60 protein-coding genes (1 of these 60 running past the window's edge) are annotated in these 55865 nt (G+C 56.3%); 20 read left to right on the top strand and 40 right to left on the bottom strand.

Annotation, left to right across the window (positions count from 1 at the left end):
- On the top strand, window positions 1-560 hold a 560-nt coding region (locus tag PHQ58_RS09295), incomplete at its 5' end, for a DMT family transporter (protein WP_300110230.1).
- Here the strand turns inward: PHQ58_RS09295 and rraA are convergent.
- The gene (gene rraA, locus PHQ58_RS09300; RefSeq protein ID WP_300110233.1) at window positions 544-1065 is read right to left on the bottom strand and encodes a ribonuclease E activity regulator RraA; all 522 of its coding nucleotides are present in this window, start codon (window positions 1063-1065) and stop codon (window positions 544-546) included. The two genes, PHQ58_RS09295 and rraA, sit on opposite strands and share 17 nt — an antisense overlap.
- Before the next feature lie 192 nt (window positions 1066-1257).
- Between rraA and PHQ58_RS09305 the strand changes: the two genes are divergently transcribed.
- The 6 genes from PHQ58_RS09305 (at window position 1258) to PHQ58_RS09330 (ending at window position 7526) form a co-directional block, all read left to right on the top strand.
- Complete coding sequence (locus PHQ58_RS09305; RefSeq protein WP_300110236.1) at window positions 1258-1710, top strand: SWIB/MDM2 domain-containing protein; 453 nt, start codon at window positions 1258-1260, stop codon at window positions 1708-1710.
- 92 nt (window positions 1711-1802) lie between these two features.
- Complete coding sequence (locus PHQ58_RS09310; protein WP_300110239.1) at window positions 1803-2807, top strand: ABC transporter permease subunit; 1005 nt, start codon at window positions 1803-1805, stop codon at window positions 2805-2807.
- A gap of 11 nt (window positions 2808-2818) precedes the next feature.
- Entirely contained in the window at window positions 2819-3715 is an 897-nt protein-coding gene (locus PHQ58_RS09315) for an ABC transporter permease subunit (protein WP_300110242.1), read from the top strand.
- A 12-nt stretch (window positions 3716-3727) separates the two neighbouring features.
- Window positions 3728-4747: an ABC transporter ATP-binding protein gene (locus PHQ58_RS09320; protein ID WP_300110245.1), complete on the top strand. Its 1020-nt coding sequence runs from the start codon at window positions 3728-3730 to the stop codon at window positions 4745-4747.
- On the top strand, window positions 4744-5748 hold the full coding sequence (locus tag PHQ58_RS09325) for a peptide ABC transporter ATP-binding protein (RefSeq protein WP_300110248.1): 1005 nt from the start codon (window positions 4744-4746) through the stop codon (window positions 5746-5748). The genes PHQ58_RS09320 and PHQ58_RS09325 overlap by 4 nt, the downstream gene beginning before the upstream one ends.
- Before the next feature lie 152 nt (window positions 5749-5900).
- On the top strand, window positions 5901-7526 hold the full coding sequence (locus tag PHQ58_RS09330) for an ABC transporter substrate-binding protein (RefSeq protein WP_300110251.1): 1626 nt from the start codon (window positions 5901-5903) through the stop codon (window positions 7524-7526).
- A gap of 110 nt (window positions 7527-7636) precedes the next feature.
- Here PHQ58_RS09330 and PHQ58_RS09335 read toward each other — a convergent pair whose 3' ends face one another.
- Entirely contained in the window at window positions 7637-8878 is a 1242-nt protein-coding gene (locus PHQ58_RS09335) for an MFS transporter (protein WP_300110504.1), read from the bottom strand.
- A 165-nt stretch (window positions 8879-9043) separates the two neighbouring features.
- Between PHQ58_RS09335 and PHQ58_RS09340 the strand changes: the two genes are divergently transcribed.
- The gene (locus PHQ58_RS09340; RefSeq protein ID WP_300110254.1) at window positions 9044-9490 is read left to right on the top strand and encodes an SRPBCC family protein; all 447 of its coding nucleotides are present in this window, start codon (window positions 9044-9046) and stop codon (window positions 9488-9490) included.
- Between the two features lie 124 nt (window positions 9491-9614).
- On the opposite strand, the gene clpB is transcribed toward PHQ58_RS09340, so the two are convergent.
- The 10 genes from clpB to PHQ58_RS09390 form a co-directional block, all read right to left on the bottom strand.
- On the bottom strand, window positions 9615-12203 hold the full coding sequence (clpB, locus tag PHQ58_RS09345) for an ATP-dependent chaperone ClpB (protein ID WP_300110257.1): 2589 nt from the start codon (window positions 12201-12203) through the stop codon (window positions 9615-9617).
- A gap of 119 nt (window positions 12204-12322) precedes the next feature.
- The gene (locus tag PHQ58_RS09350; RefSeq protein ID WP_300110260.1) at window positions 12323-12637 is read right to left on the bottom strand and encodes a DUF2322 family protein; all 315 of its coding nucleotides are present in this window, start codon (window positions 12635-12637) and stop codon (window positions 12323-12325) included.
- 84 nt (window positions 12638-12721) lie between these two features.
- Window positions 12722-13042 carry a DUF883 domain-containing protein gene (locus tag PHQ58_RS09355; RefSeq protein ID WP_300110263.1) on the bottom strand — a complete coding sequence of 107 codons (321 nt, stop codon included), beginning with the start codon at window positions 13040-13042 and terminating at the stop codon, window positions 12722-12724.
- Window positions 13043-13125: 83 nt separating this feature from the next.
- On the bottom strand, window positions 13126-13611 hold the full coding sequence (locus tag PHQ58_RS09360) for a molybdenum cofactor biosynthesis protein MoaE (RefSeq protein WP_300110266.1): 486 nt from the start codon (window positions 13609-13611) through the stop codon (window positions 13126-13128).
- 58 nt (window positions 13612-13669) lie between these two features.
- Entirely contained in the window at window positions 13670-13921 is a 252-nt protein-coding gene (moaD, locus tag PHQ58_RS09365) for a molybdopterin converting factor subunit 1 (RefSeq protein ID WP_300110269.1), read from the bottom strand.
- Complete coding sequence (gene glp, locus PHQ58_RS09370; protein WP_300110271.1) at window positions 13918-15225, bottom strand: gephyrin-like molybdotransferase Glp; 1308 nt, start codon at window positions 15223-15225, stop codon at window positions 13918-13920. Before glp ends, moaD begins: the two co-directional genes overlap by 4 nt.
- Window positions 15222-15755, bottom strand: coding sequence for a molybdopterin-guanine dinucleotide biosynthesis protein B (gene mobB, locus PHQ58_RS09375; RefSeq protein ID WP_300110507.1), 534 nt, complete (start codon window positions 15753-15755; stop codon window positions 15222-15224). The genes glp and mobB overlap by 4 nt, the downstream gene beginning before the upstream one ends.
- A gap of 127 nt (window positions 15756-15882) precedes the next feature.
- Window positions 15883-17310: a threonine synthase gene (gene thrC / locus PHQ58_RS09380; protein ID WP_300110274.1), complete on the bottom strand. Its 1428-nt coding sequence runs from the start codon at window positions 17308-17310 to the stop codon at window positions 15883-15885.
- A gap of 1 nt (window position 17311) precedes the next feature.
- Window positions 17312-18649: a homoserine dehydrogenase gene (locus tag PHQ58_RS09385; RefSeq protein WP_300110277.1), complete on the bottom strand. Its 1338-nt coding sequence runs from the start codon at window positions 18647-18649 to the stop codon at window positions 17312-17314.
- Window positions 18650-18720: 71 nt separating this feature from the next.
- Entirely contained in the window at window positions 18721-19947 is a 1227-nt protein-coding gene (locus PHQ58_RS09390) for a pyridoxal phosphate-dependent aminotransferase (protein WP_300110280.1), read from the bottom strand.
- A gap of 105 nt (window positions 19948-20052) precedes the next feature.
- Between PHQ58_RS09390 and PHQ58_RS09395 the strand changes: the two genes are divergently transcribed.
- The 3 genes from PHQ58_RS09395 to PHQ58_RS09405 all read left to right on the top strand — a co-directional run bounded on the left by PHQ58_RS09395 (window position 20053) and on the right by PHQ58_RS09405 (window position 22968).
- Window positions 20053-20424 (top strand): Mth938-like domain-containing protein, encoded by a 372-nt coding sequence (locus PHQ58_RS09395; protein WP_300110282.1) that lies wholly within the window; start codon window positions 20053-20055, stop codon window positions 20422-20424.
- Between the two features lie 171 nt (window positions 20425-20595).
- On the top strand, window positions 20596-21081 hold the full coding sequence (locus tag PHQ58_RS09400; protein WP_300110285.1) for a peroxiredoxin: 486 nt from the start codon (window positions 20596-20598) through the stop codon (window positions 21079-21081).
- Between the two features lie 183 nt (window positions 21082-21264).
- Window positions 21265-22968: a PhoH family protein gene (locus tag PHQ58_RS09405; RefSeq protein WP_300110288.1), complete on the top strand. Its 1704-nt coding sequence runs from the start codon at window positions 21265-21267 to the stop codon at window positions 22966-22968.
- A gap of 76 nt (window positions 22969-23044) precedes the next feature.
- Here the strand turns inward: PHQ58_RS09405 and dnaB are convergent, their stop codons facing one another.
- The 7 genes from dnaB to ppsA all read right to left on the bottom strand — a co-directional run bounded on the left by dnaB (window position 23045) and on the right by ppsA (window position 30962).
- A complete protein-coding gene (gene dnaB / locus PHQ58_RS09410) occupies window positions 23045-24454 on the bottom strand; it encodes a replicative DNA helicase (RefSeq protein WP_300110291.1) in 1410 nt (469 codons plus the stop codon).
- A 180-nt stretch (window positions 24455-24634) separates the two neighbouring features.
- Complete coding sequence (gene rplI, locus PHQ58_RS09415; RefSeq protein WP_300110294.1) at window positions 24635-25087, bottom strand: 50S ribosomal protein L9; 453 nt, start codon at window positions 25085-25087, stop codon at window positions 24635-24637.
- A gap of 11 nt (window positions 25088-25098) precedes the next feature.
- Window positions 25099-25383, bottom strand: coding sequence for a 30S ribosomal protein S18 (gene rpsR, locus PHQ58_RS09420; protein WP_011464487.1), 285 nt, complete (start codon window positions 25381-25383; stop codon window positions 25099-25101).
- A gap of 29 nt (window positions 25384-25412) precedes the next feature.
- Window positions 25413-25712 (bottom strand): primosomal replication protein N, encoded by a 300-nt coding sequence (gene priB / locus PHQ58_RS09425; RefSeq protein ID WP_300110297.1) that lies wholly within the window; start codon window positions 25710-25712, stop codon window positions 25413-25415.
- Window positions 25713-25734: 22 nt separating this feature from the next.
- A complete protein-coding gene (gene rpsF / locus PHQ58_RS09430; protein ID WP_300110300.1) occupies window positions 25735-26100 on the bottom strand; it encodes a 30S ribosomal protein S6 in 366 nt (121 codons plus the stop codon).
- A 110-nt stretch (window positions 26101-26210) separates the two neighbouring features.
- Window positions 26211-28523, bottom strand: coding sequence for a VC_2705 family sodium/solute symporter (locus PHQ58_RS09435; RefSeq protein ID WP_300110303.1), 2313 nt, complete (start codon window positions 28521-28523; stop codon window positions 26211-26213).
- 45 nt (window positions 28524-28568) lie between these two features.
- Window positions 28569-30962: a phosphoenolpyruvate synthase gene (ppsA, locus tag PHQ58_RS09440; protein WP_300110306.1), complete on the bottom strand. Its 2394-nt coding sequence runs from the start codon at window positions 30960-30962 to the stop codon at window positions 28569-28571.
- A 242-nt stretch (window positions 30963-31204) separates the two neighbouring features.
- Between ppsA and PHQ58_RS09445 the strand changes: the two genes are divergently transcribed.
- Window positions 31205-32026 (top strand): pyruvate, water dikinase regulatory protein, encoded by an 822-nt coding sequence (locus PHQ58_RS09445; protein WP_300110510.1) that lies wholly within the window; start codon window positions 31205-31207, stop codon window positions 32024-32026.
- Window positions 32027-32395: 369 nt separating this feature from the next.
- On the top strand, window positions 32396-32770 hold the full coding sequence (locus PHQ58_RS09450) for an energy transducer TonB (RefSeq protein WP_300110309.1): 375 nt from the start codon (window positions 32396-32398) through the stop codon (window positions 32768-32770).
- 8 nt (window positions 32771-32778) lie between these two features.
- Here the strand turns inward: PHQ58_RS09450 and PHQ58_RS09455 are convergent, their stop codons facing one another.
- Window positions 32779-33186 (bottom strand): heme-binding protein, encoded by a 408-nt coding sequence (locus PHQ58_RS09455; protein WP_300110312.1) that lies wholly within the window; start codon window positions 33184-33186, stop codon window positions 32779-32781.
- Window positions 33187-33371: 185 nt separating this feature from the next.
- Between PHQ58_RS09455 and PHQ58_RS09460 the strand changes: the two genes are divergently transcribed.
- Window positions 33372-34067: a Bax inhibitor-1/YccA family protein gene (locus PHQ58_RS09460; protein ID WP_300110315.1), complete on the top strand. Its 696-nt coding sequence runs from the start codon at window positions 33372-33374 to the stop codon at window positions 34065-34067.
- 111 nt (window positions 34068-34178) lie between these two features.
- Window positions 34179-34535, top strand: coding sequence for a hypothetical protein (locus tag PHQ58_RS09465; RefSeq protein WP_300110318.1), 357 nt, complete (start codon window positions 34179-34181; stop codon window positions 34533-34535).
- Window positions 34536-34570: 35 nt separating this feature from the next.
- On the opposite strand, the gene rlmD is transcribed toward PHQ58_RS09465, so the two are convergent.
- From rlmD to cydP, 15 genes are all read right to left on the bottom strand, one after another.
- A complete protein-coding gene (rlmD, locus tag PHQ58_RS09470) occupies window positions 34571-36013 on the bottom strand; it encodes a 23S rRNA (uracil(1939)-C(5))-methyltransferase RlmD (RefSeq protein ID WP_300110321.1) in 1443 nt (480 codons plus the stop codon).
- Window positions 36014-36068: 55 nt separating this feature from the next.
- Window positions 36069-36896, bottom strand: coding sequence for a peptidoglycan DD-metalloendopeptidase family protein (locus PHQ58_RS09475; protein ID WP_300110324.1), 828 nt, complete (start codon window positions 36894-36896; stop codon window positions 36069-36071).
- 10 nt (window positions 36897-36906) lie between these two features.
- Window positions 36907-37689: a protein-L-isoaspartate(D-aspartate) O-methyltransferase gene (locus PHQ58_RS09480; protein ID WP_300110513.1), complete on the bottom strand. Its 783-nt coding sequence runs from the start codon at window positions 37687-37689 to the stop codon at window positions 36907-36909.
- A 23-nt stretch (window positions 37690-37712) separates the two neighbouring features.
- The gene (gene surE, locus PHQ58_RS09485) at window positions 37713-38486 is read right to left on the bottom strand and encodes a 5'/3'-nucleotidase SurE (RefSeq protein ID WP_300110327.1); all 774 of its coding nucleotides are present in this window, start codon (window positions 38484-38486) and stop codon (window positions 37713-37715) included.
- A 99-nt stretch (window positions 38487-38585) separates the two neighbouring features.
- Window positions 38586-39470, bottom strand: a complete 885-nt coding sequence (locus PHQ58_RS09490) for an alpha/beta fold hydrolase (RefSeq protein WP_300110330.1) — start codon at window positions 39468-39470, stop codon at window positions 38586-38588.
- Between the two features lie 30 nt (window positions 39471-39500).
- Window positions 39501-40937, bottom strand: a complete 1437-nt coding sequence (gene ccoG / locus PHQ58_RS09495; protein WP_300110333.1) for a cytochrome c oxidase accessory protein CcoG — start codon at window positions 40935-40937, stop codon at window positions 39501-39503.
- Window positions 40938-40947: 10 nt separating this feature from the next.
- On the bottom strand, window positions 40948-41583 hold the full coding sequence (locus PHQ58_RS09500; RefSeq protein ID WP_300110337.1) for a hypothetical protein: 636 nt from the start codon (window positions 41581-41583) through the stop codon (window positions 40948-40950).
- Window positions 41584-41758: 175 nt separating this feature from the next.
- On the bottom strand, window positions 41759-42208 hold the full coding sequence (locus PHQ58_RS09505) for a group II truncated hemoglobin (protein WP_300110340.1): 450 nt from the start codon (window positions 42206-42208) through the stop codon (window positions 41759-41761).
- Window positions 42205-43335: an FAD-dependent oxidoreductase gene (locus tag PHQ58_RS09510; protein WP_300110343.1), complete on the bottom strand. Its 1131-nt coding sequence runs from the start codon at window positions 43333-43335 to the stop codon at window positions 42205-42207. Before PHQ58_RS09510 ends, PHQ58_RS09505 begins: the two co-directional genes overlap by 4 nt.
- A 69-nt stretch (window positions 43336-43404) precedes the next feature.
- A complete protein-coding gene (locus tag PHQ58_RS09515; RefSeq protein WP_300110346.1) occupies window positions 43405-43650 on the bottom strand; it encodes a cyd operon YbgE family protein in 246 nt (81 codons plus the stop codon).
- A 47-nt stretch (window positions 43651-43697) separates the two neighbouring features.
- Complete coding sequence (gene cydX, locus PHQ58_RS09520; RefSeq protein ID WP_300110350.1) at window positions 43698-43814, bottom strand: cytochrome bd-I oxidase subunit CydX; 117 nt, start codon at window positions 43812-43814, stop codon at window positions 43698-43700.
- Between the two features lie 20 nt (window positions 43815-43834).
- Window positions 43835-44461, bottom strand: a complete 627-nt coding sequence (gene petA, locus PHQ58_RS09525; protein WP_300110353.1) for a ubiquinol-cytochrome c reductase iron-sulfur subunit — start codon at window positions 44459-44461, stop codon at window positions 43835-43837.
- A 32-nt stretch (window positions 44462-44493) separates the two neighbouring features.
- A complete protein-coding gene (gene cydB / locus PHQ58_RS09530; RefSeq protein WP_300110356.1) occupies window positions 44494-45630 on the bottom strand; it encodes a cytochrome d ubiquinol oxidase subunit II in 1137 nt (378 codons plus the stop codon).
- A gap of 10 nt (window positions 45631-45640) precedes the next feature.
- A complete protein-coding gene (locus PHQ58_RS09535; RefSeq protein WP_300110359.1) occupies window positions 45641-47215 on the bottom strand; it encodes a cytochrome ubiquinol oxidase subunit I in 1575 nt (524 codons plus the stop codon).
- Window positions 47212-47394, bottom strand: a complete 183-nt coding sequence (gene cydP / locus PHQ58_RS09540; RefSeq protein ID WP_300110362.1) for a cytochrome oxidase putative small subunit CydP — start codon at window positions 47392-47394, stop codon at window positions 47212-47214. Before cydP ends, PHQ58_RS09535 begins: the two co-directional genes overlap by 4 nt.
- Before the next feature lie 228 nt (window positions 47395-47622).
- Here cydP and PHQ58_RS09545 point away from each other — a divergent pair, with 228 nt between their 5' ends.
- Window positions 47623-49023: a sigma-54-dependent Fis family transcriptional regulator gene (locus tag PHQ58_RS09545; protein WP_300110516.1), complete on the top strand. Its 1401-nt coding sequence runs from the start codon at window positions 47623-47625 to the stop codon at window positions 49021-49023.
- Window positions 49024-49117: 94 nt separating this feature from the next.
- Here PHQ58_RS09545 and PHQ58_RS09550 read toward each other — a convergent pair whose 3' ends face one another.
- Together PHQ58_RS09550 and PHQ58_RS09555 are read right to left on the bottom strand one after the other, a co-directional pair.
- Window positions 49118-49465: a carboxymuconolactone decarboxylase family protein gene (locus PHQ58_RS09550; RefSeq protein WP_300110365.1), complete on the bottom strand. Its 348-nt coding sequence runs from the start codon at window positions 49463-49465 to the stop codon at window positions 49118-49120.
- A 22-nt stretch (window positions 49466-49487) separates the two neighbouring features.
- Window positions 49488-50213: a hypothetical protein gene (locus tag PHQ58_RS09555; RefSeq protein ID WP_300110367.1), complete on the bottom strand. Its 726-nt coding sequence runs from the start codon at window positions 50211-50213 to the stop codon at window positions 49488-49490.
- Between the two features lie 166 nt (window positions 50214-50379).
- Here PHQ58_RS09555 and PHQ58_RS09560 point away from each other — a divergent pair, with 166 nt between their 5' ends.
- Window positions 50380-50922 (top strand): TlpA disulfide reductase family protein, encoded by a 543-nt coding sequence (locus PHQ58_RS09560; protein ID WP_300110370.1) that lies wholly within the window; start codon window positions 50380-50382, stop codon window positions 50920-50922.
- Window positions 50923-50982: 60 nt separating this feature from the next.
- Window positions 50983-51435, top strand: a complete 453-nt coding sequence (locus PHQ58_RS09565) for a hypothetical protein (protein ID WP_300110373.1) — start codon at window positions 50983-50985, stop codon at window positions 51433-51435.
- 484 nt (window positions 51436-51919) lie between these two features.
- Here PHQ58_RS09565 and PHQ58_RS09570 read toward each other — a convergent pair whose 3' ends face one another.
- Complete coding sequence (locus PHQ58_RS09570; protein ID WP_300110376.1) at window positions 51920-52831, bottom strand: LysR family transcriptional regulator; 912 nt, start codon at window positions 52829-52831, stop codon at window positions 51920-51922.
- 175 nt (window positions 52832-53006) lie between these two features.
- Here PHQ58_RS09570 and PHQ58_RS09575 point away from each other — a divergent pair, with 175 nt between their 5' ends.
- Both PHQ58_RS09575 and PHQ58_RS09580 read left to right on the top strand, forming a co-directional pair.
- On the top strand, window positions 53007-53897 hold the full coding sequence (locus PHQ58_RS09575; protein WP_300110379.1) for a DMT family transporter: 891 nt from the start codon (window positions 53007-53009) through the stop codon (window positions 53895-53897).
- 323 nt (window positions 53898-54220) lie between these two features.
- Complete coding sequence (locus PHQ58_RS09580) at window positions 54221-54346, top strand: hypothetical protein (RefSeq protein ID WP_300110382.1); 126 nt, start codon at window positions 54221-54223, stop codon at window positions 54344-54346.
- A gap of 144 nt (window positions 54347-54490) precedes the next feature.
- On the opposite strand, the gene PHQ58_RS09585 is transcribed toward PHQ58_RS09580, so the two are convergent.
- Both PHQ58_RS09585 and PHQ58_RS09590 read right to left on the bottom strand, forming a co-directional pair.
- Window positions 54491-55093, bottom strand: a complete 603-nt coding sequence (locus PHQ58_RS09585) for a rhodanese-like domain-containing protein (protein ID WP_300110384.1) — start codon at window positions 55091-55093, stop codon at window positions 54491-54493.
- On the bottom strand, window positions 55075-55865 hold the 3' portion of the coding sequence (locus PHQ58_RS09590; RefSeq protein ID WP_300110387.1) for a rhodanese-like domain-containing protein. Its footprint extends 256 nt past the window's final position; 791 of the gene's 1047 nt are visible here — the last part of the coding sequence; its start codon lies beyond the right edge, outside the window; its stop codon occupies window positions 55075-55077. The genes PHQ58_RS09585 and PHQ58_RS09590 overlap by 19 nt, the downstream gene beginning before the upstream one ends.

Genomic DNA, 55865 nt, shown 5'->3' on the forward strand with positions numbered 1-55865 from the left:
CTGCCATTGGTCTCGCGGTGCTTGGCATTGCGCTTTTTTCGCTATCAAAACAAGAGCTATCTACGCATACGGATAAAGGGATAGAGGCTGATTTATCTTATAAATATGGCTGGCTTGGCAATTTGCTGGTGTTTGGCGCGGTGGTGTGTGAGGCGTCTTATGCCGTCATTGGCAAGAAGCTCACCGGTAGTTTGTCACCCAAGCGCATCACCGCCCTGATCAATTTGTGGGGCTTGGCCTTGATGACGCCATTTGGGCTTTATGCGGCGTGGTCGTTTGACTTTGGCACGGTCACACCAGGCATCTGGCTGCTGCTGGTGTTTTATGCGCTGGCCGCCAGCGTGTGGACAGTCTGGCTTTGGATGACGGGTCTGAAGGCCGTGCCAGCTGCCCGCGCCGGGGTGTTCACGGTGATGCTGCCAATTTCAGCCGCTGCCGTGGGTGTAGGTGTATTGGGTGAAACCCTCAACACCATGCAGGTGCTGGCGTTTGGCCTGTGCCTGGCCGGTGTGCTGCTGGCCACCCTGCCCGGCCAAAAAAGCCTTAGCCCAGGCGCTTAGCGCTCACCACCATGCCATCCGCATCGGCGTACAACCACTCGCCTGGATTGACCCAGACGCCCTGAATTTGCACTGCCAAGTCTTTCAAACCCTGGTTCTGCTTTTCAGTGGGCAAGGGCATACTGGCCAGGGCACGAATGCCGACGTCCAGTACAGCCAGTTCGCCAACATCGCGCACGCAACCGTCAATCACCACGCCGGCCCAGCCATTTCTTGCGGCAGCGGCACCCAGGTTACCGCCCAAAAGCGCCCGGCGCAATGAGCCCGCGCCGTCAACCACCAAGACCTTGGCGACCCGCCCGGCAGGCGTCTCGTCATAACCGCACGAATCTACCGCCGCCTTGACCAGCGAGTTGTCTTCAAAGCACTTCACCGTGACCACCGGTCCACAGAAAGCCTGGCGTGCACCATAGTCCTTGAACACAGGGGGCAACACCCGAAATAGCTCAGGCGAGTCATTTTTATGGGCATCACACAAGTCACAAGTGGCAAAGCTAGAGGTCATGAAAATCATCCTTTGTTGTTCATATTCATCAGAAAATTGTAAAAGCTCTCACCAAGGCGCAAAAAACAAGCCCTTCCCCAGTGAAATTAGCGTCTGCCCCCTTGGAAACGCGCTATTTCTCCAGTAGCATTCGCTCCAACCAGCCTAGAGTGTGAGCTGGCGATTCACTAAACTTGAAAAGGACAATTCATTATGGCAACTGCGAAAAAAGCGCCAGCGAAGAAAGTGGCTCCTGTCACGACAGCGGCACCGGCCAAAAAGGCCGCACCAGTGAAAGCTGCTGCCCCCGCAAAGAAGGTCGCTGTGAAAGCGGCTGCGCCGGCCAAGAAAGCCGCTCCAGCCAAAGCTGCTGCACCAGCTAAAAAAGTTGCTGCAAAAAAAGCACCGGCTGTCAAACGCACAGCAAACGCCGCTTTCATGAAAGCCTTGACACCCAGCGCAGCCTTGGCTGCCGTGGTCGGTGTGGGCCCCCTGCCGCGCACTGAAGTGGTCAAGCAATTGTGGGTCTACATCAAGAAGCACAAACTGCAAGACAGCGTCAACAAGCGCCTGATCAATGCCGATGCCAAACTGAAAGAAGTGTTTGGCAAGCTGCAAGTCAGCATGTTTGAAATGGCTGGCCTGATCGGCAAACACCTGAAGTAATTTCTTCCAAGCTCCCGTCTGAAAGGCCGACACTTGTCGGCCTTTTTGTTTGTGGCATCATTCCACGCACTGCACAAAACAACTCCTTACAAATGCTGCGTTTCCTGCTAACCCGTTTTAGCCTCATCATTCCGACCTTCATCGGCATGACCCTGGTGGCTTTCTTCCTGATTCGCATGGTGCCGGGCGACCCCATCGAAACCCTGGCCGGTGAACGAGGCATTGATGCCACACGCCACGCAGAGTTGCTCAAGGCCTATGGCCTGGACCGCCCGGTGATGGTGCAATACGGCATCTACATTGGCCGCGTACTGCAAGGCGACCTGGGCAAATCCATCATTACCCATGAGCCAGTGCTCAATGAATTCATGGCGCTGTTTCCGGCCACCATTGAACTGGCCTTGTGCGCCATTCTTTTCGCACTGATCATTGGCATACCGGCTGGCATTCTGGCCGCAGTCAAGCGCAACACCATCCTGGACCACGGCGTGATGGGCGTGTCGCTCACCGGCTATTCCATGCCTATTTTCTGGTGGGGTTTGCTGCTGATTTTGCTGTTCTCGGTGCAACTGGATTTAACACCGGTATCAGGTCGCATTTCGGTGCAATACTTCATTGAACCTGTCACCGGTTTTCTGCTGATTGACACTTGGCTTGCCGGTGACAAGGACGCCTTTTGGTCAACCGTCACACACCTGATTTTGCCCACCATCGTGCTGGGCACCAACCCGCTGGCCGTCATTGCCCGCATGACACGTTCGGCCATGCTCGAAGTTCTGGGCGAAGACTACATTCGTACCGCGCGTGCCAAGGGCTTGTCGAATTTTCGCGTGGTGGCATTGCACGCGCTGCGCAACGCGCTCATTCCGGTGATCACAGTCATTGGCCTGCAGGTCGGTGTGCTGTTCACCGGGGCCATCCTGACCGAAACCATTTTTTCATGGCCGGGCGTTGGCAAATGGATGATCGAGGCCATTGGCCGGCGCGACTATCCGGTCTTGCAAGGCGGCATGTTGCTGCTGGGCGGCATGGTCATGATCGTCAATCTGTTGGTTGACGTGACCTACGGCATCATCAACCCACGCATCCGGCATTAAAGGCTCAACACATGGCGACCCTTGCCGAATCATCTGCATCCAGCGAACACCAACATCCCCTGCGCGAGTTCTGGGATTATTTTTCAACCAATAAAGGCGCAGTAGCTGGCCTGATCATTGTGCTGCTGGTGTTGCTGATGGCAGCCTTGGCGCCCTGGATTGCCCCCTACGCGCCCAACGACACCAACCCCAGCGTGTTCCTGACGCCCCCGGCGTGGCAGGCGGGCGGCTCCAGCGCGCACTGGCTGGGCACCGACGCGATTGGCCGCGATATTTTGTCGCGCCTGATTCACGGTGCGCGCCTGTCCTTGGCGATCGGCCTGGCGGTGGTGGCACTTTCCGTGGTCTTGGGCACCGTGTTGGGCCTGACTGCTGGTTATTTCCGCGGCATTTTTGAAGTAGCCGTGATGCGCCTGATGGACATCATCCTGACCCTGCCCAGCCTGCTGCTGGCCATTGTCATTGTGGCCATTCTGGGCCCGGGGTTGATGAACGCCATGCTGGCCGTGGCGGTGGTGGTGCTGCCGCATTACGTGCGCATCACACGCGCGGCGGTCATCACCGAAATGAGCCGCGACTACGTTACCGCTGCGCGCATGAACGGCGCCGGCCATCTGCGCCTGATGTTCAACGAGGTTCTGCCCAATTGCGCCGCCCCACTCATTGTGCAGGCCTCGCTGGGTATTTCGGCGGCCATTCTGGATGCCGCCGCCCTGGGCTTTCTGGGCCTGGGTGCGCAGCCGCCCTCACCAGAATGGGGAACCATGCTGGCAGATGCGCGCGAATTTGTTTTGCGTGCTTGGTGGGTGGTGACCTTCCCCGGTTTGGCTATTTTGATCACGGTGCTGGCTTTTAACCTGCTGGGTGATGGCCTGCGCGACGCGTTTGACCCCAAGCTCAAACGCTAAAAAAGTATTTTTATGGCTCTGCTTGAAATAGAAAACCTCTCAGTTCAATTTCCGTCCAAGACTGCCGTGATGCACGCGGTAGACGGCGTCAGCTTGTCGCTTGACGCCGGTGAGGTGCTGGGTATTGTGGGCGAATCCGGCTCGGGAAAAAGCGTCACCATGATGGCGCTGATGGGATTGGTGTCCTTCCCGGGTGTGGTCACGGCTGACAAATTGCGCTTCGACGGGCATGACCTGCTCAGGCTCTCTGGCAGCGCGCGCAACAAGCTCATTGGCAAAGACGTGGCCATGATTTTTCAGGACCCCACCACCAGCCTGAACCCCTGCTTTACCGTCGGATTTCAGCTGGCTGAAGCGCTCAAGCTGCACTTGGGGATGGACAGCAAGGCAGCCCGCAAGCGCTCGATTGAACTGCTGGAGCAAGTGGGCATTCCCGCCCCAGAGAGCCGCCTGAACGTGTTTCCACACCAGATGTCAGGTGGCATGAACCAGCGCGTGATGATTGCCATGGCCATTTCCTGCAAGCCCAAACTGTTGATTGCCGACGAGCCCACCACCGCACTCGACGTGACGATTCAGGCGCAAATCCTCGACCTGCTGCGCACCCTGCAAAAAGACCTTGACATGGCGTTGGTGCTGATCACCCACAACATGGGCGTGGTGAGCGAGATGGCGCAGCGCGTGGCCGTGATGTACGCCGGGCAGATCATGGAAGAGCGCAGCGCCCATGACATTTTTGATGCGCCGCAACACCCCTACACCGAAGCCCTGATGGCCGCCATGCCCGAGCGGAGCGAAGGCGCCAGCCGCCTGGCCACCATTCCTGGCATGGTGCCCGGCCTGTATGACCGCCCCAGTGGCTGCCTTTTTGCACCGCGCTGCACTTACGCCAACAACCACTGCCGGGCAGACCGCCCGGCCTTGCGCGAGTGGCAAAGCGGCATGGTGCGCTGCCACTACCCACTGCTCCCTCTGACGGATACGCCTGAAACACCTGGCCTGGCTGCCCCGTTTCAAGGAGCCGCTTTATGAGCCCAAGCAATTCAAACCAAGCACCCATCACTGAACCCGTGGTGGTGGCGCGTGACCTGAAACAGGTCTACAAAATCAGCCGGGGCTTTCTGCACCCGGCGGACCATCTGCAGGCGGTCAGCGGTGTGTCATTCAGCGTGCAGCCAGGCAAAACACTGGCAGTGGTGGGCGAATCCGGCTGTGGCAAATCGACCCTCGCGCGCATGGTGTCGCTGATTGAGGTGCCTAGCTCAGGCGAGTTGTCCCTGGCAGGTGTGGATGTGGTCAAAGCCAGCACGCAAGAGCGTCACGCTTTGCGGCGCACGGTGCAACTGGTGTTTCAGAACCCGTTTGGTTCGCTCAACCCACGCAAGAAAATCGGTGCCATTTTGGCGTCTCCGCTGGAGATCAACACCAACTTGAATGCCGAGCAGCGCGCCACCCAGGCCCGCGCGATGCTGGCCCTGGTGGGCTTGCGCCCAGAACACTACGACCGCTACCCGCACATGTTTTCAGGCGGCCAGCGCCAGCGTATTGCGATTGCCCGTGCCCTGATGCTCAAACCGGCCCTGATCGTGGCCGACGAGCCGGTGTCGGCGCTGGATGTGTCCGTTCAAGCCCAGGTGCTCAATCTGCTGGCAGACCTGCAGCAAGAGCTGGGGCTGGCTTACCTGTTTATCTCGCATGACCTGGGTGTGGTACGCCACATCGCCCATGATGTGCTGGTGATGTACCTAGGCCACGCGGTGGAGCAAGGCGAGAAAAAAACCATTTTTGCGCAGCCCCTGCACCCCTACACCCAAGCGCTGCTGGCCTCGACACCTGGCATTGTGGGCACTGGTGCTGCCAAAAAGCGCATCGTGCTCACCGGCGAACTCCCCTCGCCCCTGAACCCGCCCAGCGGCTGCGTGTTTTCAACCCGCTGCCCACACGTCACAGCCCAATGCACCAGCGAGCGCCCGCTATTGCGCACGCTGGCTGGCAGGCAAGTTGCTTGCCATTTGGCTGAACAATTTGTTTAATTTGATGTCTTTGGACTTACAAAAAATGGTCCCAGCTAGGCACACCGCCGAAGGCAGTACGCTTTGTACGACAAGGCGGTGCAACGACGCTGGGACAGTTTTTGTCAGTCCTCCCGCTGCAGCGCAGCATTAACCTGTAAGGAGTCGATAAGATGACTTTTCTGAAATCAAAGCGCGCGTTCACCCTGAAGCGAACTGCCATGTGTGCACTGGCATTGCCGGCACTGCTGGCCATGAGCCAAGCGGGTGCAAAAACGCTGGTGTACTGCTCCGAAGGCAGCCCGGAAAACTTCTACCCTGGCATCAATACCACCGGCACGTCATTTGATGCAGGCGTGCAAATTTACGATACTCCGGTGCAGTTCGAGCGCGGCGGTACAAAGGTGTTGCCTGCGCTAGCCTCCAGCTGGGACATCTCCAAAGACGGCAAGGAATACACCTTTCACCTGCGCAAAGGCGTGAAGTTTCACAGCAACAAAAACTTCACCCCCACCCGCGACTTCAATGCCGACGATTTCATCTTTTCGATCGAGCGCCAGTGGAAAAAAGAAGACCCATACTTCAAGGTCACCAGCTCTAACCACTCGTACTTTGACGACATGGCCATGCCTAAACTGCTCAAGTCGGTGGACAAGGTCGATGAATACACCGTCAAGATCACACTGAACGCACCAGAAGCGCCTTTCCTGGCCAACATGGCCATGCCCCACAACGGAGTGCAATCCAAGGAATACGCCATTGCCATGCTGAAAGCTGGCACACCTGAAAAAATTGACCAGGAGCCATTGGGCACTGGGCCATTCACTTTGGTGCAATACCAAAAAGATGCCCTGATCCGCTACAAAGCCTTCCCACAATACTGGGCTGGCAAGGCCAAGATTGACGACCTGGTGTTTGCCATCACCCCCGATGCTTCAGTGCGCTGGGCCAAGCTGCAAAAGGGTGAGTGCCATGTCATGCCCTACCCCAACCCAGCTGACGTCCCTGCCATGCGCAAGGATGCCAAGGTCACAGTGCTGGAGCAACCCGGTCTGAACGTGGGTTACCTGGCCTACAACACCACCAAGAAGCCATTCGACGACGTGCGTGTGCGCAAGGCCGTGAACATGGCCATCAACAAAAAAGCGATCGTGGACGCGGTTTACTTGGGAACGGGCATTCCCGCCACCAACCCGATTCCACCCACCATGTGGTCATACAACAAAAGCATCAAGGACGACGCTTTCAACCCTGAAGAGGCCAAGAAACTGCTGGCCGCTGCTGGCCTGAAAGACGGCTTCACCACGGACCTGTGGGCCATGCCGGTGCAGCGCCCTTACAACCCCAACGCCAAACGCATTGCCGAACTGATGCAGGCCGACTTGGCCAAAGTCGGTATCAAGGCCGAGATCAAGAGTTTTGAATGGGGCGAATACCGCAAGCGCATGCAAGCCGGTGAGCACCAAATGGGTATGCTGGGCTGGACCGGTGACAACGGTGACCCTGACAACTTCCTGAACACCTTGCTGGGTTGCGCATCATCCAAGACCAATGGATCCAACGTGGCCAAGTTTTGCTACCAGCCGTTTGAAGACCTGATCCAGAAAGCCAAGGTGACCTCCAACCAGGCTGAGCGCACCAAGCTCTATGAACAAGCCCAGGTGATCTTCAAACAGCAAGCGCCGTGGTTCACCATTGCCCACGCCGTGGCGCTGAAACCGGTGCGCAAAGAAGTGACTGACTTCAAAATCAGCCCCTTTGGCACCCACGTGTTCTACGGCGTGGACATCGCCAAATAAGCAGACGCATGCGGGCTCGCCCCGCATTCATGCGCTTCAAAAAAGTCAGCATTCGCTGGCTTTTTTGCGTTGAACTGCTAGCGAGGTGATGCCGCCAGCAAAGTGCAAGGTCAAGCCAATTTGGCTGTCTTGACAACGGGTTTGAGAGTGCGCTGGCCGACCCCCAGCGCCGCCACCACACTCAGCAGCAGAACCGCTCCAGCGCCAATAAGCGTGGCGCTGTACCAGCCGCGATCCATGAACGCACCAAACACCAGCGGTGAGATGGCAAAACCGGTGTCAAGCCCCGAATACACCAACCCATAGACCCGCCCGGTAGCCCCTTTGGGTGTGGCTTTCTTGATCATCATGTCGCGCGACGGCCCGCCAACGCCCACCGCAAACCCGGTTGCCGCCAGCACCACCATGGTCAGTGTGGCCCCAAAAATTCCGGTACCGCACAGTGCCAGCAAAACAGCTGCAGCCGCCATCGACAGCGCCACCACACGGTCGCTGTGGCGTGCGCTGGAGGCCACAAAGCCCCCCACAAACACGCCAACTGCGCCACACAACATGTAAGCCGTGAGGGTCAGAGTGGCCGACTCAAAAGAGATACCGTGCATGGCTTTCAAAATCGACACCGAGAAACTTTGCACCACCGCCAGCGTCATGGTCGAGAGCAAAAAAAACGCAAAACACCACCACACCACCGGCAGCTTCATGAACGCCATGCTGTGCTCAGCCGGGGTGTCGGGGTGCTGAACGGCAACCTGTGTGCTGAGCTTGTCGCGGTTCACTACCAGCAGTGCCAACACCAGCACGAAAACCACCGCTGCCGCCAGATAAGCCGTACGCCAACTGCTCATGGCCGTGATGCCAACAAAAAACACCGGTGCCGCCGCCCAGCCCAAGTTGCCAGTGAGCCCATGGGCGCTGAAGGCGTGGCCCAGCCGTGCCGGCGACACCCGCTGGTTCAAAATCGTGAAGTCCACCGGGTGAAACGTGGCGTTAGCCAGACCCGCCAGCGCCGCCACCATCACCAGCCCGCTGTAACTGGTGATGGTTGATGCCAGCAGCGCCGCCAACGCAAACAGGCTCAACGCCCCAAACAACATGGGTCGTGCACCAATCTTGTCCACCACAAACCCAGCCGAGGCCTGCCCCAGCCCGGACACCACAAAAAATACGCTCATCAACGCACCCAGTTGCGAAAAGCTCAAGCCGAATTCCACCATGAACACGGGAAACAGCGGCGGCAGCAGCAAATGCCCAAAGTGTGATGCGGCATGGGCCAGGCCCACCAAAGCAATGATGCTGGCATCCTGCTTGAGGGGCACAGGGGCGACGGAGGGATGAAAAGTGGTGCTCGACATGCGCTGATTGTCGGGGAACTGCCGCGCACCGGCGCGAATAGGCTTGCTCCAAAAAATCCTGAAAATGCGCAAAGCCCAGGCCATCAAGATACCCCGGCCAAACAGACGTCGCCACAACGCCTTAAAGTTTGTAAGCTTGTCCCCCTCACTTCAGGAGAACAGACCATGACCACAGGAACAGTGCGCCTTCACAGAGTGCTGCGTGCCACATCAGAAAAAATTTACAGAGCCTTCTTGCACCCGGACGCCATGTCGAAATGGATTGCACCCTACGGATTCACCTGCAAAGTGCACCACATGGACGCAAGGGTGGGCGGCACTTTCCGGATGACATTTGAAAACTTTTCCACTGGACAGGCGCACGCCTTCGGTGGCGAATACCTTGAACTCGTGCCCGGAGAGCGCCTGCGCTACAGCGACAAATTTGACGACCCCAACCTGCCAGGCGAGATGCAGGTGACGATTTCCATTAAACCCGTGTCATGTGGGTCAGAGCTGTCGATTGTGCAAGAAGGCATCCCAGAACCCATTCCGCTGGAAATGTGTTACCTCGGCTGGCAAGAGTCGCTCTTGCAACTGGCCAATCTGGTCGAGCCAAATATCACAGGCTAGAGCATTTGTGAAGGGAAGCCACCGAGCTGCCAAAGCGGCCCGGTGGCTGGTTCACACATCAGATTGCTATCAAGTAAGAAGCTTCTCACGCTTATTCCATATGGCCTAGATGCCTAAAAGACTCTCAATTAAAGCTGAACTGCCCCGGCGCCTTGATCGGATCTACACCGACATGGATGATCGATTTGGGCGGAAACTTGCCTTCCAGCAACAGTTTTGAGAGCGGGTTTTCCAGCCGCTGCTGAATGGCACGCTTCAACGGCCGAGCCCCAAACACCGGGTCAAACCCCACCTTGGCCAACTCGGCCACAGCAGCGTCGGTGACCTCCAGCGTCAGGTCCATGTGCGCTAGTCGCGCCGTCAACACTGCCAGCTGAATCTTGGCAATGTCGGCAATGTGGCTGGCGTCCAAGCTGTGGAACACCACAGTTTCGTCAATGCGGTTCAAAAACTCGGGGCGAAAATGGTTTTTAAGCTCGTCGGTCACCGCGTCTTTCACGTCTTCATAGGGCTGGCCAACCATGTTCTGAATCATCTGCGAGCCGATGTTGCTGGTCATCACAATCACCGTGTTTTTAAAATCCACGGTCCGGCCCTGCCCGTCGGTCAGGCGGCCGTCGTCCAGCACTTGCAACAGCACGTTGAACACGTCAGGGTGGGCTTTTTCCACCTCATCAAGCAGCAACACGCTGTAAGGCTTGCGGCGCACGGCTTCCGTCAGGTAGCCGCCTTCTTCATAGCCGACATAACCCGGAGGCGCACCAATCAAACGCGCCACGCTGTGCTTTTCCATGAACTCGCTCATGTCGATGCGCACCAAGTGGTCCTCGGAATCAAACAAGAACCCTGCCAGCGCCTTGCACAGCTCTGTTTTGCCGACGCCCGTAGGGCCAAGGAACAGGAAGGAGCCAGTCGGACGGTCCGGGTCGGACAGGCCGGAACGTGAACGGCGAATAGCGTTGGCCACCGCGCCAATGGCTTCATCCTGACCCACCACACGCTGGTGCAGTTTGGCTTCCATTTGCAACAACTTGTCGCGCTCGCCCTGCATCATTTTGCTCACCGGAATGCCAGTGGCACGGCTCACCACCTCGGCAATTTCCTCAGCACCCACCTGAGTGCGCAGCAGGCGCGGTGCGGCACCCTCGGTACGGTTGGTTTCCTTGTCCTGGGCTTCTTTCAAACGTTTTTCCAAATCAGGCAGCTTGCCGTATTGCAACTCGGCCACCTTGTTGAAGTCGCCCTTGCGGGTGAATTCCTCGATCTGGAACTTAAGCTTGTCTATTTGCTCACGCAGGTCACCACTGCCTTGGGCACTGGCTTTTTCGGCTTTCCAGATTTCATCAAAATTGGCGATCTCTTTTTCTAGCGAGGTGATTTCGTCGTTGATCAGTTCCAGACGCTTGCGCGAAGCCTCGTCCTTTTCCTTTTTCACCGCTTCACGCTCGATGAGCAATTGAATTTTCCGGCGGTCTAGCTTGTCCATGACTTCGGGCTTGGAGTCCATCTCGATCTTGACCTTGCTGGCGGCCTCGTCGATCAAGTCAATTGCCTTGTCCGGCAGAAAACGATCGGTGATGTAGCGGTGGCTCAACTCGGCGGCGGCAACGATGGCCGGATCGGTGATGTCCACATTGTGGTGTTTTTCGTATCGTTCTTTCAGGCCGCGCAAGATCGCAATGGTGGCCTCCACAGTAGGTTCACCCACCAGAATCTTCTGGAAGCGGCGCTCAAGGGCCGCATCCTTTTCAATGTACTTACGGTATTCATCCAGCGTGGTCGCACCCACACAGTGCAACTCGCCCCGCGCCAAAGCGGGTTTCAGCATGTTGCCCGCATCCATGGCGCCTTCAGCTTTGCCAGCGCCGACCATCGTATGGAGTTCGTCAATGAACACAATGGTCTGACCCTCGTCTTTGGCCAAGTCTTTAAGCACGTTTTTCAGCCGCTCTTCAAACTCGCCGCGGAACTTGGCACCCGCCAAAAGCGAGGCCATATCGAGCGAAAGCACCCGTTTGCCTTTGAGCGACTCGGGCACTTCGCCCGCCACAATGCGCTGGGCTAAGCCTTCCACAATGGCGGTCTTGCCAACACCGGGCTCGCCAATCAACACAGGGTTGTTTTTGGTGCGGCGCTGCAGCACCTGAATGGCACGGCGGATTTCGTCGTCACGGCCAATCACGGGGTCAAGTTTGCCCATGCGGGCGCGTTCGGTCAGGTCAATGCAGTATTTTTTGAGCGATTCACGCTGGTCTTCGGCATCCGCGCTGTCCACGTTCTGGCCGCCACGCACCGCATCGATGGCGGATTCCATGCTCTTGCGGGTCAGTCCGTTGGCGCGAGCGAGATTGCCGATTTCCAACTTGCTGTCGGACAGCGCGAGCAAAAACAACTCAGCCGCCACAAACTTGTCACCGCGTTTGATGGCTTCCTTCTCAGACGCTTGCAGCAACGACACCATGTCGCGCCCCACTTGCACCTGCTCTTGGCCGATGACTTGCGGCAGCCTTTTTACAGCAGCCTCGGCTGCAGCCAACAAACCCGGCACATTGACACCAGCGCGTTGCAACAGCGCTTTGGGTCCATCTTCCTGCTTGAGCATGGCCACCAGCATGTGGGCTGGCTCAATGTAGGCGTGGTCCTGCCCCAGCGCCAGGGACTGGGCATCGCCCAGGGCTTCTTGAAATTTGGTGGTGAATTTATCGGCACGCATGACACACTCCAAAAGATTTTTGAACTGTTCATTACATGAGGGCCTTCGGCGCGCTTTTCAAGCGCTGGTGTCATGGCAGCCGAAAAATAAGGCTTACAAACCTTGGGCCTATCAAGGCTTCAGGCGTTGATCAGCTTGACGGAAAAACTCTGGCCCGATGCGATGACGTCCAGCAAGCGGTCGATATTGGGGTGGCTGCCAGGGTGGGCGCGGGCATCGGTGGTGTGCTCGGCAAATAGTGCCAAGCCTGTCTGAGCCGCCGTCACGTTGATGCTGCCATACCTGGCAGTCAAGGCCGCGTAGACCGTCAGGGAGCCGGTCGTGCCGAGTTTGTTCTCGATGACGGCCACCACCGTACCTGCTTTGTTGAGCAGTTGCAATGCAGCCAAATGGGTCACGGCAGGGAGTTCTTTGAGCGTGTCGGCGAAGGTCATGACTTGATCCTTTTGATGGGCTAGCTTGAACTGTGAGCACACTAGCTGGCAAAACGCCGGTTTGTCGACCCACACTCTTGTCTGTCAGTCCCTTCCACGACGACAAATAAGCAGGCCTGCCACAAAGGCAACGCCAGCTGCGATGCCGACGGCCTTCCACGGTTCATGGTGGACATAGTCGTCGGTGGCTTGACCCGCGTCCTTGACTCTTTTGATGGATGCAGCTTGCAACTTGGCCAGGTCTTTCTTGTATTTTGCAATTTTGTCTTCCAGACGAAAACGCAAGTCGGTCACGTTTTCGCTGGTCTTGTCGGCAATCAACTGCAGGAGGTCCTGGGCGTCAGCAATCAACAGCTTGGTGTCTTCAATCAGAACTTGTCTGGTGACGGGATGGGTGTCGCTCATGAGTGGGTTCTTTGCGAAAGTTGGAAAGGTAGTTGAGGGGACTGTCAGCAGCTTGAAGCGTCTGCCGGGCCATCATCAATTGATCAGCCGTTGCTGGCGACGATGCCCCACTTGGCCAGCGCCGCATCGTCACTGACCCGGGCATCGACCCAGCGCGCGCCCTCTGGGGTTTGCTCTTTCTTCCAGAACGGCGCCTGGGTCTTGAGGTAGTCCATCAAGAATTCGCAAGCCTGGAAACTTTCGCCCCGATGCGCCGAGGTCACGGCGACCAGCACAATTTGGTCCAGCGGCTGCAACAGCCCAACCCGGTGGATGACGCGGACGCCAAAAATGTCAAACTTGGCGTGTGCCGCGTCGATCATGGCCTCAATCGACTTTTCGGTCATGCCTGGGTAATGCTCCAGTTCCATGCTGCTGATGCGACCAGGCTCGCCCGCGGTATGGTCTCTGACGGTACCAATGAAGCTGCACACAGCCCCTACCCGCGCGTCCTGCGCGCGCAAGGTGGCAAGTTCTTCGGTCACATCAAAGTCAGCCGTTTGAATCGATACGCCCAGTATTTTTTGCATGAATTAGCCCTCTAGCCCTTATCTATATTGCGTAAGCAGCTATAAATCGCATACGGATTCAACCACCAGTCACCGGCGGAAAAAACGCCACTTCAGCGCCCTCTGATAAAACCGTGGCTTCATCGCTGAGGGTTTGATTGAGTGCCACGCGCACCGATTTGCCACGCGCCAAGGCATCTGCGTGGTCACCACCCAAGGCGATGAGTTCATCACGCAGCTCACCCAAGGTGTTCGCATCCGTGTCACGCAACTCGCTGCCTGTGCCGATGGCTTCGCGAATGGAGGCGAAATATTTCACCGTAACTTTCATGCCAGCAGCTCCGAAAAAGGAATGAAGCGCACCACGTCACCGGGCGCAATGGTGCAGCCGGGTGGGTTGTCGACCAGGCCATCACCCCACACGACCGAGGTCAGCACGCCAGAACTCTGGTTGGTAAACAGCTCCAGGCCACCCGCCACGTTGCGCCTGACGCGTAAAAATTCACGACGTTTATCGGCTCTAGACCAAGTAAAGTCAGCGCGAACAGTTACTGAATTTGGAGCAACATCAAGTACGCCTTGCAGCTTGAGTAAAAACGGCCGCACCAGCAGCAGGAATGTGACAAAGCTCGACACCGGGTTACCGGGCAGCCCAATGAAGTGTGCACCGGCGGCGCTGTCACCGCCCGCCAACGGCGCACAAGCCGGACCAGACGCTGATGCTGATGCTGCTCCCTGAGCGATCTGGCCATAGGCAAACGGCTTGCCCGGTTTGATGGCAATTTGCCACAGATCCAGATGGCCCAGGCTTTGCACGGCGGGCTTGATGTGGTCTTCTTCACCCACGGAGACGCCACCGCTGGTCAAAATCAGGTCATGGTGCTCAGCCGCGCCGCGCAGGGCGTCAATGGTGGCAGCGCGCTGGTCTGGAACGATGCCCAAGTCACTCACCTCGCAGCCCAAACGAACCAGCAAGGCTTTCAGGAAAAAGCGGTTCGAGTTGTAAATGGCTCCCGGCTTCATGTGCTCAGGCGGCACCTCGCCCGGCATCACCAGTTCGTCACCGGTTGAAAACAGCGCTACTTTTGGCCGGCGCACCACCGCCAGCTGACTCGCACCAATACTGGCCGCCAGCCCAAGTGAAGCGGGCGTCAGGCGCTCACCTTTTGTAAGCACTACGGCACCGCGCGTGACATCTTCCCCAGCGCGGCGAATCCACTGGCCCAATTGGGGAACGATCTGAACCCGAACACTGCCATCAGGCTGCACGTCGCAGTCTTCCTGCATCACCACGGCATCGGCACCCTGGGGAATTGGCGCACCGGTAAAGATGCGTGCCACGGACATGGACGCCAACGCCTCGCCTGAACTGCCTGCCGCAATGCGCTGTGACACAGGCAGCGATTGGCTGGAGTCGGCTAGGTCAGCACCGCGCACCGCGTAGCCATCCATGGAACTGTTGTCCTGCGGCGGCACCTGCAGGGCAGACACCAGATCTTGCGCCAGCACCCGGCCGTCAGCATCAAATGTGGACACCTGCTCGACACCGTGCAGCTCAGTGGCGTAGCCCAGCAATTGGGCCAGCGCCTCATCAAGTGATCTCAGGGGCTTTTGAGCTGGGCGAGTGGTGGTCATTGGTAGTTTTCAGCGTTGTAATCAAAGCGCTCGCCTTGCGAAAGCAGCCATTCAGCCACCGAGTCGGGGTCGTTCAGGTCAAGCACGGGCAGGCCGGTAGGCGTGGGCAACTGGCCCGGTGAATCGCTGGCAATGGCCGTGATGAAGTCGTCATCCATGTAACGCGCAGGCTTGCTTGATGAGGCACGCCAGACTTCAATTTTTAGCAAATCAGAGTCTTTGAAGCCCTCCACCAGAACCCAGTCCACCCCCTCGTACAACTCAGCCAGCAGATGGTGCACGGTGGGTCGGTTGGCCACCTCAAACTCACGCATCAGCGCAAACCGGGTGTCAGAGGCCACCACCACCTCGAACGCGCCCGCCTCACGGTGACGGTAGGTGTCTTTGCCGGGGTGGTCAATGTCAAACTTGTGGTGCGCGTGTTTCACCACCGAGACGCGCAGGCCCTTGAGTTTGAGCGCAGGTATCAGCCGCTCGACCAGCGTGGTCTTGCCCGAACCGGAAAACCCGGCGAATCCAACCACCTTCATTGTCATTTACTCTCTTTTTAATAGCTACTAGTGAACATATCCATTGGGCTATAAGTCAATTAAGCCAAAATATTCAACACCTACACCAGCCGAATAATCTGTATGGATTTAACGCGCCATGGCGGTGTCAGGCACAGTTTTTAACAATGAAGGCTTTGATCGCCTGCACATCGGCGGCCATGCTCACCACTCGTTTTGGCAACGCCTCAATGCCGATGAATCTGGCTGGACGGTCCGGCTGTTGGCCGGTTGCCTCCACAATGGTTTCGGCAAATTTGATGGGCAGCGCGGTTTCCAGCACGATCATCGGCACGCCCACCTGCAGGTGTTCTCGCGCCACCTTCACGCCGTCGGCGGTGTGGGTGTCGATCATCATGCCGTGGCGCTCAAACGTGTCCTTGATGGTGGCCAAGCGGTCGGCATGGCTGCTTTTGCCACTCTCAAACCCGTAGCGACCTGCAGCTTGGCTGAAAGCTGGGTGTGCTTCCAGGTCAAAAAATCCAACGCGGTTCAGCGCATCGCCAAAGAGCGACTTGATGCGCGCGCCATCGCGCCCGAGCAGATCAAAAACAAAGCGCTCGAAATTGCTGGCTTTGGAGATGTCCATTGAAGGGCTGGAGGTTTCATGCGTGTCGGCACTGGCCCGCACACGGTACACGCCGGTCTTGAAGAACTCGTCGAGCACATCGTTTTCATTGGTGGCAACGATCAAGCGGGCAATCGGCAGCCCCATCATGCGCGCCACGTGGCCGGCGCAGACGTTGCCAAAGTTGCCACTCGGCACGGTAAAGCTGACCTTTTCGGTGTTTTTCTGGGTTGCCTGAAAGTAGCCAGCAAAGTAATACACCACCTGGGCCAACAGGCGCGCCCAGTTGATGGAGTTCACCGTGCCAATTTTGTACTGACGCTTGAACTCCAGGTCGTTGCTGACGGCCTTGACCATGTCCTGGCAGTCGTCAAACACGCCGTCCACAGCAATGTTGAAGATGTTGTCATCCATCAGGCTGAACATTTGCGCCTGCTGGAACGGGCTCATGCGCCCTTGCGGGCTGGTCATGAAGACGCGCACACCCTTTTTGCCACGCATGGCGTATTCGGCGGCGCTGCCGGTGTCGCCGCTGGTGGCGCCCAGAATGTTGAGTTCCTCGCCACGGCGCGCCAGTTCGTACTCAAACAAGTTGCCCAGCAACTGCATCGCCATGTCCTTGAAGGCCAGCGTTGGGCCGTTGGACAAGGCTTCGAGCCAGATGCCATTCTCAAGGTGGCGCAGCGGCACGATCTCGCCGGTGCCAAACACCTCGGCGGTGTAGGTCTTGGCACACAGGGCTTTGAGGTCAGCAGCAGGAATGTCGTCAATGTAGAGCGACAGCACCTCAAACGCCAGTTCGGCGTAGCCCTGCTGGTGGTACACATCACGCCAGCGATTCAGCGTGGCGTCGTCAACCTGCGGGTAACTTGCCGGCAGGTACAGGCCGCCATCGGGCGCCAAACCTTCAAGCAAGATGTCACAAAAACGCTTGGGCGAGGTGTCGCCACGAGTGGAGATGTAATTCATGTCAGGCCAATTCTTCCTTGCGGATGCGGGTGATGGGCTCCAGCACGCTGGGCAGCGCTTGCATTTGAGCAATGGCGGCGTTCATTTTGGACTCCACACAGTCGTGCGTCAGGATGATCACATCGGTTTGCGGCACTTGGGGTTGGCTGACACTGTCTAGGCCAATTTCGTCGGCTTCGCGCTGCAACACGGCGTCAATGCTGATGCCTGCGTCCGCCAGAATGCCGGTCACTTTGGCCAGCACACCGGTCTCGTCAGCCACGCGCAGTCGCAGGTAATAGCTGGTGACGACGTCGCTCATCGGTAACACCGGCAAATTGCTCATGGCATTGGGCTGGAACGCCAGGTGTGGCACGCGGTGCGCGGCGTCTGCGGTGTGCAGGCGGGTGATGTCGACCAGGTCGGCAATCACCGCACTGGCAGTGGGCTCAGAACCAGCGCCCTTGCCGTAATACAGGGTGGTGCCCACGGCATCACCCTGCACCACCACGGCGTTCATGGCACCTTCTACGTTAGCGATCAAGCGCTTGGCTGGAATCAGGCAAGGGTGTACACGCAGCTCAATGCCCGCGGGCACACGCTTTGTGATGCCCAGCAGTTTGATGCGGTAGCCCAACTGTTCAGCATATTTGATGTCAGCCGCACCGAGCTTGGTGATGCCTTCGACGTAAGCTTTGTCAAACTGCACCGGAATGCCAAAAGCAATTGCGCTCATGATGGTGGCCTTGTGTGCAGCGTCCACACCTTCAATGTCAAAGGTGGGGTCAGCTTCGGCGTAGCCCAATGCTTGAGCTTCTTTGAGCGCCACGGCAAAGTCAAGGCCCTTGTCGCGCATTTCACTCAGGATGAAGTTGGTGGTGCCGTTGATGATGCCGGCAATCCACTGGATGCTGTTGGCAGTCAGGCCCTCGCGCAGCGCCTTGATGATCGGGATGCCACCGGCCACGGCCGCTTCAAACGCCACCATCACGCCTTTGGCAGATGCGGCAGCAAAAATCTCGGTGCCATGGACAGCCAGCAACGCCTTGTTGGCGGTGACCACATGTTTACCCGCAGCTATGGCTTCCAAAACCAGCGTTTTGGCGACGCCATAACCACCGATCAACTCGATGACGATGTCAATGTCCGGGTTGGCAATGATTGCACGGGCGTCGTTAACCACGGTCACGCCTGGGCCGACCAACTCCTGGGCACGCGCCACATTCAGGTCGGCCACCATAGTGATTTCAATGCCACGACCCGCGCGACGCTTGATTTCTTCTTGGTTACGGCGCAGCACATTGAATGTGCCCGAGCCAACAACGCCAATGCCGAGCAGACCAACTTGAATAGGTTTCATAGTGTTTATAAGTAAATTGAGCCTCTAGCCCTTATTAAATAAGCGCAGATAGCTATAAAAATAATAGTAATTTAGTTGCTGTGGCGCTTGCGATAGCTTTCCAGAAACTTGGCAACCCGGGCAATGGCTTCGCGCAAGTCGTCTTCATGCGGCAAAAAGACAATGCGGAAATGGTCCGGTGTGGCCCAATTGAAGCCGGTGCCTTGCACCAGCATCACCTTGGTTTCCTGCAGCAATTCAAGAAAAAATTGCTGATCGTCTGCAATCGGGTACATCAGCGGGTCAAGCCGGGGAAACATGTACAGCGCCGCCACGGGCTTGACGCAACTCACCCCCGGAATGGCCGTGATGAGTTCATAGGCCAAGTCACGCTGGCGACGCAGGCGACCGCCTTCACACACCAGGTCATTGATGCTCTGGTAGCCGCCAAGCGCGGTCTGAATCGCGTATTGACCCGGCACGTTGGAGCACAAGCGCATGTTGGAGAGCATGTTCAGGCCCTCGATATAGTCTTTGGCAGGTTTCTTGTCGCCCGAGACAACCAACCAGCCTGCCCGGTAACCGCAGGAGCGATAGCTTTTGGAGAGCGAATTGAAGGTGAGCGTCAAAACGTCTTCGCTCAATGAGCCAATGGCTGTGTGTTTGGCACCGTCGTACAACACCTTGTCATAGACCTCGTCAGCAAAAATCACCAGGTTGTGCTCGCGCGCAATCTGCACCAGCGCTTTCAACAACTCATCGGAGTAAAGCGCACCCGTGGGGTTGTTGGGGTTGATCACCACCAAGCCCTTGGTACGGGGCGTTATCTTGCTGCGTAAATCGCTCAAGTCCGGCATCCAGCCATTGGCCTCGTCACACAGGTAATGCACCGGTGTGCCGCCCGACAGACTCGCAGCAGCCGTCCACAGCGGGTAGTCAGGCGATGGCAGCAAGATTTCATCGCCATCGTCCAGCAACGCATTGGTGGCCATGACGATCAATTCGCTGGCACCGTTGCCCAGATAAATGTCATCCAGCGTCACGCCTTTGATGCCCTGCTTCTGGGTTTCGTGCATGACCGCCTTGCGCGCCGCAAAAATGCCTTTGCTGTCTGAATAGCCCGCCGAATTGGGCAGGTTGCGGATCATGTCCTGCTGAATTTCTTCAGGCGAATCAAAGCCAAACACGGCCAGGTTGCCAATGTTTAGCTTGATGATCTTGTGACCGTCTTCTTCCATCTGGCGCGCCGCGTCCATGATGGGACCGCGAATGTCGTAACAGACGTTAGCCAGTTTGGCTGATTTGCGTATGGTCTTCAAAGTCCCTCCGGGCGTGGCTGCTGGGTAGCGAAACCTATAATTTGAACACAAGTTTTACCGCTGCTATTACACGCTAACCAACTGCCAATCCCGAGCCCCAACACCATGAAATTTCACCCTGACGTCAGCCACATGCAATCCATCCAAGCCTATGGCCCTGGCTGGGTCCAGGTGGCAGACGAAAAGTTGGAAAGTAGTGTCGTGCTGACTTCCCGTGGCGAGCGTTTTCCTTGGCATTGCACGCGCTTTGAAGACTTGAGCTTGGCACATTTTGAACAATTGGCCGCCTTGCAGACTGAACTCGTGATTTTTGGCAGCGGGACACGCTTGCGTTTCCCGCCTGCAGCCTTGATCCGCACCCTGATAGAACGCCAGATCGGCGTCGAGACCATGGACACCCAGGCCGCCTGCCGAACCTACAACGTGCTCGCCAATGAGGGCCGCAGCGTCGCGGTGGCGCTGCTGCTGGAGTCATAAAGCTTTGATGCACCAATGCGGGACACCGCTGCAGACGCAAATCCGCATCGATCGATCTGGGAAATCAGAGTAAAATATGGCGCTTGTAGTCGAGGGCGCACGGGCGAATAAAGAGGATAGTGTCCCCGACTTGAGAGAACGACGTATCCTGTCACACAAGATTGAAGAAACATGGCGATTGTTGTCAATAAACCCCTCCCCGAATTTGAATCCAATGCCACAAACGGTATTCGCGTCACCAACACGTCCCACGTGGGGCAAGTGATTATTTTGTACTTTTACCCCAAAGACAATACGCCCGGTTGTACCACTGAAGCCATGCAGTTTCGCGACCGCTACAAAGATTTTGTTAAAGCTGGTGCCGAGGTGTTTGGCGTATCTCGTGACAACATGAAATCGCATGACGAGTTCAAATCCAAACTAGAGTTGCCTTTTGAGTTGATTGCCGACACCGAAGAAAAAATGTGCCACATGTTCGGTGTGGTCAAAAATAAGATCATGTACGGCAAGAAAGTCAAGGGGATCGAGCGCAGCACTTTCCTGATCGGTGCCGATGGCACCCTGAAAGAAGAATGGCGCGGCCTCAAAGTACCCGGCCACGTTGACGATGTCCTGAAGGCTGTCAAAGCGCTGAAAAAAGCGCCCGCTCTGGCCTGACCTGCCGACCGTGGGCTGACCCGATCAGCCCAAAGCGTTGTGAAGCTGCATTGTCACAAAGCCTCGTGCATAATGATTTGCATGACGAAGTCCAGCTTCCCCAATTTCAAAACAGCCGCCCTGGTGACAAGGCGGCTGTTTTGCTTTTTGAACCACCACTTTTTAAACGCTTGAGAGCAATCCATGCCTTTGCCAACCGCTCCAAACAAACGTGCCGCCCTGCTGTCTGTGCAAGATTACAACGTTCCGCCACGGCCCAAGGCCAAAGCGCCCCAAGCCAGGCCACAGGCAGCCCTGCAACCTGAATTGATAGAGACCGTGGCAACCGCTTTGCCGCAAGTCGCCTCACCGACGGCTAGGACAACAGAAGTGGCAACACCGCCGGCAACCAAGACAACTAGCCGGCGCCGCACAGTCGCCAACACTTCAGCGCCCGTCGCAACACCTGCAGCACTCCCCGCCGTTGAGCTGATAAAAGTCAAACCAAAACGCCTTAGCGGCCCAGCAAAGCTGTTTGTGCTTGACACCAACGTGCTGCTGCATGACCCAAGCTGCTTGTTCCGGTTTGAAGAGCACGATGTGTTTTTGCCCATGATCGTGCTCGAAGAGTTGGATGCCCACAAAAAAGGCATGACCGAAGTTGCCAGAAATGGCCGTCAAACCAGCCGATCCCTGGATGCACTCGTAGAGCGCCATAACGCAGACATCAGCTCGGGTCTGTTGCTTAGCGTTACCGGTCACCGTGAAGCGCGTGGCCGCTTGTTCTTTCAAACCCAGTTGCTCGACTACGACCTGCCAACCAGCCTGCCACAAGGCAAGGCAGACAACCAGATTCTCGGCGTGGTGGAGGCGCTACGCAAGCAACATGCGCCGCGTGACGTGGTCCTGGTATCCAAAGACATCAACATGCGCGTCAAGGCCAGGGCATTGGGCTTGAGTGCCGAAGACTACCAAAACGACAAGACCCTCGAAGATGGTGACCTGTTGTACTCGGGCGCCTACGCCCTACCCCCTGATTTTTGGAGCACACACGGTGCCGCTGTGGAAAGTTGGCAACAAGGCGCACACACGTTTTACCGCGTCAGCGGCCCGGTCGTACCACAACTGTTGATCAACCAGTTTGTCTACTTTGAAGCCCCCGGCGAACCCAGCCTGTACGCCAAGGTGACCGAAATCCGTGGAAAGACAGCCGTATTCAGAACTCTGAGAGACTTTACGCACCTGAAAAATGCCGTGTGGGGCATCACCACCCGTAACAGGGAACAAAACTTCGCCGTGAACCTGTTGATGGACCCTGAGATTGACTTTGTCACCCTCACCGGCACAGCAGGCACGGGAAAAACCCTGATGGCATTGGCGGCGGGCTTGACGCAGGTGCTCGATGAGCGCCGCTACACAGAAATCATCGTGACCCGCGCCACCGTGAGCGTGGGTGAAGACATCGGGTTTTTACCCGGTACTGAAGAAGAAAAAATGGGTCCCTGGATGGGCGCGCTCGACGACAACCTGGAAGTGCTCGGCAAAACCGACACATCTGCTGGCGAATGGGGGCGAGCCGCAACCAATGAGTTGATCAGAAGCCGCATCAAAATCAAGAGCATGAACTTTATGCGCGGGCGCACATTTTTGAACAAGTATGTGATTATTGATGAAGCGCAGAATCTGACCCCCAAACAGATGAAAACGCTCATCACCCGGGCTGGACCTGGCACCAAGATCATTTGCATGGGCAACATTGCCCAGATCGATACACCTTACCTGACCGAAGGTTCTTCTGGTTTGACCTACGCCGTGGACAAATTCAAGGGCTGGCCACACAGCGGTCACATCACGCTGGCGCGCGGTGAGCGCTCACGGCTGGCCGACTTTGCCAGTGAAGTCCTCTGAATTTCCGGTAGTCCAGCAGTCAATACGCCATTAAATAGTAGCGAATAGCGTTTGAATAGTTGAGGCTGGGAGCTTTTTAAAAATCGCCACTGGCACTACTGGCCATGGATTCAAACTTGGTGATCTTGTTCAGGAACGTCAGCTTCACCACACCGGTGGGGCCGTTACGTTGCTTGGCAATGATCACCTCGGCCACGCCCGGTTCTTTGCAGGCGTCCTTGGTGTAGTACTCGTCACGGTAAATGAACATGATGATGTCGGCATCTTGCTCAATGGCGCCTGACTCGCGCAAATCGCTCATCATGGGCCGTTTGTCTGGCCGCTGCTCGACACTTCGATTAAGCTGCGACAGCGCAATCACCGGGCATTTCAGTTCCTTGGCGAGCATCTTCAAACCCCGGGAAATTTCGCCTAGCTCGGTGGCACGGTTTTCGCCATCGCTGCCGTTCGAGCCACTCATTAACTGCAAATAGTCGACCACAATCAGGCCCAACTGACCGCACTGGCGCGACAACCGGCGTGCATTGGCACGCAGTTCGCTGGAAGTCAACCCTGCACTCTCATCAATGTGCAACGAAATGGTGCGAAGCTTTTCAATAGCCTCAGAGAGCCGTGGCCATTCGTCATCCGTTAACTTGCCAGTGCGCAAATGGCCTTGGTCAATACGCCCAATAGATCCAACTATACGCACCGCCAACTGGGCAGCACCCATTTCCATGGAGAACACAGCCACAGGCAGGCCTTCATTCAAGGCCACATGCTCGGCAATGTTGATGGCCAAGGCGGTTTTCCCCATCGAAGGCCGAGCGGCCAACACCACTAGGTCTCCGCCCTGCAAACCGGCCGTCATGCGGTCCAGGTCGTAAAAACCAGTTGGCACCCCAGTGACATCATTGGGGTTGTCGGCCATCTCCTGGACCCGATCGAGCAGATCGACCACCAGTTTGTCCATGGTCTGGAAACCCTGTTTGGTGCGAGCCCCCTCCTCACCAATATTGAAAATCTTTTGCTCTGCCTCGTCCAGAATCGACGCCACTGGCCGACCTTTTGGATTGAATGCATTGGCTGAAATTTCTTCGCTGGTGGACACCAGCTTGCGCAGAATCGAGCGATCCCGCACGATCTCTGCGTAACGCCGAATATTGCCGGCACTAGGCACATACTGCGCAAGTGCATTCAGATAGCTCAAGCCACCAATTTCTTCAGCTTTTCCAGAACTCTGCAACTGCTCATACACCGTGATCACGTCGGCCGGCTTGGACGCATTGATCAGCACACTCATGGCCGCGAAGACCGCCCTGTGCTCGTAGCGGTAAAAATCTTGCTCGGTGAGCACATCACTGACCCGATCCCAGGCAGCGTTGTCGAGCAACAGGCCGCCAAGCACGCTGGATTCCGCTTCAATCGAGTGTGGCGGGATACGCAGTTGGGCGACTTGGCGGTCGGTACCGAAATCGTCGGTCAGGGGTGAAAGCACAGCAGACATGGTTTTTTTCCTTCAGACTCCTGATGCTATGTCGTGCTAAAGCAAGTGTCGAGTGAAAAGCTGGGCACAACACTGGGACAACATGTGCATAAGCTGTGCAAATGACACTGACCCAAAAATAAAAAAGCAAAAGCCGCCAAGGCTCACGCCCCAGCGGCTTTTCAAAAACAAGCTTAAAACTTAAGCTGTTTCGCCGTAAACCGACACGGTCACGTCAACGACCACGTCTGTGTGCAACGCGATGCTGACTGTGCTGTCGCTCACTACCTTGATCGGGCCGTTTGGCATGCGAACTTGAGCCTTGGCAACCTTGTAACCTGACTTGGTCAACTCTTCGGCGATGTCTGCATTGGTCACGGAACCAAACAAACGACCATCAACGCCAGCCTTTTGCGTCAGCTTGAAAGTGCTACCTGCAAGCTTTTCACCAATGGCTTGGCATGCGGCCAAAGTAGCTGCAGCTGCTTTTTCGAGTTCAGCGCGGCGTACTTCAAACTCTTGCTTCGCGGACTCTGTGGCCCGACGGGCGCGGCCAGTAGGAATCAGGAAATTGCGGGCATAGCCGTCTTTCACACGAACGATTTCACCGAGATTGCCAAGGTTCACCACCTTGTCGAGCAGAATGATTTGCATGGTTGTGGTCCTTAGATCTTGTGCTGATCGCTGTACGGCAACATGGCCAAAAAGCGTGCGCGCTTAATGGCAGTGTTGAGTTGACGCTGGAAAATAGCGCGGGTGCCAGTCAGACGTGCTGGAATGATCTTGCCATTTTCAGCGATGAAATCCCGAAGGGTGTCGATGTCTTTGTAGTCAATCTCTTCAACGCCTGTTACCGTGAAACGGCAAAAGCGCTTGCGCTTGAAGAGCAAATTTTGTGCTGGGCGCTTTGGGCGCTTGTCTTTGTTGTTGAAACGTTTTGGTCCGGCCATGATGGACTCCTTAAATATTTGGAAAAGCTTTAATCTTTTGCGAATTCTTGAATATGAAACACAAGCTGCTTGGTGCCACGCGGGGTTGCCAAAAAACCTTTGAACTTCCAGTTGCTACCGATATCCTGAAGGACCAGTCGCTCAGCAACTGAACCAAAAGAAACCGACTTCACGAGTGCCTTGACTTGCCTTACCTGACCTGCCTCTGTCATTTCTGACGCATGTTCAAGCTTGCAATTGACCGCTGGAACGCCCGAAGGCGTGTAGCGCAAGGCATCGATTTCCGCAACATCAGCCGTTAAAGTAAGTTGATTGAATTCAATACTCACCGCTTGCTGACACTCAAGTGCTTCAAGCCTGGTATTCAGCCTGCTGCGTCTTGCGGGCGTCTTCACGCTCGACTGTCTTCATCATTGAAGAAGGGCCGGTGTCGGCTTTTTTCTTCAATACGGTGAGGTGACGCAACACAGCATCGTTGAACTTGAAGGCGTGTTCAAGTTCAGCCATCACGGCTTGATCGGCTTCGATATTGACGCACAGATAATGCGCTTTGGCGAGCTTGTTGATCATATAGACCAACTGACGACGACCCCAGTCTTCGACACGATGTACTTTACCGCCACCGGCCACGATCATGCCTTTGTAGCGCTCCAGCATAGCTGGCACTTGTTCGCTCTGATCCGGATGGATCATGAGAATGATTTCATAATGACGCATTGAAACTCCTTCTGGATAAACCTCAATTGAGGCAAGAAAACCACCCTCAGCGTCTCATTGAGGTGTAGTAAGGTAAGCCTTAAATTATAGCTTTTTCTAGCCCGGTGATTTCAAACGGTGTGCGGCGCACGTGAAGTCGGCGTCAGCAGGCTCACTACTACCGTCACGATCAAACCTGCACTGACACCAAAGACACCTGCGGACACAGGCTCAATATCAAACCACAGCCCAGGGCCCCACAGCCCGAGAACTGATCTCACGACAGGGGCGTTGATGACCATGTAGTAAAGCGTCAGACTCAAACCCACCAACATGCCGCTGATGGCGCCCTGGCGTGTTGCCCGTTTCCAAAAAATACCCAAGATCATCGCCGGCACAAACGCTGCACCCGCTAATGAAAACGAAGCCGACACCAAAAACAGAATGTCGGCCGGTCTTTGCGCTGCAACATATGCAGCCAGCAAGGCGACCAACAGCAGAGCGAACTTGGACAGCATCACGCGCCGAACAGCACCGGCACGGTCATTTTCACCTTGATAAAACAAATCATGTGCCAGCGCGTTACCGATCGTTAGCAACAGACCATCAGCCGTTGACAACGCTGCAGCCAGGCCACCAGCAGCCACCAAACCGGACACAACATAGGGCAAGCCGCCAATTTCTGGCGTGGCCAGCATGACAATGTCGGCTCCGAGTTTTAGTTCGGCAAACTGCAAAATATGGTCACCATTGATGTCACTCACCGATATGAGGGCGGGGTCAACTTTTGCCCATTGGGCGATCCAGACTGGCAATTCCTCAAATCTTTGCCCCACCAAGTGCCCCATGATCTCAAACTTGACCAACACGGCCAGGGCAGGTGCAGCGAGATAGAGCAAAGCGATAAAAAACAACGACCAAGTTACTGAGTTTCTGGTGTCTGCCACAGAACGCGTTGTGTAAAAGCGCGTCAGCAAGTGCGGCAGCCCTGCGGTGCCAATCATCAGGCAAAACATCAACGCGAGAAAATTGCGCCTGGAGGCGTTGAAAAGTTGCTGATCATTCTCTGACCCGCCCGGATCTCCCGCAAAAGGACGGGTGTGAGCTGGCATGCCCCCCAATGGCTGGGCCCGCTCCATGTTTTCAACCATGGCACGCGTCCACCGCTCCCGAGCCGCCTCTTCATCCCGTGGCATAGCGGCTAACTCGCGCCGCGCAGCCACAATGACAGATTCTTCCGCGTGCGTCTCGGACAAGCGCAATATCTCCGTCTTACGCGTCTTTATTTCAAGCTCAAGCGACTCTGCGACGTTTTCCAACTTCCGGGCATAGTCGGTCGAGCGTCTTGCGTATTCGTAGATCACATCCTTCTCTGGCGCCGAGTCGGTTAATTTGCGCTCCAGTTCCGCAATTTTTGACAATTGCTGCCCATAGACGAAAGGCGCCAATGGGTTACCCAATTGTTTGTAAGCCAGCCAAGACACTGGGATCAAAAAAGCCAGAATGAGTACCACATATTGGGTCACCTGTGTCCACGTTACAGCGCGCATGCCGCCCAAAAATGAGCAGACCAACACACCGCCCAAACCCAGCAAGATGCCTATCTCAAATTGCACACCTGTCAAGCGGGATGTAATTAGCCCTACACCGTAAATTTGGGCCACCACATACGTAAAAGAACACAACACAGCAGACCACGCCGCAATGATGCGGGGCCAACGTCCACCGTAGCGCACGCCAAAGAAATCAGGTACGGTGTACAAATTCATCTTGCGTAGGTGGGGTGCCACCAACAAGGCTAACAGGCAAAACCCGCCGGTCCAACCCAACACATAGACCAAGCCACCGGGCTGAGACCCAGAGCCGGAAAAGCCTTGCAAGTAAAGTCCACCCGCCATGCTGATGAACGAGGCCGCACTCATCCAGTCCGCAGCAACTGCCATGCCGTTGTACATGGCAGGAATACGTCGTCCAGCCACATAATATTCCGAGGCCTTTGAAGTGCGACCAAAAATACCCACGAGCGCGTAAAAAAATACAGTGGCAAAAAGAAAAATGGCGCCAACCCAGATCCGTCGTAAACCCGACTGCTCAGCGAGTGTGAGTGCGCCTAGAAATAACAAAAATACCACCAAAAACAAGGCAAACCGCTTGTGAATGCGCATGGCGTAACGGGCATACGCAGCATCCGGGGCCGCACTGGCGCGCTCGTTACGGTTGGCAAACCAGGCAAACAAGGCCACGATCAGAATAAAAACAAAAACGCTTCCCTGCGCCGCAAACCAATACGCCAACGGCCAGCCGGCGACGACCTGTTGCAGATCATGGGCAAAGAAAACGATGCCAAAAGACGCAACAAACCAGCAAAACAAAAGCCAACCTCGCAAGCTTGAGACGCTTACAAGAGGCTGGCTTTGATTCAAAGGCACATCAGGGTTCATCATCGAAAGATGATGGCACCTGCCGGTGCCATGTGTTGTAGGTGTTTTCTATGGCTTGGCAAGGTTTTGCCAAGTTGCCATCACCGTATCTGGGTTCAAGGAGATGGACGAAATGCCTTCCTTCATGAGCCACTTGGCAAAGTCAGGGTGGTCGCTGGGGCCTTGGCCACAAATACCAATATATTTGCCCTCTGCGAGGCAGGCACTAATGGCCTGGCTGATCAAGGTCGTCACGGCTGGGTCACGCTCATCAAAGTCTTTGGCAAGCACTTCCAGCCCAGAATCACGGTCCAGACCCAATGTGAGCTGGGTCAGGTCATTAGAACCAATCGAGAAGCCGTCAAAATACTGCAAGAAGTCTTTCGCCAAAATAGCGTTGCTGGGAATCTCGCACATCATGATCAATTTCAAATCGTTCTCACCGCGCTTCAAACCTTGCGCAGCCAACAACTCGGTCACCTTTTTCGCTTGGCCAAGTGTGCGAACAAAAGGCACCATGACCTGCACGTTGGTCAAGCCCATGTCATGACGTACTCGTTTAAGGGCCTCACACTCCATTGCAAAAGCTTCACCAAAATCTGCGCTGATGTACCGTGCGGCACCCCGGAAACCCAACATTGGGTTTTCTTCTTCAGGCTCATAGCGGCTGCCACCAATAAGCTTGCGGTACTCATTGCTCTTGAAATCAGACAAACGAACAATGACTGGCTTCGGCCAGAACGCAGCAGCAATGGTGGCCACGCCTTCAGCGACGCGGTCCACATAAAAGGCACGCGGTGACGCGTGGCCCCTAGCTACAGATTCAACCGCCTTTTTCAAATCGGCGTCCACATTCGGGTAATCCAAAATGGCTTTGGGGTGCACACCAATGTTGTTGTTGATGATGAACTCAAGCCGTGCAAGACCCACCCCCGCGTTTGGCAATTGGCAGAAATCAAATGCCAGCTGAGGATTGCCCACATTCATCATGATCTTGACGTCAATATCAGGCATCTGACCACGCTGCACTTCAGATACTTCGGTTTCAATCAGGCCGTCGTAAATGAAACCAGTGTCACCTTCGGCGCAGCTGACCGTCACCAGCATGCCATCTTTGAGCACCGAGTCAGCATGCCCGCAACCCACCACGGCAGGAATGCCCAACTCGCGCGCGATGATGGCCGCATGGCAGGTGCGCCCGCCACGGTTGGTCACGATGGCCGAGGCACGCTTCATCACTGGCTCCCAATTCGGGTCAGTCATGTCAGTAACGAGGACATCACCCGGTTGCACGCGGTCCATCTCACTCAGGTTGTGAACCACTTTGACCGGTCCCGTGCCAATTTTTTGACCAATAGCGCGGCCTTCAACCAGTACCGTGCCTTTGCCCTTGAGTTTGTAACGGTGCTCGGCCTTGCCTGCAGCCTGACTCTTAACAGTCTCGGGGCGGGCCTGCAAAATATACAACTCACCATCCAGACCATCCTTGCCCCATTCAATGTCCATTGGACGGCCATAATGATCTTCGATAACCAGCGCATAGGCTGCTAACTTTTGCACATCGGCATCCGAGAGCGAGTAGCGATTGCGAAGCTCTATAGGCACGTCCGTGGTCTTAACTAGATGGCCAGTCGCCGCCTTTTCCTCGGGCGTGGAGAACTGCATCTGGATCAATTTGGAGCCCAGATTGCGACGAATCAGCGCAAGGTTACCGGCCTTGAGCATGGGCTTGTGCACATAAAACTCATCAGGATTGACGGCGCCTTGAACTACCGTCTCACCCAGGCCATAGCTTGACGTGATGAACACCACCTGGTCAAAACCAGATTCGGTATCAAGCGTGAACATCACCCCTGCAGCCCCTAGATCGGAACGCACCATGCGTTGAATACCAGCGCTAAGTGCGACATGCTCATGGGCAAAACCCTTGTGCACCCGATAACTGATGGCACGGTCGTTGTAGAGTGAGGCAAACACTTCGCGAATCTTGTGCAATACGGCCTCTATACCGGTGACGTTCAAAAAGGTCTCTTGCTGTCCGGCAAACGAGGCGTCCGGCAAATCTTCAGCTGTGGCCGATGAGCGCACCGCAAAGGACGCTTTGTCGCTGCCGCCTGACAGAGTTTCAAACGCTAGACGAATTTCCTTCTCGACCTCAGCAGGAAACGGCTGCGATTCCACCATGGCACGAATCTCAGCGCCAACCACGGCAAGCGCATTCACGTCGTCGGTGTCAAGAGCGCTCAGACGAGCGTTGATCTTGCTAGTCAAATCGCCAAAGGACAGGAACTCCCGGAAGGCATGGGCCGTGGTCGCAAAACCGGTCGGCACCTTCACGCCCGTGGGCAAATTCGAAATCATTTCACCCAAGCTGGCATTTTTGCCACCAACCGAATCAACGTCGGTCATTCTCAACTGTTCAAAAGGGACGACCAGTGCGGTCGGTGCAAAAAGTGCTGACATGGGAAAACTCCAGAAGTTAAAAAACCTGCATCAATAACAAGCCCAATCAGCGGCATGCCATCGCAGCGTACACCCGCTCACTTTTTAGTTGTGTTGTTGAATCGGTTTTGCGCTTGAAAATTGGTTGGATAATGATTATTGTAGGCGTTGACTGAGCCTGCAATTTGACACCCATAGCCACCAAGGAAGTCGCCGATCTGCTCGCAGTCACAGCTTCTTCACGAACCAACCTGAGCTTCTTCATGCCCAATCGCACAGTTTTTTTTGTTTCAGACGGTACCGGTATTACTGCCGAAACATTTGGTGGCGCCATCCTGGCCCAATTTGAGGTCAATTTGCACTGCGTCCGCTTGCCGTTTGTTGATACAGTTGACAAAGCACACCAAACTGTTCGCCAGATCAACCAAGCCGGTGCTCACGACAACAAGCGCCCCATTGTGTTCACCACTTTGGCCAACGAAGATGTGTTCAGGGTGATCAGCGAGGGCTGCGAAGGCATGCTGATGGACATGTTTGGCACCTTCGTCAACCCGCTTGAAACAGAGTTGGGCATCAAGTCCAACCACCGCATTGGCCGTTTCAGTGACGCCAGCAAGAGCAAGCAGTACCAGTCTCGCATTGACGCCATCAATTTCTCGCTGGACCACGATGACGGTCAGTCCCATCGCGACCTGGCCAGCTCCGACGTAATCCTGGTCGGCGTGAGCCGTAGCGGCAAGACACCCACCTCACTCTATTTGGCCATGCAGTATGGCCTGAAGGCCTCCAACTACCCACTGATCCCCGAGGATTTTGAACGCCAGGACTTGCCGCCGGCGCTCAAACCACACCAAAAGAAACTTTTTGGCTTGACCATCCTGCCGGAGCGTTTGAGTGAGATCCGCAACGAGCGCCGTCCCAACTCCAAATACGCATCCATCGAAAATTGCCGTCATGAGGTGCGTGAGGCAGAGGCCATGATGCGACGCTCCGGGATTCGCTGGCTATCAACCACCACCAAGTCCATTGAAGAAATCTCGACCACGATTCTTCAGGAACTCCGCCCTGAGCGGCTGGCTTACTGAGCATTTGATTTGGGGCAGACAAGCACTGAGGGCAGGCGCGGCGTGCATCGCATCTTTTACATCGGATTTGGTGTGGTTTGCCTGCATGCCGCAATCCTTTGGCGCATACCGATTGACTCAGAACCAATCATCGTGACGGCTCCGGTTTTTATGCTTCAGATGATGCCCACGGTACCAACACCACTGCCAGTCAGCACCCCGACAACGACCCCAGCAACTGCGGCAAAAGCGCCCAATCGCCAAAAGAATTCCAATCTTCGTCCGGAAAGATCCGTTTCACCCAAACCACAAGAGAACGTGCAGGTTGGCGACAGGCCACGATCAGCCCCCGACAAAGCCGAAAGCCAGTCAACCACGTCAGGTTCACATGTGACTCCAAGCTTGCCCACCCAGTCTGCACCGGGTAAGACCGAAACGGGTTTAGCACAAACTGGCCCAGCCATTTCTGCGCTTCCTCCCAGCCTTCAATTGCCATCGAGCGCTGCCGACTACCTGAACAACCCGGCACCGGTCTATCCAGCGATCAGTCAACGTTTGGGCGAACAGGGAAAAGTCGTGCTTCGGGTCTTAATCACAAAAGACGGCAGCGCGCGCCAGGCTGAAATTCAAGAGTCAAGCGGATTTGACCGACTCGATCAGGCCGCTTTGCGAGCGGTGATGGGCTGGCGCTATGTGCCCGGACGTCGCGCAGGCGTTCCGCAAGACATGTGGTTCAATGTGCCCATCAACTTCGCTCTCAAATAGAAGCCAGTTCAAAGCCCCAGCGCGGCAATCCCGGCGCGGGCAATCTGCGCATCTTCAGTAGATTTCACGCCGCTCACACCAACGGCACCCAGGCATTGACCATCCTTGAGGATGGGAACACCACCTTCGAGCATGCCGGAGATGCCTGGCGCGCTGAGAAAAGAACTACGGCCGCCGTTAATAACGTCTTCATAGACCTTACTCTCCCGACGACCCAACGCAGCCGTATGGGCTTTGGCTGGTGCAATGTGCGCAGAAATAGCGGGAGCGCCATCAAGCCGCTGCAGCCAGAGCAAATGCCCCCCGTCGTCCACCACTGCAATGGTGACGGCCCAATTGTTTTGAGTGGCGCAGGCCTCTGCGGCTTGTGCTATTTTCTTGACGTCAGACAGTTCCAGAACCGGTTTGTGTTGCATCGCATTGAGCCTAAAAAAAGTGAAGTTGAGAGCATAACGCGCCGACCCACGCCCAATGGCTCCAAAGCGGTTACAAGTATCCTCACAATTAGTAGGAGCCGGCCAAGTGGGGTTTCTTGACGAATGTCTATTCGCCCTAAAATCGCGATCACTGATCAATTAACCCCTGCAAAAGGAGTCAAACAATGACCAATCGAATTCAATCCATTAACCCAGGCTATGGTTCTGGCGCAATGATGCAAGAGCGCAACAAGGTTCTGCGCAACACCTACTGGTTACTGGCCATGAGTTTGGTGCCCACCGTGCTGGGCGCTTGGCTTGGCGTGGCAACTGGCATCACGCAGTCCTTGTCAGGCGGTATTGGCCTGGTTGTTTTTCTGGGCGGCGCGTTCGGGTTCATGTACGCCATTGAAAAGACCAAGAATTCGGCCGCTGGCGTGCCGGTGTTGCTGGGATTCACCTTTTTCATGGGCTTGATGCTCTCGCGCATGATCGCGATGGTGTTGGGTTTCAAAAATGGCCCCGACCTGATCATGACGGCATTCGGCGGCACCGCTGGCGTGTTCCTTGTCATGGCGAGCCTGTCCAGCGTCATCAAACGTGACTTGTCTGGCATGGGTAAGTGGTTGTTTGTGGGTGCACTGGCTATTGTTGTGGGTGGCGTGATCAACGTTTTTGTGGGCTCTACCGCGGGCATGATGGCTATTTCGGTGGCCGCCATCGGCGTTTTCAGCGCTTACATGCTGTATGACCTGAAACGCATCGTGGACGGTGGTGAAACCAACTACATCAGCGCCACCTTGGCCCTGTATCTTGACATCATCAATGTGTTCCAGAGCCTGCTGGCTTTGCTGGGCATTTTTGGCGGCGAACGCGATTGAGGGTTTACCTCAATCCTTTGAAAAAGGGCCCTAATGGGCCTTTTTTCTTGCATCAGACAGCCGTTGTTTCAAGCTCATAATTTGCCTGTCGGTTTTACCAGAATCCCTACCATGCCCATGTCCAAACGCCTGCTGATTGTTCTTGCAGCCCTGCTGCTGTCAGCCTGCGACTTGTTAGGCTTGGGGCCAGACCCCAGAATTGCGCAAAAAGAAGCAGATGCTAAGGCTATTGGCGGTGCGTGTCGGCACGGCCTGCGCAGCATTGAAGACTGCTACACCCTGAACAAGGGCATTGCCAAGGCAGCTATCTTTACTGGCTGGCGCGAAATGGACGAGTACATGCGCGAAAACAAGATTGAAGGCATTCGCGCAGAAATTCAACCCCAGCCTCCGGCAACTGCACCGACTGCCCCAGTTGAAGAAGTCATTCAGGAAGCCAAGCCCAAGGCCAAAGCTGCTGCGCATTAGCGCTGGCTGCCGAATCATGCGGCGCCGACGCGCGTTTACGACGCGAGTTCAAACACCGCCATGCTCTCCACATGCGCAGTGTGGGGAAACATGTTGATGACACCCGCGGCCGTGCAACGGTAACCCGCCTGGTGCACTAACAGGCCTGCGTCCCTGGCCAAGGTGGCCGGATTACAACTGACATACACAATGCGTTGGGGAGGTGTCCAATTTAGGGCGCCTGGCGTTGCAGGATGGTCCGCAAGCCCAAGCTTTTGCTGATGCAGATCTGCCAACGCCCCTACCAGCGCAAACGCCCCTTCACGCGGCGGGTCGACCAGCCACTTGTCAGACACACCGTCCTGAATGAGCACATCGGGCGTCATTTCAAACAAATTTCTCGCTACAAAATAAGTAGCTGCTAGCGCTTTACTCATAAGGGCTACAGCCTTATTTTTCATATAATTTTCACGCGAACGAGCTACCAGCGCCTCGCTGCCTTCAATACCCAGCACCTCACGCGCCTGCGTCGCAATAGGCAAGGTGAAGTTGCCAAGACCACAAAACCAGTCAATCACCCGTTCATGCGGCTTGGCGTCTAGCAAGCGAAGTGCCCGCGACACCAGCACGCGGTTGATCTGCGGGTTCACCTGTGTGAAATCGGTCGGCTTGAACGGCATGCGAATACCAAACTCTGGCAATGCGTAGCCAAGTTCTTCGCCGCCTTCATCGAGCAAACAGACCGTCTCTGGCCCTTTGGACTGCAACCACCATTGCACACTTGGATTCTCCAGGGCAAAGGTTCGCAGGCGCGCCAAATCAGCAGCACTGAGGGGCTCAAGGTGGCGCAGCACCAGCGCTGTCACCTCGTCACCACACGCCAACTCAATCTGCGGACAAGTTTCAACCGCTTCCAGCGACGCAATCAACGCCCGTAACGGCATCAACATGGCACTGACAAACGGCGGCAACACCGGGCACACCTTCATGTCGGCCACATAGCGACTTTTGCGCTCATGAAAGCCGACCAACACTTCGCCCTTTTTACGCACAAAACGCACCGACAAGCGTGCCCGATAGCGATAGCCCCATGACGGGCCTTCGATGGGGCGCAGCATCATCTCGGGCTTGACTTTGCCCAAATGCCACAGACTGTCCTCAAGCGCACGTTGCTTAACGGCGATCTGTGCGCCGGGGTGCAAATGCTGCATCTTGCAGCCACCACAGGCGCCGATGTGCAGACCAAAATGTGGGCACAGAGGCTCTACGCGCTGTGAGGACTCACGGTGCACCGCAGTCAGCGTGCCTCGCTCCCAGTTGTGTTTGGTTCGGTTGATGTTGGCGCTAACGTACTCAAATGGCAGCGCACCATCGATGAACACCACCTTGCCATCAGGCTTGTGAGCCACCCCCTGGGCCTCAAGGTCAAGCGATTCAACAAACAGTGCCTCAGCGGGTACGCCAGCCGGCGTGGCTGCCTTTTCAGAAGATTCAGTCATTCAATCAGATTTCAAAAAAAGCCCGCCATTGTGGTCGGGCGGGGCGCAGCACGAGTTAACGAACCGGCAGGTACTTGGCTGGGTCGACAGGTTTGCCTTGGCGGCGGACCTCAAAATGCAGCTTGACGCGGTCAGCGTCGCTGCTGCCCATTTCAGCAATTTTCTGTCCCTTGAGCACGGCCTGGTCCTCTTTAACCAACAGCGCACGGTTGTGTGCGTACGCCGTCAAAAAAACGTTGTCGTGCTTGAGAATGATCAAATTGCCATAGCCACGCAAACCGGCACCGACATAAACCACGCGCCCATCTGCCGCAGCCAACACCGGGTCACCCGCCGCGCCGCCAATATCCAGGCCCTTGTTTTTTACGTCATCAAAGCCTGCCAGCACCGCACCATTGGCAGGCCATATCCAGTCAATGTCGCCTTCTGCAGCAACAGGCTTGGCGGCGCTGGCCGGTGTACTGGCTGCCACAGCGGCTGGGCCTGCAACGGTCTCGGTCACCACAGGTTTGCTCACCGGTTTGACCACGACACCTGATTCCACTGGGGGAACGACCCTCAGCACTTGTCCGACTTCAATTCGGTTTGGATTCTCAACATTGCTCCAGCGCGCGATGTCTTGCGGGTTCTGACCGTTTTCTATTGCGATACGCCGCAAGGTGTCACCTGGTTTGACGGTGTAATACCCAGGCCGACCCGCATTCTCGAAACCCTGAGGCTGCTTTACAGGCGCGACATCAGCACCTACCGCGCCTGTGCCATTGGTGGAAGTTCGGGCCCGATCCTCGACAGGCGCACGGTTCAAGCTGTTGCTGCTGCAACCTGCCAACATCAGCATCGCTGCGACCAGACACAAACCCAACCATTGATTCAATCTATTCATGTAATCCCCATCATGCAACACCCGATTTTAGGGGAACGAAGTGCACCGCCTCCATAACTGTCTGGCGTAAGCCCTGAGCCGTCTTGTCGATCACCACCAACGCCTGTCGCGCCGGGCTCGCGGCACCGGATGAGACCGGCGCTACCAAACGCCCCCCAACTGCCAACTGGTCAATCCAGGCCTGCGGCACCGCTTCACCGCCTGCTGCCGCAATGATGCCCGCATAGGGCGCGCCCTTGGCGTAGCCCACCATGCCGTCACCAAACAGCAGGTGCACATTGGCTAAACGCAAAGGCCGCAGGTTGTCACGCGCCTTGTCATGCAGACCACGCAAGCGCTCAATTGAGTACACCTCGTTGCATAACAGGCTGAGCACCGCCGCCTGATAACCGCAACCGGTGCCAACTTCGAGCACCCGGCCCATGCGCCCCGGATTTCCCAGACGCAACAGCGCCAACATTCGCGACACCACCCCTGGTTTTGAAATGGTTTGCCCAAGACCAATCGGCAAGCTGGTGTCTTCATAGGCCTGATTCACCAGCGCCGTATCCACAAATCGATGGCGCTCAATGCTGCCCATGGCCTGCAACACCATGGCATCTTCGATGCCCTGCTGCGCCAACTTGGCCACCATGCTGCGGCGCACAGCGCTTGAGTCCATGCCCAACCCTTGCGCAGGATACAGCGCACGTGCATGCGCCAGGGCTTGCGCTTGCGCCGGCGCAGGCCGCACCGGTACCGCGCCGGCACGCGGCAAATCCAGCCGCGCCGGGAACCCTGGCCTAAGCTTGATGCCCGCAGGCTTGTGCTGCGTCATCAGGCAGACTTGATGGGATTGCCGAGTTTTGACGCTGTTTGCGCCCAGTAACTCAAGTGATCGTGGTCTGTCAGATCTACCTTGAGTGGCGTCATAGCGACGTGACCCTGTGCTGTGGCATGAAAATCAGTGCCTTCTGCATCATCTTTGGCAGGGCCTGCTGCACCAATCCAATACATGGTTTCACCGCGTGGGCTTTGCTGGGTAATGACTGGCTCAGCGGCGTGACGGCGCCCCAGTCGGCACAGCTTGACGTGTTTCAGTTGGTCCAAAGGCAAATTGGGAATATTCACGTTCAACAACCAGGGTGTGGCACCAATCAGGTTTTGCTCAAACATTTGTAGCACCAATTCACGCGCCTTGGCTGCTGCGGCATCTAGGTGAAGCCAATTTCGCTCCACCTGCGAAAAAGCAATCGACGGCACGCCAAACAAAAAACCCTCCATCGCCGCTCCCACCGTGCCGGAATAGATGGTGTCGTCGCCCATGTTGGCGCCGTTGTTGATGCCTGACAACACCAGATCAGGTCGGTAATCCAGCAAACCCGTCAGGGCGATGTGAACGCAATCGGCGGGGGTGCCATTCACATACCTGAAGCCGTTGGCAACCCGTTGCACATACAGAGGCGTATGCAGGGTGAGTGCATTGGATTTGGCGCTGTTGTTGTGCTCTGGTGCCACCACCTCGACCTCAGCCACATCCTTCAGCGCCTCATACAGCGCAACCACGCCTGGTGCCTGGAACCCATCGTCATTTGAAATCAAAATTTTCATGCTGCCACCTGTTATTGATTGAATTGTAGGGGCCCCTGTCACAGCGGCAATCGACATTGCCCGGACAATTTTCACCCTGAAGCACCACTTTTTGGCCTGTCAATCTGGGACAACTGGCACGTGGAGTTGCTCGGTCAAAAACAGCAACAACTCAGACGGCTCGGCGGACAGCGCCTCACTGGGGTCATGCCGTCCTGCCACAGGCAGCAATTGCACCCTGCCCTCAAGGCCAGCGGCCGACAAACGCCGGGCGTCCTCAAACGGTACCAGGTCGTCATCCCACCCATGCACCAACAATACCGGACAACGCACTTGCCCTATGCTGCGGATGGGCGCAATGTCATCAAACTTGGCACCAATCACGTGTTGCACATAGCGCATCACATACCACCCCACGCCAAAGTAAGGAATGTGGTGGCTGGCCAACAGGCGGCGCATCACCTCAAAGGGATGCGCAAAGGCACTGATGCTGACCACCGCGCGAATGTCATCGCGCCGCGTGGCGCTCAGCAAGGCTGCGCCAGCGCCTACCGAATGCCCAATCACAGCCAGCCGACTGGCATCCACCTGTGGCTGTTGGGCCAGCCAATCCAGCCCCGCTTCGATGTCTTGTGCAAAACGTGGCAACGACGTAAAGGCTTCATCACCACTGGCACCATGGCAACGCGCATCCAGCACAAACACCGCAAAACCGGCACCCGACAAGGGCACCACTGAGGGCAGCATCATGCTTGCGTTGGCACCCCAGCCGTGCATCACCAAAACCGCAGGTGCTGGTGATACGCCTGGTGCAGGCACAAACCACGCAAAAAGAGTTTTGCCATTGGGGCCAGGAATGTAAACCGGGAGCGCTGACAAACCCAGCGACTCGGGCGACATTTGCGCAGCAATCCGAGGCGCCCGCAAACCCTTCAAAATAAAAAAATGGGCGGCCATTCGTGCCGCCCAAACCCCAACCAAGCTGAAAGTAAACGTCAACAGCATGGCAGAGGTGGTGTGAATTCCATTTGAAAGTTACTGTGGAATCATGAAGGTTGATTTTTCGTCCAGACGGCCTGGGCTGTCCAAGGACTCAATGACAAAGTGAATCGGGTGCGTGCCAGGCGCGGCGGCTTCGGGAGGTGCTTGCACACGCAGTGCCATCGTGCCAGCCTGAGTCGATGCAAGGCTGATCGTGTCATCTGAGGTAATCAAAAGCCCAGGCAAACCGCTCACTGAAATCTTATAGCGCTGGGATGATTCCGTGGCGTTCATGACCTGAATGCGGTAGACGTTCTCCACCTTGCCAGCATCCACCACGCGAGCCATCACGCCACGGTCACGAACCAGATTGGCCTTAAACGGTGTACGCATCGCCAAGCTGACAAAAATGGCCACCACAATCCCAAGCAATATGGTGGTGTAAACCAGTACCCGAGGCCGCATCACGCGTTTCACGGTCTGCTCTTTGGTCCAGTGGTTGTTCATGGCATTTTCGGTCGAGTACTTGACCAAGCCACGCGGGTAACCCACCTTGTCCATCACCGTGTCACACACGTCAGCGCAGGCACCGCAGCCAATACATTCGTACTGCAAGCCGTTGCGAATATCAATGCCCGTGGGACAAACTTGCACACATAAACTGCAATCCACACAAGCACCCAGGTTCAGAACGGACAAATCAGCCTTCTTGGAGCGTGGGCCGCGTGGCTCGCCGCGCTCTGCGTCATAGGTCACGATCAGGGTGTCTTTGTCGAACATGGCGCTTTGGAAGCGTGCATAAGGGCACATGTGTTTGCAAACCTGCTCACGCATGAAGCCAGCATTGCCGTACGTGGCGAACGCATAAAAGAAGACCCAGAAAAATTCCCAGGCCGCCAGCTTGCCACCCAAAAATGCATCGGCCATGTCCCGCATCGGCACAAAGTAACCCACAAACGTGAAACCGGTCCAGAAAGCAAACGCAATCCACAAAAATTGTTTACCCGCCTTGCGAGCGAACTTCTCTGCAGTCATGGGGCCTTCGTCACGGCGGATACGTGCAGAGCGGTCACCTTCGAGCTTCTTTTCTATCCATAAAAAGATTTCGGTGTAAACCGTTTGTGGACAGGCATAGCCACACCACAAGCGTCCCGCCACGGCCGTAAACAAAAACAGCGACAAAGCAGCAATGATCATCAAACCAGTGAGGTAAATGAAGTCTTGCGGGTACAGCACCAAGCCAAAAATATAGAAGCGGCGCACGCTCAAATCAAACAGCACCGCCTGACGCTGGCCCCACTCGATCCACGGCAAGCCATAGAAAATGATTTGTGTGACCCACACCATGATCCAGCGCCAATTGGAGAACACCCCGGACACGCTGCGTGGGTAAATCTTTTGATGCGATGCATACAGAGAGACGAGCTCTTCGTCAGGCGCCGCAACGGCAATGGGTATTACCTTTTTGGGTTCTTTGTTTTCAGTGGTCATCAGGGATTCCTCAGAAGGTAGAGACAAGTAATTTTTTTTGAGACAGCGCCGCCATGTGCGCCAGGAACTCATCGCGCGTCAGGCTGGCAAAAAACGGATGCCAGCGGCGCTGCTCCAGTACCGTGCTGACTGCGCGCGCGCGCTGCTCATGGCCGGCGAACAGCAATGTTTCGTCTGGCAAGGTAAATATCCGTTGGGTCACACTGTCCCACAAGGCTTCAGGTGCTGCTGGATGCGGCTGGTGCGGACAGGCTGCGACCGCCAGCAGGCCACCGCAAAACAGCCGATCGCGCCACCCGAAACTCAAACAAGTTGGTGTATGGCCCGGCGTGGGCAGAACCCGCACCAACTCACCACCAAACGGCAACACGGCACCCTCATTCAAGCGTAATGCATCCAACATGTCACCCTGAACAAATGGCGCACCCAAACGTGCCAGCTTTGTGCGCTCATCGGGCTGCAAGGCATCATGCTGGTGGGTGCGCAACACCCAGCGCAAACGCAGATCGCGCTCGGCCAGTAGCGCCAAGAGGACGGGCATGTCACACGCGTGCGGGTCAACCAATACTGCTTCACGGGCATCCTGGTCAGCCAGCAAATAAGTCAACTCACCGCTGGCCTCGTTGTGCAAGATACGGAAGTACACGTTAGCGACTCCGCAACGGATGCTTGATTTCGACAATTTTGGGGGCATTCATCATGGCAGTTTTCCTCAATTTGATTGTTATCAATCAAGATCCATGCCAAATGTGCAGATAAATCCTTATTCTAATAAATTCATAGAGTTATAGAAAAATAATGCCCCCTACAGTCTGCCTCCCTCAAGCAGAACTGCCAATATTGGCAGCAGTTGACATGCCATGTTGGCAGTCCTGACTGCTGTCGGTGTTGACCATGTGGTCAGCCATCTGGGTGAACGTGCCAATCAGCCAGGATTGAAAAGCTGCATCAGGCACCTGCTCAGTGATCGCTTGCGTCATGCACAGCATCCATTCGTCCCGCATGGTTTGGCTGACCGCGTAAGGCGCGTGGCGCATGCGCAGGCGCGGGTGGCCTTTTTTCTCCATGTAAAGCGGCGGGCCACCCAACCAGCCTGACAAAAATTCAAACAGGCTTTGGCCGCTACCGTCCAGCGTGGCCGGGTGCATTTGGCGCACACCATAGGCCTCTGGCAACTCATCCATCAACTCATAAAACCGATGCACCAGGCGCTTGATGCCGGCTTCACCACCCAAAACCTCGTAAGGCGCCATTGCTGTCGTTGAATTCATTTGTACTTCCTCAGGTAAGCGCCCTCAAACCCCCGCTTGACCCAATGGAGCAGGCGCGAAGAAGGCAAAATAATTTGACGCTTTTGGTTGCGAAACACCATAGTGCCATGGTCAATGGCATCAATGATGCAGATCAGTTCAATCTTGAAGGTGGCCTGCGGGGTGCGCCCATTCAAGCCATCGAGCAAGTTGACGGCTGCAGCAGCGGCCTGTAGGTCAGCCATGTGCGCCTGCTTGGGCATCCAATCCGGACCCGGAAAACTACCCGAGTCGCCCACGACGTACACATGTGGCGAGCCCTCAACCCGGCATTGCGCGTCAGCCTTCAACAAGCCACCGGGTGAACGTGCCAGATCGGTCTGATCAAACCACAAATTGCCGGTCATTCCTGGCATGAAGAGGATCAAATCTGCTGCGAACTCCCCCCCCTCAGTCACCACCCTGTCCGCCTCAAAGCGCACCATCTTGTGGCCCAGATGGGTACGAATGCCCCGCCGCGCCATCTCAATGAGCAAATGCTTGACAGCTTTGGGCCCCAGGCGGTTACCCGGCTCATTAGAAGGGTTGAAAAATATCAACTCGAACTTGTCGCGCCGCCCCTCGCGCTTGAGTTGCTCGTCAATACCAAACAAAAACTCAAACATCGGACCACCGCGCACGGCACTGGGCTCATTGGGGTTGCCGGCAAAACCAATGGCAATCGTGCCGCCCGTCATCGCTTTCAGCCGATCACGAATCTTCTCGGCAGCAGCAATGCCCTCACAAGGCGTGATGGCGTGCTCGATACCGGGCAACTTTTTGATGAAACGACCACCTGACGCAATCACCAAAGCATCGTTACGCACCTCACCGGCCGTTGAATCGACACATCTGCCCCCTTCACGCAGGCCTGTCACTTCAGCGGCTACGTGCTTGACACGCATACGGGTAAAAAAATTGGCTAGGGGAACAACCAATTGTTCACGGCGACGCAATCCACTGGGAATCCAGATGATGCCCGGCAGGTAATGCAATTCCGCACGTGGCGCGATCAGGGTGATCTCGGCCTGCGCGTCTCGTTGGCGAAGCTCGCGCACAGCCGACAGGGCGCCAAATCCTGAGCCGATGACGGTAATTTGATAAGGCATGTCTCGTTGGTTTCTTTCAATTGATTCATTCATTTCCAATGCGGGACGCCTGTCATCAGCCCTGCGCAATCATGAAAAACGTAACCAGGCTGCCAAAAGTAGCGCACCCAAGCAAGCCCAGCCCGAAAAAAGCCAGCGCCACAGTACAAACCGCGGCTTAAATCCCACGCCATTGACCAAGCCCGCACTCATGGCCCAAAAAACAGCCGATGCAAAACCATGGTCCACAACACCGCCCTGCCCCGCAAACATGAACGGGTAAATGCTGCCACCCAACATGATGGCCAGCGCCACGGCCAGACTTAAAGGCCGCATGGGTGATACAGCGGGTTTTGTTGCAGAGTCTTCAAACACCGCGACACTCAATCGTTCTTGCCACGAGAGTCTTCCCGCGCCTCCTGGGTTTCGCCCCACATGGCGTTCAAAATGGCCAGTAACACCGCAAAACCCACACCCAATACCCAAGTGAAATACCACATGTCAATTCCTTCGTGTGCGGTCAAGCCGCGTTGTCTTCACCAATGAGCAACCGGCCCTCAGCCAGATACTGGTGTGGCGGCACCTCAAGATTGGTGGGTGCCGGTTTGTTTTTGAACACGCGGCCCGCCAAATCAAAGGTGGAACCGTGGCACGGGCAAAAAAATCCGCCTTTCCAATCGGCCCCCACACTGGGGTTTGCCGAGCCTGTAGCCACCGCATTGGGCGAACAGCCAAGGTGCGTACAAATGCCCACCGCCACAAAGTACTCGGGTTTGATGGATCGGTGCGTGTTCTGCGCATAAGCAGGCTGCTGGGATGTGACGACTGACGCCGGATCCACCAACTGGTCGTCCTGCGCGGCCAGACCCGCCAGCATCTCAGGCGTGCGCCGCATGACCCACACCGGCTCGCCGCGCCACTCGACGGTTTTCACCGCGCCCGGGGCAATGTCTGAAATGTCTGCTTCTACCGCTGCACCAGCGGCCTTGGCGCGCTCACTGGGTGCAAAACTGGACACCAGCGGCAGGGCCACAGCGGCCGCCGCTACGCCCGCCGCAGCAGCGGTGAGCAGAACCATCTGGCGGCGCTCAGCGTCATGGTCGCTGGCGTTGGCCGCCAAGGCATCAAAAGTGACAGAAGCAGTCATTAGGAACTCCAAAAAATATCGAAAGGTGCGACTCAATAGGCCGCATGGTCATGCTCTTGCACATAAGCCGCAGTCACCTTGCCGCGCATCACGCTGTAGGCCCATGAGGTGTAAATAATGATCAAAGGCATAAAAATCATGGTGGCCCAGAACATGATGCCCAATGTCAGATGGCTTGATACGCTGTCCCACACGGTCAGGCTGGCTGAGGGCATGCTGCTTGAAGGCATCACAAACGGGAACATGGATGCACCCGCCGTGCCGATCACCCCCACCACGGCCAGCGATGACGCCACAAAAGCAGTGAGCGTTTTGCGCAGCACCAGCAGCAGCGCTGCGCTCAGAGCACCCAGCACGCCCAACGCAGGCAAAGCCCACATCAGCGGTTGGTGGGCGTAGTTGGCCATCCAGGCGCCGGCTTCACGCACCACGGTCTTGTTCAATGGGTCAGGCAGATCAGAAGGGTTAATCACCGAGGTGATGCGGTAGCCGTCTATCGCTTGCAGCCAGACACCCGCCGCCACAAACGCCAGCACCATCACCACGGCGGCACCAATAGCACCCTTGATGGCCCGAGCCTGGATGACGCCCTCCGTACGGTGGGCCAAATAGCTGCCACCCTGCAAGGTGATCATGGCGCTGCTCACCACACCTACCAGCAAGGCAAACGGGTTGAGCAGCTGCCAGAAACTGCCGGTGTAGGTCGACACCAAATAAGCATCAAACTGAAATGGCACACCCTGCAGCAAATTGCCAAAAGCCACGCCAAAGATCACGGGTGGCACAAAGCCGCCGATGAACAAGCCCCAGTCCCACACGCTGCGCCAAGTGCTGTTGTGGATTTTGCTGCGGTAGTCAAACCCCACCGGCCTGAAAAACAGCGCCCACAACACCAGCAGCATGGCCCAGTAAAACCCACTGAATGCCGTGGCATAGACCAATGGCCAGGCGGCAAAAATGGCACCACCGCCGGTGATGAACCACACCTGGTTGCCGTCCCAGTGCGGTCCCACGGTGTTGATCACCACACGGCGTTCCAGGTCGCTCTTGCCCACAAAAGGCAGTAAAGTGCCCACGCCCATGTCGTGACCGTCCATGATGGCAAAACCCACCAGCAGCACACCCACCAGCACCCACCAAATGATTTTTAGCGTTGAATAGTCAAACATGATGTGCCTTTCAAGCGTGTGCGGGTACAGAGGATGAGTTGCTCTCGCTTTGATAGCGTCCAGTACCCAGACTGCCTGGGCCCATGCGGGCAAACTTCACCATCAAAAACATCTCGACCACCAGCAGCACGGTGTAAAACCCGATAAAGCCCGCCAATGAGCCATACAGGCTATTGACGCTCAGGGTGGACACTGACATGTGGGTTGGCAGCACACCATAAATCGTCCAGGGCTGGCGGCCGTACTCCGCCACAAACCAGCCCAACTCACAGGCAATCCAGGGCGCAGGCAGCATCCACAGCGCGGCTTTCAGCAACCATGGTTTTTGCATGAAGTTTGATTTGAGCGTGCTGTAAAACGCCAGGCCAAACAGTAGCAACATGGCAAACCCCAAGCCCACCATGATGCGGAAACCCCAAAACAAGGGCGTGACGCGTGGCACCGTGTCATTCACGGCTTTTTCAATGACCTCGGGGGTGGCCTGGCGCACATCGACCACGTATTTTTTCAGCAGCAGACCAAAGCCCAAGTCGGCCTTGTGTTGTTCAAATACCTGCTTGGCTACGGCATCGCTTCGGTTGGCACGCAAGGCTTCGAGCGCTGTCACCGCCACGATGCCGTTGACGATTCGCTCACGGTTTTTCGCCTTGATGTCGTGAATGCCAGGAATTTCTTTGGAGATGGAACGTGTGCCGATCAAGCCCATGACCCAAGGGATTTCAATTTCCCAGTCGTTCTTTTGTTCGGCTTCGTTGATACCCGCCACCAGCGTCAGCCCAGCCGGTGCCGGCTTGGTTTCCCACATGGCTTCCATGGCGGCCAGCTTGGTTTGCTGCGCTTCACCCACGGTGTAGCCGGATTCGTCACCCAGGACGATCACGCTCAGTACAGAGGCCAGGCCAAAGGCGGCGGCGACGCGAAAACTACGCTTGGCAAAAGCCACATCGCGCTTTTTCAGCAAATACCAACTTGAAATCGACATCACAAACATGGCCCCGGTGGTGTAACCAGCGGACACCGTGTGCACAAACTTGGCCTGGGCATCGGGGTTGAACAATACAGCCCAAAAGTCTGTCATTTCCATGCGCATGGTCTGGTAGCTGAACTCGGCACCCACTGGGTTTTGCATCCAGCCGTTGGCGATCAATATCCACAGCGCGCTCAGGTTGGTGCCCACCGCCATCAACACCGTCACCAGCAAATGCTGCGGCCGTGACAACCTGTCCCAGCCAAAAAAGAACAGGCCGATCATGGTCGACTCAAGAAAAAACGCCATCAGCCCTTCAATGGCCAGCGGTGCCCCAAAAATGTCGCCCACATAATGCGAGTAATACGCCCAGTTGGTTCCAAACTGAAATTCCAGCGTGATGCCTGTGGTCACGCCCAAGGCAAAGTTGATACCAAACAACTTGCCCCAGAAACGTGTCATGTCTTTCCAGACCACGTTGCCCGTAATCACGTAAACACTCTCCATGATCACCAGCAACCACACCATGCCAATGGTGAGCGGCACAAACAAAAAGTGGTAGAGCGCAGTGGCCGCAAATTGCAGCCTTGACAAGTCAACCAGTTGGTCAGAAATCATTTGTTATCTCCTTCGATTGACACAGAACCTTGAACCAGCGCCTGCGCGGCCATGCCTGAGGCATCCACCGTGACCCGCTGATCCCTTACAAAACCCCACCACAGTCCAAACAACAGCACCAGCTTGATGACCAGCACCACGCCCAAGCGCTTCACCAGCAATTGGTCAGCGGGCATCATGACAAGGCACAGTGCAAAGGGACATAACCAGTGTTATCAATATCCGTGCCAAACTGAAAATAGAAAAAATTCATTTGATTTCAACACCTTACAAATTTCCACGCAGTGAATGAAACCGCCACGTCACAGGGTTGCTGACATATATGGCAGTGCTGTCAGCATTTTTGGCATACAGTCTGCGACAGCTTCATTTGAAAAAGGTTCAGCTTGAAACCGCTTCCAGAACTCATGTCATTTGTGGAAGGCCTGCCAGAGCCACACATCTTGTTTGACACCCAATACCGCATCCTGGCGGCCAATGCTGCCTACCGGCGCCAGTTCAGCCCGGATCGCAGCGTGGTCGGGCGCACCTGTTACGAGGTCTCGCACCGCTTCAGCGTGCCATGCGACCAGGCCGGTGAATCCTGCCCACTGGCGCGCTCGCGTGAATCAGGCCAGCGTGAACGCGTGCTGCACCTGCACCACACGTCCAAAGGTGAGGAATACGTCAACATTGAACTTGCGCCCCTGCTCGATGCCAGCGGCCAGCAGGCTTTCTACGTTGAGAAAATGGAGTCTATGCGGGTGGCACAAGGACAAGCCACCGCTCAGGGACTGATTGGCCGCAGCCCGGCGTTTGTGCACATGCTGAGTCTGGTGGCGCGGGTGGCACCCTCCATGGCCACGGTATTGCTGCTGGGCGAATCCGGCACCGGCAAAGAACTGGTCGCGCGGGCCGTGCACGAGGCCAGCAATCGCGCAAACCGTGCCCTGGTGCCGGTAGATTGTTCAAGCCTGCCTGAGAACCTGTTTGAATCCGAGCTGTTTGGCCATGAGCGCGGGGCGTTTACCGGCGCCAACACAGCGCGTGGCGGTTTGGTGGAGGCAGCCAGTGGCGGCACGCTGTTTCTGGATGAAGTGGGCGACATCCCGCTCACCATGCAAGTCAAGCTGCTGCGCCTGCTAGAAACCGGCACTTACCGGCGCGTGGGCAGCACCGAGCAACGCCATGCCGACATCCGCGTGGTGTCAGCCACTCACCGCGACCTGGACCAGATGGTGGCCCAGGGGCGCTTTCGTGAAGACCTGTATTACCGCCTGAGCACGTTCCCGATCCGCCTGCCCGCGCTGCGTGAGCGCGACAGTGACATTGCCTTGCTAGCCAATGCCCTGCTGGCGCGTGTAGCGCCCCAACGAAAATTGGCACTAAGCGAAGGTGCAGTGCAGCTGCTGCAAGCGCAAGACTACCCTGGCAATGTGCGTGAACTGCGCAACCTGCTGGAGCGCTCGGCCTTGCTGTGTGACGGCGACACGCTAGAGACCATCCACGTGACGCAAGCGCTGCAATCAGGCCGGCGCAATGCGCCAAACATGGCCAACGGTTACGCGCCCGCGGGGTCGAACATTCACGGCGTGGCCTATACCAATGCAGCGCCAGCTAACGCGATCATTTCTTCGCTGAAGCCTGGGCAACTGTCGCTGCCCGCCGCCAGCCCTGGAGCCTTGGCGAGTGTGGCGCAGGCCGCGTTGTTGGACATGGCACTGGCCCACACCGGCAGCCGAGCAGAGCTTGCCGCACAGTTGGGTATCAGCGAGCGTTCGCTATACCGCAAGCTCAAAGCGCTCAACTTCAACCGCAATTTAGATTGAAACTGAGACTGCAATTGCAGTTTTAAATGCTACTTAATAAATAGCTACTAACGCTTATTTTAAAATGGCTACAGGCTATATTGCCATATAAAACTCAAGCCGATGCAATGACATCAAAAGCGGCCAACGCCTCAGCTACCAGCATCAGCCCCGGGCCACCGCCCATGTAAACGCACACGCCCATCGCTTCTTCAAGTTCGGCGCGGGTGCAGCCCAAGCGGTGCAGCGCCTTGATGTGAAACGCGATACAGCCCGAGCAGTGCTGCGTGATGCCAATGGAAAGGGCAATCAATTCCTTGTGTTTGGCGCTGACCACGCCCTCAGCCATGGCAGCCTTGGCCATTTGGCCAAAACCCAGCATGGTTTCACTTTGTGATTTGCGAAAAGGCCCCAGGTTTTCATTGATGCTTTTCATCAAACCGATGGAATCAAACGTGCTCATAGCGCTCCTTGTGTGGAAAAAATTAACCAAATTTGGCAAACAACTTGCTGTACGGCCCCTTCAGCTTAGACGCAGCCTCCTTGGCGGCGGCCGTGTCCTGGTTCAATAAAGCCGCTTCCAGGTTGGCAACCGACTGGATCACCGCCTTAAGCAGGCTCGTGAACTCCTCATTTGACTGCAACTCCTTTGAGGACTGCTCATCAAGTTGGCGCGCCAGATAACTCAAAGTGCCTGCCTGCGCCGTCAAAAGCTGCAGCCCCTTGGGCTTGGCCAGGGTGTCGCTACCATGGACCATGATGACCTCCATCTGGCCGTGGTACGCGTTCATGTGGTCACTGAACACCACCACATTGTTACGTTGGCGCATGTCAGCCATGACCTCACGGGCGTGTTCCAGGGTGTTGTGGGCATCGGCAAGTTGGTTGGCATTGACCTCTGCCAAAGCCTTGGTGTAGACCTTGGCGACCTCGGCCACCGAGGCTGCAAACGCCTGATCACGATCGTAGGGAGCCGCTGGTTTGGCACCAAACTGGGTGCTGAGTTTGTCCCAGGCTTGTTGCGCCTGGGTCACCGCCTGCTGGGCTTCCGGCTGTGACTTGCCGTTGGTCTTGTACAAGGCCATGCGGTATGGCCCATTGGCGACCTGCATGGCGTCTGTCACGGGGTCAGCCGCGTGGGCCAACGCACCAAACGACAGCGCGAGTGCCAAACTGATGGTTTTCAAAGGGCGGTTGATGCGTGTGGTCATGGTCAAAATCTTTGTGTTGTTGAGGCCTTGAGTTTGTGACTGCCAAGTCAACACCGGGTAATCCAAGGTGCAAGTATTGTAAAGATAAGCCTTATCTGATTTATGAAGCAGACGGTTATGTTGCGGACAGCGACAAGGCCCAATGCGTGGCCAGTAAGATACGGCCATGAACCCCACGCGCCGACGCTTCACCACCAGTTTGCCTGTCCTTGGCGCCATGATGTTGGGCGCGCGCCATGGCGGTTTGTTGGCGCAAACCACACCTGCGGCCATGGAAGCGGTGGCCCCACCACTGCCCGTGGTAGGCACCACGCTGACCTTGCCCGAAGTGGCCCTGTTTGACGGCACCGTTTTCAAGCCAGAGCAAGCTAAGGGCCGCATCACCCTGATTTATTGGTGGGCTAGCACGTGCCCGTTTTGTGCACTGCAAAGCCCAGAGATGCAAAAGCTGTGGCAAGCCCAGCAAGCCCACGGCCTGCGCATGCTGGCGCTTTCCGTGGACAAAAAGCCTGCCGACGCCGTGGCTTACCTGCAGAAAAAAGGCTATACCTTTCCTGCGGCGTGGGTCACGCCTGACATACACAAAGTGCTTCCCAAACCGCGGGGTTTGCCGGTCACCTTGGTGCTTGGGCGTGATGGGCGTGTGTTGCAAGCCGAAAGAGGCCAGATGTTCCCAGAGGATGTGGCACAACTTGCCAGTTGGCTGTAATCCCTTGTGCTATTTTTCATTAGCTACTAACCCCATACAAACCAGCTGCGCTTAACCGCCATGACACACAAGAACGCTGCACTGCCGAGCTCGTTTTCACAGCAAATCAACGGCAACTTCATTGGCATGCTGCACTGGTCGCAGCTTGATGACTTGTGGCTCAAGGTGCGCACCCAGCCGCAGGGCTGGTACGCCAGCCAGGTCGGTGAAGCAGCGCCACTACAGCCCATGACTACCGTTGCGCTCAATCAGTTCATTGACGAAGTTGATGCGCTGTTGCGGCATGAGCACCAGCACAACTACTGCGGCATCGTCTATGCCGACAGTCCCGAGCAGCCGGCTTTCATCAAAATCTACGACCCGCACCACCTTGGTTCATTCTGTAGCCATGGCGGTGCCGTCATCCAACCGCGCTGGGTGTTGTCACGCGTTCAGCCTGAGCGCTTTGAAGAAGATGTGCCCCTGCCCGGCTCGCGCCAGAGCTGGTGGCAGCGCATGTTTGCCAGCCGCTGAAGTCAGTCGTCGGGGAGCCCTACACAAACCGGACAACCGCGCAAAATAGGCATCAGCCATCTAAACGGCCATTGGGGCTCAAGCCACACCCAAAGCCGATAGCCGGGATACATCAGCAAGAAGAACAGCAGAGCATCGAGCCTGCCACCGAAATTCTGCGTCCACAAAAGGGAAAGCAAACCACCGTCCCCATAAAGAGGGCGGCAAACAGGAGCTTGAGAACCCGATTCGGCTTAAAAATTGACGCATTGGCATACCAAAATTTTCAATGCCGCAGGTTACAGGGCGTTGCTAAAAATCAGTTCCTGGTCACTCTCACCCAAATACCAAGGTCTGCCGGAACGAATGCTTGGTGTTGAGCTGCAAAAGACTTTGCCGGAAAAACTGGCTCAGTTGCCAAATCCGCTCGACAGCGCCAGGTTAACTAATTTTGATAGCTGCTTGCGCTTTATTAATAAGGGATAGAGGGTCATTTTATATAAATTTATTGCGCCAGTCCAGCCACCACAAAATCAATCCACACGCGCAGCTTCGCGGGCAGATACCGGTTTGGCGGGTACAGCAGCCAGGCGGTGCCGGCGTAGTCGGTCAGGTGCGCCCAGTCGGGCAGCACGCACACCAGTTGGCCACTGGCCAGGGCCGCTGCGGCGGTGAATTCGGGCAGGCTGGCCATGCCCAAATGACTCGAAGCACCATCGAGGCGCATTTCACTGTGGTTGACCACATAGCGGCCACTAACGCGCACAGTGGCCATGTCACCGTCTTTTTGAAAGCGCCAATGACGGTCACGCTCGTCTTCGCCCAGGTACAGGCAACTGTGCTGCACCAGCTCACGCGGGTGCAAAGGCGTGCCATGCGCGGCCAAATAGGCGGGGCTGGCGCACACGAGGTGGCGAATTGGCATCAAGGGCCGGCCCGCCAGCCCGGGCGGTGGCGCGTTGGTGATGCGAATGGCCAAGTCGATGGCTTCCTCAAACACATCGACCGTGCGGTCGGTGACGATGAGCTGTACATCCACCTCGGGGTAACGCGCCAAAAAAGTCGGCATCAACGGGTGAATCACCTGCCGACCAAAAGCCTTGGGCATGCTGATGCGCACCAGCCCGCTGGGTGTGGCGCTTTGGGTGTCGCTGAGCGCCATCACCTCACGTACCGCAACCACCAGCGCCTGGCAACGCGGCAAAGCGGCAAGGCCCGCCTCGGTTAAACGCAGCTTGCGGGTGGTGCGCTCCAGCAGGCGCACACGCAGCAAGCCTTCGAGCCGGGCCACTTGGCGGCTGACAGCGGATGGGGTCAAGCCCAGTTGCCGCGCAGCTTCTGAAAAACTGGCCGATTCAGCAACACGGGCAAATACGGCCATGTCGGCCAGGTTTTCAAGCGGTTGATTGATGCTCATGACGCACTGGTTATGTTCTAAATGATGTGATTATCACGGCATACGAATTAATCTACCATGCGCATAGGACTCAGCCCATGCAGGGCATCGCCACCATTCCTTGGCATAGCGCGCCTGATCCGCCATCCAGTGCGCCTGAACTCTTGAACCAATACGCCAACACGCCATTTGCACCATGACCACCCTCACCCTGAACCAACCCAAACACCTGCTGCGCCTGTCTGACCTCACCCTGCTGGCAGTGGTCATGGTTTGGGGCACCAGCTACGGCGTGGCCAAAGGCGCGCTCAACTTCTACCCGGTACTGGGTTTTTTGGCGGTACGTTTTGGCATCACCTTCGCCCTGCTGCTGCCCACATTACTTTGCGCGCCATGGCCGCAGCAACGCGACGCCCTGCGCACCGGCCTGCCGCTGGGTGCCTTAATGTTGGGAATTTTCTTGTGCGAAACCTTTGGTGTGGCACACACCCAGGCCAGCAATGCGGCGTTTTTGATCAGCCTGTGTGTCGTGTTCACGCCGTTTGCCGAATGGTGGCTGATGGGCCGCCGCCCGGCGCAGGCCATGTTTGTGTTTGCTGGCGTCTCGCTGCTGGGCGCGGCGCTACTCAGCGGAGGTTGGTCGGGTAGCCTGGGTTGGGGCGATGGACTGATGCTGGCTGCGGCCGTGCTGCGCGCCATCACGGTGTGCAAAACCAGCCAACTCACGCGCCACAGCAGCGCGTCAAGCCTGGCGCTGACCGCTGTGCAAGCCGGTGTGATTACCGCAGGTTGTGTGCTGCTGACACTGTTGACCGCAGACAGCTTGCCCGCGCTGCCCACCGAACCCGCCTTCTGGCAAGCCACGACCTACCTCGTGCTCGGCTGCACCGTGTTTGCCTTCTTTGCGCAAAACTGGGCCTTGAAGCACAGCGCGCCCAGCCGTGTGGCTTTGCTGACCAGCAGCGAGCCGGCTTTTGGCGCGCTGTTTGCAGTGCTTTGGCTGAATGAATCCTTGAGCGTGGTCGGCTGGATCGGTGGTGCATTGATCGTCTTGGCCGCGACGTGGACAACGCTGCGCCGCCCCTAGAAAGAATAAAAGCGAAGCCTGCGACGGCTCTGGCGAGGGCTACGACCGTCATTTATATGCTATTTTTTATGTAGCTACTTGCGCTTTATTTAAAAAACCTGCAAGCCATTTTTATATAAATTTATGGCACAAATCAGGACCATGTGAAAGCAGCAGCGCAGCTGCCTCAAGCTCACAATGACCAATATTTCAATAACAGGCGACACCGAGGGCCGCATCTATGACAACGAGGGGCTGAACGCCATCATTGGCCTGATCGTGACACCGGCTGGCGCGGTGCTGATTGACAGCAACCAAAGGCATCCAGACCATCGCCCACATCGATGCGCAAGCCGACCGGGCCTGACACCCGGCTGGCACTTGGCGGCACGGTGATCAAACTCAAACACGCCCACGGCGGCCACACGCCCGGCGACACGCTGTGGCTGCTGGACGTCACCTCCGGCTAGGCTTGGCTCGAATCATTTGCCCTGATTGGCGCCAACAAGCCTGCCACCATCGTGCCCGGACACGGTAAGGTCACCAACCTAAAGGAATACTGCCTAGTATCTTTTCGTCAGGGGCATCAAGATGTTTTCCCTGCTGAGGCCTGCTTAACGTGCGAGGGGCAGAGGTCGGTTGCCCGATACAGTGGTCAGGCCAATGCCCTCCCAGTCCAGCATGCCGCCGCGGTAGTAGAAAATTTTGGCAACCGGGTAGCCCAGGTTCACGATTCTTGCAATGCCGGTGGGGCTTTGCACACACATCGGGCCATAGCAGAACGCAACGATCTTTGCTGCCTGATGGCAGTCCCAGGCTTTGCCAGGCAGAAGCTTGCAGCCCAGCACATCCAGACGATCTTCCATTTCGTTATAGGGTATGTGGTAGCTGTTGGGAATGGTGGCGTCCAAGGGTTCATCGTCGTCCCGCATGTCGATGACCATGGCGCCTGGGTCGTTGAGCGCCTGCAACACGTCAAGCTCGTTGACCGGTGTGACGCCGGCAACGGGCACCAGCGGCTGAACGAAACCCTTGGGTTCACCGCAAGCTGTTTTGACGCGCCGGATCAAAAAAGGCCCCTTTGGGGTTTGCACGACAAATTCGTGACTGTCCTTGGTGATGCGAAGTGGCAATTTATCCTCAGCCCGCACTGGCAGGCTGCACATGACAACCAGCAATGCCAGAGCCGTTATGCGCTCTATTCCTTGATGCTGCATTTATCGCCTTTGCAGGAGATTTCTGCGTCAAGGAAAGACACATTTGTGTAACCCTTGCGCCCCAGAATGTCAAAAGTCTTCTGGCTCTTGGCACCGGTGGCGCAATTCACATACACCGGCACATCCTTGGGCACCTGAGCGAAGTCTTTTTCCATCTGTTCGATGGGAAGGTTCACTGCGCCTTGGAAATGCCCACGCGCAAAGTCTTTGGCTGGTCGCACATCCAAAATAAATTTACCCGAGGCAACCGCATCTTCAAAAACCTTTGGTGCCACTTGACCTGGACCGTAGATGGGTGCCCAAGTGATCTTGGTCAGCGCTGGTGCTGCAGCCAAAGCGCCCTTCCAGGCACTGGCCGGAAAATAAGCCAGGCGCCGGAAGTCTTGCTCACGAAGGTCTTCCATCACGGCGTTCACGGCCACCATGTCACCGCGCTCCAGGACCACAATCGGCGCATTTCTGGAAAGCAGGGCCAAAGCGTCGTGACCCTTTTTGCCTTTAAGGTCTTCAAGCGCCAGCTGAACCACCTGATTTGATGCCACCGACACGGTGTCTTTGCCCGGTGCTGTGTCGATCAGCACAAGATTGCCCTTTTTGATGAATGCCTCGGCGGCCAGCAGGGGCTGTGCTTTCTCGTTCCAACCTGGCACGCCGTTGCGATAGACCCAGACATCGGTGTAACCCATTTGTCTGAACATGACAGCAGAGTCGATTGACAAAGTGCACTCACGCCCGGCGCAGTAAAAAACCAACTTGCCGCTCTTGGGTATAC

This window comes from Rhodoferax sp. (assembly GCF_028688795.1).
Classification (GTDB): domain Bacteria; phylum Pseudomonadota; class Gammaproteobacteria; order Burkholderiales; family Burkholderiaceae_C; genus Rhodoferax.

Excerpts from the sequence above, each read along its gene's own strand:
- PHQ58_RS09335 (WP_300110504.1), bottom strand. The coding sequence starts at position 8,878 with ATGTCGAGCACCACTTTTCATCCCTCCGTCGCCCCTGTGCCCCTCAAG.
- thrC (WP_300110274.1), bottom strand. The coding sequence starts at position 17,310 with ATGAATTACATCTCCACTCGTGGCGACACCTCGCCCAAGCGTTTTTGT.
- PHQ58_RS09360 (WP_300110266.1), bottom strand. The coding sequence starts at position 13,611 with ATGCAAAAAATACTGGGCGTATCGATTCAAACGGCTGACTTTGATGTG.
- PHQ58_RS09570 (WP_300110376.1), bottom strand. The coding sequence starts at position 52,831 with ATGAGCATCAATCAACCGCTTGAAAACCTGGCCGACATGGCCGTATTT.
- PHQ58_RS09395 (WP_300110282.1), top strand. The coding sequence starts at position 20,053 with ATGAAATTTCACCCTGACGTCAGCCACATGCAATCCATCCAAGCCTAT.
- PHQ58_RS09505 (WP_300110340.1), bottom strand. The coding sequence starts at position 42,208 with ATGAATTCAACGACAGCAATGGCGCCTTACGAGGTTTTGGGTGGTGAA.
- PHQ58_RS09585 (WP_300110384.1), bottom strand. The coding sequence starts at position 55,093 with ATGCAGCATCAAGGAATAGAGCGCATAACGGCTCTGGCATTGCTGGTT.
- ppsA (WP_300110306.1), bottom strand. The coding sequence starts at position 30,962 with ATGTCAGCACTTTTTGCACCGACCGCACTGGTCGTCCCTTTTGAACAG.
- PHQ58_RS09565 (WP_300110373.1), top strand. The coding sequence starts at position 50,983 with ATGACACACAAGAACGCTGCACTGCCGAGCTCGTTTTCACAGCAAATC.
- PHQ58_RS09535 (WP_300110359.1), bottom strand. The coding sequence starts at position 47,215 with ATGATTTCTGACCAACTGGTTGACTTGTCAAGGCTGCAATTTGCGGCC.
- PHQ58_RS09455 (WP_300110312.1), bottom strand. The coding sequence starts at position 33,186 with ATGCAACACAAACCGGTTCTGGAACTGTCTGACGTCAAGAAAATAGCA.
- moaD (WP_300110269.1), bottom strand. The coding sequence starts at position 13,921 with ATGAAAGTTACGGTGAAATATTTCGCCTCCATTCGCGAAGCCATCGGC.
- rplI (WP_300110294.1), bottom strand. The coding sequence starts at position 25,087 with ATGCAAATCATTCTGCTCGACAAGGTGGTGAACCTTGGCAATCTCGGT.
- rpsR (WP_011464487.1), bottom strand. The coding sequence starts at position 25,383 with ATGGCCGGACCAAAACGTTTCAACAACAAAGACAAGCGCCCAAAGCGC.
- PHQ58_RS09475 (WP_300110324.1), bottom strand. The coding sequence starts at position 36,896 with ATGAATAGATTGAATCAATGGTTGGGTTTGTGTCTGGTCGCAGCGATG.
- PHQ58_RS09545 (WP_300110516.1), top strand. The coding sequence starts at position 47,623 with ATGTCATTTGTGGAAGGCCTGCCAGAGCCACACATCTTGTTTGACACC.
- clpB (WP_300110257.1), bottom strand. The coding sequence starts at position 12,203 with ATGCGTGCCGATAAATTCACCACCAAATTTCAAGAAGCCCTGGGCGAT.
- PHQ58_RS09400 (WP_300110285.1), top strand. The coding sequence starts at position 20,596 with ATGGCGATTGTTGTCAATAAACCCCTCCCCGAATTTGAATCCAATGCC.
- PHQ58_RS09385 (WP_300110277.1), bottom strand. The coding sequence starts at position 18,649 with ATGAAACCTATTCAAGTTGGTCTGCTCGGCATTGGCGTTGTTGGCTCG.
- rraA (WP_300110233.1), bottom strand. The coding sequence starts at position 1,065 with ATGACCTCTAGCTTTGCCACTTGTGACTTGTGTGATGCCCATAAAAAT.
- PHQ58_RS09555 (WP_300110367.1), bottom strand. The coding sequence starts at position 50,213 with ATGACCACACGCATCAACCGCCCTTTGAAAACCATCAGTTTGGCACTC.
- PHQ58_RS09550 (WP_300110365.1), bottom strand. The coding sequence starts at position 49,465 with ATGAGCACGTTTGATTCCATCGGTTTGATGAAAAGCATCAATGAAAAC.
- PHQ58_RS09310 (WP_300110239.1), top strand. The coding sequence starts at position 1,803 with ATGCTGCGTTTCCTGCTAACCCGTTTTAGCCTCATCATTCCGACCTTC.
- PHQ58_RS09325 (WP_300110248.1), top strand. The coding sequence starts at position 4,744 with ATGAGCCCAAGCAATTCAAACCAAGCACCCATCACTGAACCCGTGGTG.
- PHQ58_RS09350 (WP_300110260.1), bottom strand. The coding sequence starts at position 12,637 with ATGACCTTCGCCGACACGCTCAAAGAACTCCCTGCCGTGACCCATTTG.
- PHQ58_RS09435 (WP_300110303.1), bottom strand. The coding sequence starts at position 28,523 with ATGATGAACCCTGATGTGCCTTTGAATCAAAGCCAGCCTCTTGTAAGC.
- PHQ58_RS09330 (WP_300110251.1), top strand. The coding sequence starts at position 5,901 with ATGACTTTTCTGAAATCAAAGCGCGCGTTCACCCTGAAGCGAACTGCC.
- surE (WP_300110327.1), bottom strand. The coding sequence starts at position 38,486 with ATGAAAATTTTGATTTCAAATGACGATGGGTTCCAGGCACCAGGCGTG.
- PHQ58_RS09445 (WP_300110510.1), top strand. The coding sequence starts at position 31,205 with ATGCCCAATCGCACAGTTTTTTTTGTTTCAGACGGTACCGGTATTACT.
- PHQ58_RS09355 (WP_300110263.1), bottom strand. The coding sequence starts at position 13,042 with ATGAGCGACACCCATCCCGTCACCAGACAAGTTCTGATTGAAGACACC.
- PHQ58_RS09465 (WP_300110318.1), top strand. The coding sequence starts at position 34,179 with ATGCCCATGTCCAAACGCCTGCTGATTGTTCTTGCAGCCCTGCTGCTG.
- cydP (WP_300110362.1), bottom strand. The coding sequence starts at position 47,394 with ATGATGCCCGCTGACCAATTGCTGGTGAAGCGCTTGGGCGTGGTGCTG.
- PHQ58_RS09510 (WP_300110343.1), bottom strand. The coding sequence starts at position 43,335 with ATGCCTTATCAAATTACCGTCATCGGCTCAGGATTTGGCGCCCTGTCG.
- petA (WP_300110353.1), bottom strand. The coding sequence starts at position 44,461 with ATGACTGCTTCTGTCACTTTTGATGCCTTGGCGGCCAACGCCAGCGAC.
- PHQ58_RS09490 (WP_300110330.1), bottom strand. The coding sequence starts at position 39,470 with ATGCTGTTGACGTTTACTTTCAGCTTGGTTGGGGTTTGGGCGGCACGA.
- PHQ58_RS09580 (WP_300110382.1), top strand. The coding sequence starts at position 54,221 with ATGCGCAAGCCGACCGGGCCTGACACCCGGCTGGCACTTGGCGGCACG.
- PHQ58_RS09560 (WP_300110370.1), top strand. The coding sequence starts at position 50,380 with ATGAACCCCACGCGCCGACGCTTCACCACCAGTTTGCCTGTCCTTGGC.
- PHQ58_RS09405 (WP_300110288.1), top strand. The coding sequence starts at position 21,265 with ATGCCTTTGCCAACCGCTCCAAACAAACGTGCCGCCCTGCTGTCTGTG.
- rpsF (WP_300110300.1), bottom strand. The coding sequence starts at position 26,100 with ATGCGTCATTATGAAATCATTCTCATGATCCATCCGGATCAGAGCGAA.
- PHQ58_RS09305 (WP_300110236.1), top strand. The coding sequence starts at position 1,258 with ATGGCAACTGCGAAAAAAGCGCCAGCGAAGAAAGTGGCTCCTGTCACG.
- dnaB (WP_300110291.1), bottom strand. The coding sequence starts at position 24,454 with ATGTCTGCTGTGCTTTCACCCCTGACCGACGATTTCGGTACCGACCGC.
- mobB (WP_300110507.1), bottom strand. The coding sequence starts at position 15,755 with ATGAAGGTGGTTGGATTCGCCGGGTTTTCCGGTTCGGGCAAGACCACG.
- PHQ58_RS09515 (WP_300110346.1), bottom strand. The coding sequence starts at position 43,650 with ATGCGGCCTTTAAGTCTGGCCGTGGCGCTGGCCATCATGTTGGGTGGC.
- PHQ58_RS09575 (WP_300110379.1), top strand. The coding sequence starts at position 53,007 with ATGACCACCCTCACCCTGAACCAACCCAAACACCTGCTGCGCCTGTCT.
- PHQ58_RS09315 (WP_300110242.1), top strand. The coding sequence starts at position 2,819 with ATGGCGACCCTTGCCGAATCATCTGCATCCAGCGAACACCAACATCCC.
- PHQ58_RS09320 (WP_300110245.1), top strand. The coding sequence starts at position 3,728 with ATGGCTCTGCTTGAAATAGAAAACCTCTCAGTTCAATTTCCGTCCAAG.
- PHQ58_RS09460 (WP_300110315.1), top strand. The coding sequence starts at position 33,372 with ATGACCAATCGAATTCAATCCATTAACCCAGGCTATGGTTCTGGCGCA.
- rlmD (WP_300110321.1), bottom strand. The coding sequence starts at position 36,013 with ATGACTGAATCTTCTGAAAAGGCAGCCACGCCGGCTGGCGTACCCGCT.
- ccoG (WP_300110333.1), bottom strand. The coding sequence starts at position 40,937 with ATGACCACTGAAAACAAAGAACCCAAAAAGGTAATACCCATTGCCGTT.
- cydB (WP_300110356.1), bottom strand. The coding sequence starts at position 45,630 with ATGTTTGACTATTCAACGCTAAAAATCATTTGGTGGGTGCTGGTGGGT.
- cydX (WP_300110350.1), bottom strand. The coding sequence starts at position 43,814 with ATGTGGTATTTCACTTGGGTATTGGGTGTGGGTTTTGCGGTGTTACTG.
- glp (WP_300110271.1), bottom strand. The coding sequence starts at position 15,225 with ATGACCACCACTCGCCCAGCTCAAAAGCCCCTGAGATCACTTGATGAG.
- PHQ58_RS09340 (WP_300110254.1), top strand. The coding sequence starts at position 9,044 with ATGACCACAGGAACAGTGCGCCTTCACAGAGTGCTGCGTGCCACATCA.